General features: G+C 36.0%; 53 protein-coding genes, 26 tRNA genes and 3 rRNA genes (2 of these 82 cut by a window edge). 17 read left to right on the top strand and 65 right to left on the bottom strand.

Annotation, left to right across the window (positions count from 1 at the left end; translation table 11 throughout):
- Positions 1 to 55: the beginning of an IS30 family transposase gene (locus tag ACI6PB_RS09205; RefSeq protein ID WP_059075255.1), read on the bottom strand. The gene continues 980 nt to the left of window position 1, outside the view; only the first 55 of its 1035 coding nucleotides appear in the window; the start codon lies at positions 53 to 55; the stop codon falls past the left edge of the window.
- 194 nt (positions 56 to 249) lie between these two features.
- Here ACI6PB_RS09205 and ACI6PB_RS09210 point away from each other — a divergent pair, with 194 nt between their 5' ends.
- From ACI6PB_RS09210 to ACI6PB_RS09220, 3 genes are all read left to right on the top strand, one after another.
- Positions 250 to 1206, top strand: a complete 957-nt coding sequence (locus tag ACI6PB_RS09210) for a hypothetical protein (protein WP_404327341.1) — start codon at positions 250 to 252, stop codon at positions 1204 to 1206.
- The gene (locus ACI6PB_RS09215) at positions 1136 to 1675 is read left to right on the top strand and encodes an isopeptide-forming domain-containing fimbrial protein (RefSeq protein ID WP_404351058.1); all 540 of its coding nucleotides are present in this window, start codon (positions 1136 to 1138) and stop codon (positions 1673 to 1675) included. Before ACI6PB_RS09210 ends, ACI6PB_RS09215 begins: the two co-directional genes overlap by 71 nt.
- 234 nt (positions 1676 to 1909) lie before the next feature.
- Complete coding sequence (locus ACI6PB_RS09220; protein ID WP_404327343.1) at positions 1910 to 2680, top strand: hypothetical protein; 771 nt, start codon at positions 1910 to 1912, stop codon at positions 2678 to 2680.
- Positions 2681 to 2812: 132 nt separating this feature from the next.
- Here the strand turns inward: ACI6PB_RS09220 and ACI6PB_RS09225 are convergent, their stop codons facing one another.
- Complete coding sequence (locus ACI6PB_RS09225) at positions 2813 to 3451, bottom strand: N-acetyltransferase (RefSeq protein ID WP_025086347.1); 639 nt, start codon at positions 3449 to 3451, stop codon at positions 2813 to 2815.
- Positions 3452 to 3649: 198 nt separating this feature from the next.
- Between ACI6PB_RS09225 and ACI6PB_RS09230 the strand changes: the two genes are divergently transcribed.
- The 3 genes from ACI6PB_RS09230 to ACI6PB_RS09240 all read left to right on the top strand — a co-directional run bounded on the left by ACI6PB_RS09230 (position 3650) and on the right by ACI6PB_RS09240 (position 6297).
- Entirely contained in the window at positions 3650 to 3901 is a 252-nt protein-coding gene (locus ACI6PB_RS09230; RefSeq protein ID WP_002816285.1) for an IS3 family transposase, read from the top strand.
- Between the two features lie 17 nt (positions 3902 to 3918).
- Positions 3919 to 4797: an IS3 family transposase gene (locus ACI6PB_RS09235; protein ID WP_404327966.1), complete on the top strand. Its 879-nt coding sequence runs from the start codon at positions 3919 to 3921 to the stop codon at positions 4795 to 4797.
- Positions 4798 to 5115: 318 nt separating this feature from the next.
- Positions 5116 to 6297 (top strand): MFS transporter, encoded by a 1182-nt coding sequence (locus tag ACI6PB_RS09240; RefSeq protein WP_025086348.1) that lies wholly within the window; start codon positions 5116 to 5118, stop codon positions 6295 to 6297.
- Positions 6298 to 6374: 77 nt separating this feature from the next.
- Here ACI6PB_RS09240 and ACI6PB_RS09245 read toward each other — a convergent pair whose 3' ends face one another.
- The 3 genes from ACI6PB_RS09245 to ACI6PB_RS09255 form a co-directional block, all read right to left on the bottom strand.
- Positions 6375 to 7625 carry an ISL3 family transposase gene (locus ACI6PB_RS09245; protein ID WP_056950777.1) on the bottom strand — a complete coding sequence of 417 codons (1251 nt, stop codon included), beginning with the start codon at positions 7623 to 7625 and terminating at the stop codon, positions 6375 to 6377.
- A 170-nt stretch (positions 7626 to 7795) separates the two neighbouring features.
- A complete protein-coding gene (locus tag ACI6PB_RS09250) occupies positions 7796 to 8005 on the bottom strand; it encodes a DUF3923 family protein (protein ID WP_404327344.1) in 210 nt (69 codons plus the stop codon).
- 2 nt (positions 8006 to 8007) lie between these two features.
- A complete protein-coding gene (locus tag ACI6PB_RS09255; RefSeq protein WP_056955718.1) occupies positions 8008 to 8433 on the bottom strand; it encodes a GNAT family N-acetyltransferase in 426 nt (141 codons plus the stop codon).
- A 144-nt stretch (positions 8434 to 8577) separates the two neighbouring features.
- Between ACI6PB_RS09255 and ACI6PB_RS09260 the strand changes: the two genes are divergently transcribed.
- Entirely contained in the window at positions 8578 to 8898 is a 321-nt protein-coding gene (locus tag ACI6PB_RS09260) for a DMT family transporter (protein WP_404278034.1), read from the top strand.
- Here the strand turns inward: ACI6PB_RS09260 and ACI6PB_RS09265 are convergent.
- Positions 8895 to 9572, bottom strand: a complete 678-nt coding sequence (locus ACI6PB_RS09265) for a YoaK family protein (RefSeq protein ID WP_404327345.1) — start codon at positions 9570 to 9572, stop codon at positions 8895 to 8897. The two genes, ACI6PB_RS09260 and ACI6PB_RS09265, sit on opposite strands and share 4 nt — an antisense overlap.
- Positions 9573 to 9706: 134 nt before the next feature.
- Here ACI6PB_RS09265 and ACI6PB_RS09270 point away from each other — a divergent pair, with 134 nt between their 5' ends.
- The 3 genes from ACI6PB_RS09270 (at position 9707) to ACI6PB_RS09280 (ending at position 11143) form a co-directional block, all read left to right on the top strand.
- Entirely contained in the window at positions 9707 to 9952 is a 246-nt protein-coding gene (locus tag ACI6PB_RS09270) for a hypothetical protein (RefSeq protein WP_025085781.1), read from the top strand.
- A 77-nt stretch (positions 9953 to 10029) separates the two neighbouring features.
- The gene (locus ACI6PB_RS09275; RefSeq protein ID WP_404327346.1) at positions 10030 to 10896 is read left to right on the top strand and encodes a glycerophosphodiester phosphodiesterase; all 867 of its coding nucleotides are present in this window, start codon (positions 10030 to 10032) and stop codon (positions 10894 to 10896) included.
- Between the two features lie 4 nt (positions 10897 to 10900).
- On the top strand, positions 10901 to 11143 hold the full coding sequence (locus tag ACI6PB_RS09280) for a DUF3781 domain-containing protein (RefSeq protein WP_025085782.1): 243 nt from the start codon (positions 10901 to 10903) through the stop codon (positions 11141 to 11143).
- A gap of 35 nt (positions 11144 to 11178) precedes the next feature.
- Here ACI6PB_RS09280 and ACI6PB_RS09285 read toward each other — a convergent pair whose 3' ends face one another.
- The 13 genes from ACI6PB_RS09285 to ACI6PB_RS09345 all read right to left on the bottom strand — a co-directional run bounded on the left by ACI6PB_RS09285 (position 11179) and on the right by ACI6PB_RS09345 (position 25772).
- The gene (locus tag ACI6PB_RS09285) at positions 11179 to 12459 is read right to left on the bottom strand and encodes an MFS transporter (protein ID WP_404327977.1); all 1281 of its coding nucleotides are present in this window, start codon (positions 12457 to 12459) and stop codon (positions 11179 to 11181) included.
- 305 nt (positions 12460 to 12764) lie between these two features.
- A complete protein-coding gene (adhE, locus tag ACI6PB_RS09290; protein WP_404327347.1) occupies positions 12765 to 15383 on the bottom strand; it encodes a bifunctional acetaldehyde-CoA/alcohol dehydrogenase in 2619 nt (872 codons plus the stop codon).
- Between the two features lie 574 nt (positions 15384 to 15957).
- Entirely contained in the window at positions 15958 to 17634 is a 1677-nt protein-coding gene (locus ACI6PB_RS09295; RefSeq protein ID WP_056955715.1) for an oleate hydratase, read from the bottom strand.
- Between the two features lie 167 nt (positions 17635 to 17801).
- Positions 17802 to 18998 (bottom strand): acetate/propionate family kinase, encoded by a 1197-nt coding sequence (locus ACI6PB_RS09300; protein WP_025085784.1) that lies wholly within the window; start codon positions 18996 to 18998, stop codon positions 17802 to 17804.
- Positions 18999 to 19008: 10 nt separating this feature from the next.
- The gene (locus ACI6PB_RS09305; RefSeq protein ID WP_025085785.1) at positions 19009 to 20022 is read right to left on the bottom strand and encodes a class I SAM-dependent methyltransferase; all 1014 of its coding nucleotides are present in this window, start codon (positions 20020 to 20022) and stop codon (positions 19009 to 19011) included.
- A gap of 245 nt (positions 20023 to 20267) precedes the next feature.
- Complete coding sequence (locus ACI6PB_RS09310) at positions 20268 to 20741, bottom strand: ComGF family competence protein (RefSeq protein WP_025085786.1); 474 nt, start codon at positions 20739 to 20741, stop codon at positions 20268 to 20270.
- Positions 20719 to 20997: a hypothetical protein gene (locus tag ACI6PB_RS09315; RefSeq protein WP_404327349.1), complete on the bottom strand. Its 279-nt coding sequence runs from the start codon at positions 20995 to 20997 to the stop codon at positions 20719 to 20721. The genes ACI6PB_RS09310 and ACI6PB_RS09315 overlap by 23 nt, the downstream gene beginning before the upstream one ends.
- Entirely contained in the window at positions 20984 to 21418 is a 435-nt protein-coding gene (locus tag ACI6PB_RS09320) for a type II secretion system protein (protein ID WP_081784538.1), read from the bottom strand. The genes ACI6PB_RS09315 and ACI6PB_RS09320 overlap by 14 nt, the downstream gene beginning before the upstream one ends.
- The gene (gene comGC, locus ACI6PB_RS09325) at positions 21388 to 21717 is read right to left on the bottom strand and encodes a competence type IV pilus major pilin ComGC (protein ID WP_404327350.1); all 330 of its coding nucleotides are present in this window, start codon (positions 21715 to 21717) and stop codon (positions 21388 to 21390) included. Before comGC ends, ACI6PB_RS09320 begins: the two co-directional genes overlap by 31 nt.
- The gene (locus tag ACI6PB_RS09330; RefSeq protein ID WP_404351062.1) at positions 21717 to 22703 is read right to left on the bottom strand and encodes a type II secretion system F family protein; all 987 of its coding nucleotides are present in this window, start codon (positions 22701 to 22703) and stop codon (positions 21717 to 21719) included. The genes comGC and ACI6PB_RS09330 overlap by 1 nt, the downstream gene beginning before the upstream one ends.
- Positions 22696 to 23664, bottom strand: coding sequence for a competence type IV pilus ATPase ComGA (comGA, locus tag ACI6PB_RS09335; RefSeq protein WP_404327352.1), 969 nt, complete (start codon positions 23662 to 23664; stop codon positions 22696 to 22698). Before comGA ends, ACI6PB_RS09330 begins: the two co-directional genes overlap by 8 nt.
- 88 nt (positions 23665 to 23752) lie before the next feature.
- Positions 23753 to 24730, bottom strand: a complete 978-nt coding sequence (locus ACI6PB_RS09340; protein WP_404327353.1) for a Gfo/Idh/MocA family protein — start codon at positions 24728 to 24730, stop codon at positions 23753 to 23755.
- 1 nt (position 24731) lies between these two features.
- On the bottom strand, positions 24732 to 25772 hold the full coding sequence (locus ACI6PB_RS09345) for a Gfo/Idh/MocA family oxidoreductase (protein ID WP_309510767.1): 1041 nt from the start codon (positions 25770 to 25772) through the stop codon (positions 24732 to 24734).
- A 206-nt stretch (positions 25773 to 25978) separates the two neighbouring features.
- Here ACI6PB_RS09345 and ACI6PB_RS09350 point away from each other — a divergent pair, with 206 nt between their 5' ends.
- Positions 25979 to 26830 (top strand): MurR/RpiR family transcriptional regulator, encoded by an 852-nt coding sequence (locus ACI6PB_RS09350; protein ID WP_404327354.1) that lies wholly within the window; start codon positions 25979 to 25981, stop codon positions 26828 to 26830.
- 33 nt (positions 26831 to 26863) lie between these two features.
- On the opposite strand, the gene ACI6PB_RS09355 is transcribed toward ACI6PB_RS09350, so the two are convergent.
- Positions 26864 to 27598, bottom strand: coding sequence for a YebC/PmpR family DNA-binding transcriptional regulator (locus tag ACI6PB_RS09355; RefSeq protein ID WP_025086309.1), 735 nt, complete (start codon positions 27596 to 27598; stop codon positions 26864 to 26866).
- 572 nt (positions 27599 to 28170) lie between these two features.
- Between ACI6PB_RS09355 and ACI6PB_RS09360 the strand changes: the two genes are divergently transcribed.
- Positions 28171 to 29199, top strand: a complete 1029-nt coding sequence (locus tag ACI6PB_RS09360; protein ID WP_041501690.1) for an IS30 family transposase — start codon at positions 28171 to 28173, stop codon at positions 29197 to 29199.
- A 287-nt stretch (positions 29200 to 29486) separates the two neighbouring features.
- Here the strand turns inward: ACI6PB_RS09360 and ACI6PB_RS09365 are convergent, their stop codons facing one another.
- The 8 genes from ACI6PB_RS09365 to murB form a co-directional block, all read right to left on the bottom strand.
- On the bottom strand, positions 29487 to 30005 hold the full coding sequence (locus ACI6PB_RS09365; protein ID WP_404327355.1) for a VanZ family protein: 519 nt from the start codon (positions 30003 to 30005) through the stop codon (positions 29487 to 29489).
- 5 nt (positions 30006 to 30010) lie between these two features.
- A complete protein-coding gene (locus tag ACI6PB_RS09370) occupies positions 30011 to 31606 on the bottom strand; it encodes an APC family permease (RefSeq protein ID WP_025085860.1) in 1596 nt (531 codons plus the stop codon).
- An 81-nt stretch (positions 31607 to 31687) separates the two neighbouring features.
- Complete coding sequence (gene glmS, locus ACI6PB_RS09375; protein WP_404327356.1) at positions 31688 to 33499, bottom strand: glutamine--fructose-6-phosphate transaminase (isomerizing); 1812 nt, start codon at positions 33497 to 33499, stop codon at positions 31688 to 31690.
- A 268-nt stretch (positions 33500 to 33767) separates the two neighbouring features.
- Positions 33768 to 35120: a phosphoglucosamine mutase gene (gene glmM, locus ACI6PB_RS09380; RefSeq protein ID WP_025085861.1), complete on the bottom strand. Its 1353-nt coding sequence runs from the start codon at positions 35118 to 35120 to the stop codon at positions 33768 to 33770.
- A gap of 20 nt (positions 35121 to 35140) precedes the next feature.
- Positions 35141 to 36226: a YbbR-like domain-containing protein gene (locus ACI6PB_RS09385; protein ID WP_025085862.1), complete on the bottom strand. Its 1086-nt coding sequence runs from the start codon at positions 36224 to 36226 to the stop codon at positions 35141 to 35143.
- Positions 36210 to 37067 (bottom strand): diadenylate cyclase CdaA, encoded by an 858-nt coding sequence (gene cdaA / locus ACI6PB_RS09390; RefSeq protein WP_056955969.1) that lies wholly within the window; start codon positions 37065 to 37067, stop codon positions 36210 to 36212. Before cdaA ends, ACI6PB_RS09385 begins: the two co-directional genes overlap by 17 nt.
- Positions 37068 to 37143: 76 nt before the next feature.
- The gene (locus tag ACI6PB_RS09395) at positions 37144 to 39267 is read right to left on the bottom strand and encodes a cation:proton antiporter (RefSeq protein ID WP_404327357.1); all 2124 of its coding nucleotides are present in this window, start codon (positions 39265 to 39267) and stop codon (positions 37144 to 37146) included.
- 20 nt (positions 39268 to 39287) lie between these two features.
- Positions 39288 to 40187 (bottom strand): UDP-N-acetylmuramate dehydrogenase, encoded by a 900-nt coding sequence (murB, locus tag ACI6PB_RS09400; RefSeq protein ID WP_025085864.1) that lies wholly within the window; start codon positions 40185 to 40187, stop codon positions 39288 to 39290.
- A gap of 112 nt (positions 40188 to 40299) precedes the next feature.
- Here murB and ACI6PB_RS09405 point away from each other — a divergent pair, with 112 nt between their 5' ends.
- Positions 40300 to 41052 (top strand): exodeoxyribonuclease III, encoded by a 753-nt coding sequence (locus ACI6PB_RS09405; protein WP_025085865.1) that lies wholly within the window; start codon positions 40300 to 40302, stop codon positions 41050 to 41052.
- Positions 41053 to 41064: 12 nt separating this feature from the next.
- Complete coding sequence (locus ACI6PB_RS09410) at positions 41065 to 41601, top strand: 3'-5' exonuclease (protein ID WP_056955968.1); 537 nt, start codon at positions 41065 to 41067, stop codon at positions 41599 to 41601.
- Here the strand turns inward: ACI6PB_RS09410 and ACI6PB_RS09415 are convergent.
- Genes ACI6PB_RS09415 through ACI6PB_RS09430 form a run of 4 tightly spaced genes read right to left on the bottom strand, consistent with a single transcriptional unit; the run spans position 41598 to position 44199 of the window.
- Positions 41598 to 42062 carry a GNAT family N-acetyltransferase gene (locus ACI6PB_RS09415; protein WP_309510761.1) on the bottom strand — a complete coding sequence of 155 codons (465 nt, stop codon included), beginning with the start codon at positions 42060 to 42062 and terminating at the stop codon, positions 41598 to 41600. The two genes, ACI6PB_RS09410 and ACI6PB_RS09415, sit on opposite strands and share 4 nt — an antisense overlap.
- Positions 42062 to 42520 (bottom strand): tRNA (adenosine(37)-N6)-threonylcarbamoyltransferase complex ATPase subunit type 1 TsaE, encoded by a 459-nt coding sequence (gene tsaE / locus ACI6PB_RS09420; RefSeq protein WP_025086113.1) that lies wholly within the window; start codon positions 42518 to 42520, stop codon positions 42062 to 42064. Before tsaE ends, ACI6PB_RS09415 begins: the two co-directional genes overlap by 1 nt.
- Before the next feature lie 15 nt (positions 42521 to 42535).
- Positions 42536 to 43504, bottom strand: a complete 969-nt coding sequence (pta, locus tag ACI6PB_RS09425; RefSeq protein ID WP_404278063.1) for a phosphate acetyltransferase — start codon at positions 43502 to 43504, stop codon at positions 42536 to 42538.
- 2 nt (positions 43505 to 43506) lie between these two features.
- Positions 43507 to 44199, bottom strand: a complete 693-nt coding sequence (locus ACI6PB_RS09430; RefSeq protein ID WP_025086112.1) for a uracil-DNA glycosylase — start codon at positions 44197 to 44199, stop codon at positions 43507 to 43509.
- A gap of 81 nt (positions 44200 to 44280) precedes the next feature.
- On the opposite strand from ACI6PB_RS09430, the gene ACI6PB_RS09435 reads away from it, so the two are divergent.
- Both ACI6PB_RS09435 and ACI6PB_RS09440 read left to right on the top strand, forming a co-directional pair.
- Positions 44281 to 45162 carry a Cof-type HAD-IIB family hydrolase gene (locus tag ACI6PB_RS09435; protein ID WP_025086111.1) on the top strand — a complete coding sequence of 294 codons (882 nt, stop codon included), beginning with the start codon at positions 44281 to 44283 and terminating at the stop codon, positions 45160 to 45162.
- The gene (locus ACI6PB_RS09440) at positions 45159 to 45710 is read left to right on the top strand and encodes a hypothetical protein (protein WP_234031724.1); all 552 of its coding nucleotides are present in this window, start codon (positions 45159 to 45161) and stop codon (positions 45708 to 45710) included. The genes ACI6PB_RS09435 and ACI6PB_RS09440 overlap by 4 nt, the downstream gene beginning before the upstream one ends.
- Before the next feature lie 205 nt (positions 45711 to 45915).
- Here ACI6PB_RS09440 and ACI6PB_RS09445 read toward each other — a convergent pair whose 3' ends face one another.
- On the bottom strand, positions 45916 to 46482 hold the full coding sequence (locus tag ACI6PB_RS09445; protein WP_309510756.1) for a GNAT family N-acetyltransferase: 567 nt from the start codon (positions 46480 to 46482) through the stop codon (positions 45916 to 45918).
- Between the two features lie 247 nt (positions 46483 to 46729).
- Positions 46730 to 47233 carry a TetR/AcrR family transcriptional regulator gene (locus ACI6PB_RS09450; protein ID WP_025086109.1) on the bottom strand — a complete coding sequence of 168 codons (504 nt, stop codon included), beginning with the start codon at positions 47231 to 47233 and terminating at the stop codon, positions 46730 to 46732.
- Positions 47234 to 47437: 204 nt separating this feature from the next.
- Here ACI6PB_RS09450 and ACI6PB_RS09455 point away from each other — a divergent pair, with 204 nt between their 5' ends.
- Positions 47438 to 47914, top strand: a complete 477-nt coding sequence (locus ACI6PB_RS09455; protein WP_025086108.1) for a hypothetical protein — start codon at positions 47438 to 47440, stop codon at positions 47912 to 47914.
- Here the strand turns inward: ACI6PB_RS09455 and ACI6PB_RS09460 are convergent.
- The 31 genes from ACI6PB_RS09460 to ACI6PB_RS09610 all read right to left on the bottom strand — a co-directional run.
- Positions 47904 to 48782, bottom strand: a complete 879-nt coding sequence (locus ACI6PB_RS09460; RefSeq protein WP_227005347.1) for an RNA polymerase sigma factor RpoD/SigA — start codon at positions 48780 to 48782, stop codon at positions 47904 to 47906. The two genes, ACI6PB_RS09455 and ACI6PB_RS09460, sit on opposite strands and share 11 nt — an antisense overlap.
- Entirely contained in the window at positions 48772 to 50616 is a 1845-nt protein-coding gene (locus ACI6PB_RS09465) for an N-6 DNA methylase (protein WP_404327358.1), read from the bottom strand. Before ACI6PB_RS09465 ends, ACI6PB_RS09460 begins: the two co-directional genes overlap by 11 nt.
- A gap of 223 nt (positions 50617 to 50839) precedes the next feature.
- Positions 50840 to 50923 (bottom strand) — tRNA-Leu (locus ACI6PB_RS09470).
- A gap of 36 nt (positions 50924 to 50959) precedes the next feature.
- Positions 50960 to 51030 (bottom strand) — tRNA-Cys (locus ACI6PB_RS09475).
- Between the two features lie 20 nt (positions 51031 to 51050).
- Positions 51051 to 51122, bottom strand: a tRNA-Gln gene (locus ACI6PB_RS09480).
- Between the two features lie 9 nt (positions 51123 to 51131).
- Positions 51132 to 51204, bottom strand: a tRNA-His gene (locus ACI6PB_RS09485).
- A gap of 19 nt (positions 51205 to 51223) precedes the next feature.
- Positions 51224 to 51294 (bottom strand) — tRNA-Trp (locus tag ACI6PB_RS09490).
- Positions 51295 to 51298: 4 nt separating this feature from the next.
- A tRNA-Tyr gene (locus ACI6PB_RS09495) sits at positions 51299 to 51381 on the bottom strand.
- Positions 51382 to 51385: 4 nt separating this feature from the next.
- Positions 51386 to 51458, bottom strand: a tRNA-Phe gene (locus ACI6PB_RS09500).
- Between the two features lie 6 nt (positions 51459 to 51464).
- Positions 51465 to 51538: transfer RNA gene (locus ACI6PB_RS09505), tRNA-Asp, on the bottom strand.
- Between the two features lie 23 nt (positions 51539 to 51561).
- Positions 51562 to 51635: transfer RNA gene (locus ACI6PB_RS09510), tRNA-Met, on the bottom strand.
- Between the two features lie 32 nt (positions 51636 to 51667).
- Positions 51668 to 51757 (bottom strand) — tRNA-Ser (locus ACI6PB_RS09515).
- Positions 51758 to 51804: 47 nt separating this feature from the next.
- Positions 51805 to 51876 (bottom strand) — tRNA-Glu (locus ACI6PB_RS09520).
- 9 nt (positions 51877 to 51885) lie between these two features.
- Positions 51886 to 51973 (bottom strand) — tRNA-Ser (locus ACI6PB_RS09525).
- Between the two features lie 8 nt (positions 51974 to 51981).
- Positions 51982 to 52056, bottom strand: a tRNA-Ile gene (locus ACI6PB_RS09530).
- 13 nt (positions 52057 to 52069) lie between these two features.
- A tRNA-Gly gene (locus ACI6PB_RS09535) sits at positions 52070 to 52140 on the bottom strand.
- A 45-nt stretch (positions 52141 to 52185) separates the two neighbouring features.
- Positions 52186 to 52259 (bottom strand) — tRNA-Asp (locus ACI6PB_RS09540).
- Between the two features lie 23 nt (positions 52260 to 52282).
- Positions 52283 to 52356 (bottom strand) — tRNA-Met (locus ACI6PB_RS09545).
- 34 nt (positions 52357 to 52390) lie between these two features.
- A tRNA-Ile gene (locus ACI6PB_RS09550) sits at positions 52391 to 52464 on the bottom strand.
- A 7-nt stretch (positions 52465 to 52471) separates the two neighbouring features.
- Positions 52472 to 52545 (bottom strand) — tRNA-Met (locus tag ACI6PB_RS09555).
- Between the two features lie 40 nt (positions 52546 to 52585).
- Positions 52586 to 52659 (bottom strand) — tRNA-Pro (locus ACI6PB_RS09560).
- 11 nt (positions 52660 to 52670) lie between these two features.
- Positions 52671 to 52744: transfer RNA gene (locus tag ACI6PB_RS09565), tRNA-Arg, on the bottom strand.
- A gap of 13 nt (positions 52745 to 52757) precedes the next feature.
- Positions 52758 to 52843 (bottom strand) — tRNA-Leu (locus ACI6PB_RS09570).
- A gap of 14 nt (positions 52844 to 52857) precedes the next feature.
- Positions 52858 to 52929, bottom strand: a tRNA-Gly gene (locus ACI6PB_RS09575).
- A gap of 4 nt (positions 52930 to 52933) precedes the next feature.
- Positions 52934 to 53006 (bottom strand) — tRNA-Thr (locus tag ACI6PB_RS09580).
- 60 nt (positions 53007 to 53066) lie between these two features.
- A tRNA-Leu gene (locus ACI6PB_RS09585) sits at positions 53067 to 53149 on the bottom strand.
- A 23-nt stretch (positions 53150 to 53172) separates the two neighbouring features.
- Positions 53173 to 53245, bottom strand: a tRNA-Lys gene (locus tag ACI6PB_RS09590).
- Between the two features lie 8 nt (positions 53246 to 53253).
- Positions 53254 to 53326 (bottom strand) — tRNA-Val (locus ACI6PB_RS09595).
- Positions 53327 to 53337: 11 nt separating this feature from the next.
- Positions 53338 to 53454: ribosomal RNA gene (gene rrf / locus ACI6PB_RS09600) — 5S ribosomal RNA — on the bottom strand.
- A gap of 84 nt (positions 53455 to 53538) precedes the next feature.
- A 23S ribosomal RNA gene (locus ACI6PB_RS09605) occupies positions 53539 to 56456 on the bottom strand.
- Positions 56457 to 56672: 216 nt separating this feature from the next.
- A 16S ribosomal RNA gene (locus tag ACI6PB_RS09610) occupies positions 56673 to 57671 on the bottom strand (it continues 568 nt past the right edge of the window).
- Together the 16S, 23S and 5S rRNA genes with 26 tRNA genes alongside form the textbook arrangement of a ribosomal RNA operon.

Raw genomic sequence — 57671 nt, forward strand, 5'->3', positions numbered from 1 at the left:
TTTCAGTTAAATGATGTCCTTTAGGACGATTTATGATATTCTGTTCTAGCACCAAGACGAAAAACCTCTTTCATTGTTTGTGTGAGAACTCCAATGATACCTGATTTTTACGTCTTGGTGTTTTTATTTTGTCATTTTTCTAAAGTGGCTAACTTGATTATAAAATTCGCCATTGGAATATTAATTAATTATTTTTAATATAGTATTATAATAGTTGTGAATAATAATATTTGTGGGAGGGAATTATTTATGAGGAAATTCAAATCTATCAGATCTTATCTAATATTTTTTCTTATGGCCATTATTTTTGTTCTATTGATTCCCGTCACAAATGTACATGCAGCTGATCCTGATACTCAAACAAGTTATGATAAAGATATTACCTGGAATTCAAGCACATCTTCTGTAAATTCGTATCAACAATTGGAAATTGCTCCTGGGGTTAGTCTTGGATACGCTTTTGGTTTGACTCAAGATACAAATGGTAAAGTAAAATCTATGTCTGATACTACACTTACCCAACCATCAGAATCTCAATCAACAAATAACATTTACAGATCAAAAATCAATGTCTTTCTTAATGATAATGGAAACTATATTGGTTCAGTTTTCCAAGGTTCTCATACCTCTTCGATATCATCAACTAATACAGATCAAGTCTCATCGACTTCACCGGATTTTTTAATCATACCTCTTAACACTAGTTTTGGACTCAGTGGTGTAACTGCTAATAAGTATGCTCTTCTAGGTAGTAGTTCTATTGGTGTGCCTTCAACTGCATATATGCAGAATAAGAAATTTTACATTGGAAAAGACTCCAATGGGAATACCGCTTACAAAATTGTTGGTGATTTTGTAAGGGGAACCGGAACTGGTAGCAATGCCTTTGACTTAAAAGCAGAAATTGTTCTACGTGCCTCACCAACTAATTCAGCCATCGTTCAAAGAGAATTATTTTTAACTAATAATTCCAGCCGAACACAATCATTTCAAGTTCTATATGGTGAAGATACTAAATTAAGTGATAATGATCGTGTTTTGATAAAGGATTTAGGAGATTCTAATGGTTTATTCATTGAAGATGGTTCCTACAAATTAATGATTACTAATGAAACTCCAGATGGATTCAAATATTATGCTGGACAAGCTTATACTAGTAGCAATATGGATTGGATCAAAGGATTGGATCAAAGGATTCGATTCTAAAACCGGAGCTGGTGCCGAAGCAAAGGGATATAGTTATGGAAATTCAATTACTGGTTCTACAGCGGTTAGTGACTCCAGCTACACTTTAAAATGGGATCCAACAACCCTAGAATCTGGTAAAACAGCACACTTTGGTTCTACAATGGGTGTCACTGCCAGTCCCTATGCTTTGCCGGTTGTAAGTAAAACCTATACGAATGAAACTGACAGCAGTGGTACTAACAATATTGGTGATAAATTAAAATTCTCTTTGAAAGTTCGTAATAATGGATACGGAAGTTCATGGACCTACGAAAAACTAAAGGATACTATACCTGATGGTTTACAAATTGATCCTAACAGTATTGTTCTAACCTATAATAATGGTACTTATACGTCTATTAATGCTAGTGATTACGATGCTTCAACTAAAACGTTAACCATCCCGCCAACATTATCTTTAACTGATGGTCAAGAAGCAACTATTTAATATAATGCTAGTATCACTCGAGATGCTAGCGGTAAAACTCTTACGAATACTGCTTACTTTACTGGACATGATACCAAAACAACAAGTAAAACGTATGATGCTTCAGTAGATATTCCCGTTAAAAAATCTAAATTTGATTTTACATTTAACAAATACGTCAAGAATGTTACTAAAGGTGAAACTAATTTTGCAACAAGCACAAATGCAAACATTGGTGATATTGTCAACTTTTACATGGTTTATAAAGTCTCTGCTGGTAGTGATAATCTATTAGCTGGCACCAAGTTAACTGATGATCTTCCTACCGGACTAGTCTTGGATGGAAAAGTTCATATTAAAGGTCCTAAAGACACTTCACCCTATGAATCTTCTCAAATAAACACTGGTATCAACCAAGTTGAAGCCGGAGAAACTGTTACCCTAGAATTCAATGCGAAAGTAACCTCTGCGGCAGTCGGTCAAGTAACCAACGTTGCTACTGTTTCTGGCGGAGTGAGTTCTTCAAATGAAACGCTTGGTGACATGATTTCAAACGGTGCCTCGGTTAACGTTCAAAAGAGTGATGCTTTTACTGAAGTTCCTAGTTTAATAGATTTTGGAGCTGTAAATGCCTATGGTAAAGAAATGATTATTGACAATGTAGCCACTAAGGGAGGATTAATTGTCACCCATCCTGATAATAATAGTTTCAATGTTTCAGTCTCCTATGATAACGATGACCCTGATACTCAAATGAAAGATTCTAATAACGATACATTACAAGCTGATGATTCAGGTCTACTGTTCATCAGACAAAGAACAAGCAAAGATACCGACTACGGAACTTGGCAACCTATTACTACTAGTGGTGTACCAATCCAGACAAATAACTTTTCAGGAAGCCAAGATTCTTTGAACTTATCTAACTACGTTGGTGTAAATGATTGGCAAATTCACTTGGTACCAGGTACCACAGCTGGCAATTACAAGGGAATATTATCATGGAACTTAATTGAATCGGTTTAAGAAAATCTCAAGATAATTTAAATTTCCTTAAGAAAAACACTACTTATGAAAAAATTTGTTATTCTTATGAAGTAGGAATTAGTTGTTTTTAGTAAAAAAAGGACATTCACAATTGTGAATGTCCTTTTTGCTTTAGATAGCCTTTGATAAGACCCAATCCTTAACATCACCATGACTCAAATTAACTTTCTTAACTGAGCGTACGGCAAAATTATTCTTTTTATAAAATTTAACGTTCTTTTGTGTATTAGTTTCCAAAATAATATTACGGTAACCAATCTTCTTAACATAAGGGCTAATGTGATTATTTAGCATCTTGCTACCAATTCCTTGGCCACGTAAACTTTTATCTACCGCTAAATATTCAACAGCACATTTCTTTTTACCCTTTACTAAATCGAAAAGATCTTCGAATTTAAAGATATCGAATGCATTGAAACCATTGAATCCACTCATAAGAATCTGCGGTATCAACTTCAGACCATCCATTGAGAGATAATCCCAATTGCTTATCTGACGACCCTGATTGAATTCAATTAGAGCAACTGCTCTAGGCTTTCCCTTTCCGTCAGCTCCAACATAAACCAAACCTTTTTTCATGAATACATTAACCTCTAGTGCAAAATATTTACGTAACAGTTTATCAAATTTAGCACTAGATCTGAACTCTTGTTGGAACATGTTCTTAGTTGTGATGTATTCCTTAAATGAATCTACTAGTAAATTTATTATCTGAGGCTTATCACTGTTCAAGCCACTTCGAAAATCCAAAATATGACCTCCTTATTAGTCATACCTAACATATTAATACCATCCATACAAAATGTCCATTTTTTAAACCGTTTTAAATAAATTTATATGCCAAACGTTATTTCTGTTATATAAATTTGGATGTAAGCTGATTCCTGAGACAACTTTTAAGAGAGGGTATAATGAATAAATCGTCTCTCAAAAGGAAGGAATTTTTACATGCCAACTCGTTACGACAAAGAATTCAAACAAAACATCATCAACCTATATAAGCAAGGCGAATCAGCTGCCCAACTGGCCAGAGAATATGGCATTGGCTATTCAACCGTTCATAAGTGGATCCAGGGCCAAGCCAAAACTCAATCCGGTAAATCGCCAGACGAAATTAAAGCGATGGAAAAGCGGCTGGCTTCCCTGTCTGAGGAGAACGAAATCCTAAAAAAAGCCCTGGGCTTCCTTGCGCAGAAGTAACCAATATTTTTGATTACATTCACCAAGAAAGCCATCACCACCAGGTAACTAAGATGTGCCGAATCCTCGGTGTTTCCAGAGCTCAGTATTATCGTTATCGATCCCCAAAGCCTTCAAAACGCCGGGCCGAAGATGCGGACTTAAAACAACGGATTCTGCGGATCTTTGCGGAATTTAAGCAGCGATACGGTGTTATGAAGATCCACCATGAATTGAATCTGGAACTTCAACCACTGCAGCGTCGGTGCAGCCCAAGACGGATTTCCCGGCTCATGAAGGAACTGGATATCCACTCCGTTACCGTCAATAAATGGAAAGCGGCTTCGGCTTCCAAAACCAAGGTTGAACAGCGTCCCAACTTGCTTAAGCAGGATTTCTCGACCACTGGTTTAAATCAAAAATGGACCGCTGATATGACCTATATTCAAACGAAGCGTAATGGCTGGTGTTACTTATCAACCATCATGGATCTGCACTCAAGACGAATTATCGGCTATTCATTCTCAAAAAAGATGGATACTGATTTAGTCTTAAAGACCCTGGAAAGCGCGGTTAAAAATCGAACCATTACTGGGGACCTGATTATCCACACAGACTTAGGATCACAGTACACCAGCGATGATTACAACCAACGGTTAACAGAACTACATATCCGCCACTCTTACAGCCGTAAGGGGTGTCCATACGATAATGCACCAATGGAATCTTTTCATGCTTCCCTCAAAAAGGAATGTGTTTATCCAGTGCCGGTCTTTGAGAATTATGAAACTGCCGCTGCTGTCCTTTTTGAATATGTGCATGCTTTCTACAGTAGGAAGAGAATTCATAGTTCACTGGGCTACCAGACCCCCTTACAAGTTGAAATCGCAACACTTGCGAGCCAAATGGCCGCCTGATTTAATGCTTTCCAGGGTTCAAATAAGTTATTAATCACGATTAATGATTTATTTGAGCTGTGGAAGGTAAACGCGGTTCTGAATGTCTCTTAAAACCTGTCTCAAATATTGACTTCAATCCAATTTAATATAATAGTTAGTTTATAGTATTAGACATTAATATAGAATCATAGTAAGCTATGAAGTAATGTGAGATTTCAAGTTCATATCTAGCCGATATCTAAGTCCTGCTTAGAATATCGGCTTTCTTATCGTCAACTACTGTCAGCAGATGGTAGTTTTTTTGAACTTAAAAATATTTATCATTAGGGGGGAAATATGGGAAAGAACAAAAAATCAATCTATATCCTTGTAGTTAGTAACTTTCTAATCTGTCTAGGAATCGGATTAGTTATTCCAGTTACACCATTTATCAAAAACGAATTCCACTATACAACATCTCAAATGGGGGTTATGACGTCACTTTTTGCTTTTGCTCAATTTGTCGCCTCACCCATTGTCGGTAAGATGTCTGATAAGGTTGGACGTAAACCAGTAATTGTCATTGGTTTGTTCACTTATGCTATTTCAGAATTTATCTTTGCTGTCGCTACTAGCTTGCCTATCTTTAACATTTCTCGTGTTATCGGTGGTTTATCAGCCGCAATGGTTGTACCAACTTCAATGGCCTTAGGCTCCGATTTAACGACATTGAAAGAACGGGCCAAAGTTATTGGATGGCTCTCTGCCGCCTTTAGTGGTGGTTTAATCTTAGGCCCAGGACTTGGTGGTATTTTAGCTGGTATCACTTATAAGACACCATTTTACTTTGCTGGTGCCCTTGGTATCATCAGTGCTATCTTCACTTTATTCCTATTAAAGGAGAACAAAGAGGTCCTCGAAGAAGAAGCCCTGGAAGCCGAGAAAAAAGCTCAAGAACAAGGTTCTATCAAATCAATTCTGACTTTGCCAATGGTAATGCTCTTCGGAATGATCTTAGTTTCATCCTTTGGTTTACAAGGATTCGAAAGTATCTACAGCATCTATGTTAACCAAGTTTTCAATTTCGGCTTGAGTACAATTGCTTTAGTTCTAACTCTAAACGGAATTATTTCTTTAATTTTACAAGTTGCGGCTTTCAACTGGATCATTAACAAAATTGGAGAAATGCGTTTGATCAGTATCGCCTTTTTACTAAGTGCTGTCTGTGTTTTTTGGATTACCCAGGCACATTCACATGTTGAAGTTATTGTAGCGACTCTGATTATCTTTTCATCATTTGATTTACTAAGACCTGCTATTACAACCTTATTGACTAAATCTAGTCGTTCCAATCAAGGACTTATCAATGGTATGAATATGTCACTGACAAGTATCGGAAACGTTATTGGACCTCTGATGTCTGGAGCATTGATGGATTGGAATACTCATTATCCATACTTAGTAGTTACAGTTATTTTGGCCGCATCTTATCTGCTAACCTTTATTGTTAGAAAGCATCCTATCGTACCTGCTGAATAAACAAAATCGGCTCTTTGTCAAATCGTATTGATGAATAGTTTTTGTATAGAAGGCAACCTCATGTAGGTTGTCTTTTTTTATGCGCAAATGAGTCTTATTCTCTTAAGAAAATGGTCAAGATTTCTGAAGCCATAACTGATATGTTTGAGTTTTTTTATCTTTCCAATGGTCCCTTCAAGAGGACCATTGGAGTACGGCATTGTGCAACTATTCTTTACATAATTTAAATTCTTACGTAACGTTGAAATAGATGTATCCATAGCGGTATTATTCTTTTTATATCCATAGATGGTTTCTTTGAGTAATGATATATCGTGTTCATGTATCGCTTTCTGAATACCTTGATAAATATCATAAGTATTTTTAAAAACTGGTAGATTGTCAGTGGCTATATCAATAACGTTTCGCGTTGTAGTATATTCGTTGATTCCAAAAATATATTTTACTTTCTTGTCGTCTACATCTGCCTCAGGCAGATGATAGAGACGCCAATTAGACTTAAGTGCTTTATACAAACGGGAATGTTTATCATTTATTTTTTTAAGACAACTGATTCTAACTTGATCCAATGCCCGGCTACATAGCTGAACTATATGAAATCTATCAACTATTATTTGAGCATTGGGAAAAATTCTATGAATGACCGACTGATAATTAGCATTCAAATCAATAGAGACAGTCTTAACGGCTTGCCGTTCTGACAAGCTATAGTTATTTATAAAGTGTTCAATAACTGTTTTAGAGAGTCGATCATGAATCAGCTCAATTAGATGATGTGTTTGTGCATCAATAGCTATAAAAGTAAATATACCGTTAACTGAACGAAATTCATCAAAACACAGGTTTTTTGGAAGACAATCACATCTATTTGGTAATTTGGTATTGTCATATAAGACTCTGCTTACTGTATTTACTGATACTCCGATGATCTTAGCTATTGATGTTAAAGTAAAGGATTCCTTTGCCATAACGAATATTCTGTTTTGAACTTGTTTAGTCATAGTATGATTTTTGATTAATAAATCACTGTGGGCACCGCAGGTGCCACCACAGTTCTTACAAATATAACGTTGTTTATTGAGCATCAAATGATACTCAATACCGTTAAAACTGGCTAATCTAGCATTAGTTTTTCTTTTTCCATTTTTGACTAATGAATTTAAACCACATTGTGGACATCGATACAGTTTATAAGTTAAATCAGCGTTTACGATCTTTATATGCTTTATAACGCCACGATTTTTAATCGTAGCGTCCTTGACTGAAACATTACTTATATTATTGTCTTTTATATCGAGTGCACATAGTATAGAATTGTCTTGGGACATTATTGTTTTCTCCATGTTTGATTGGGTTTGGTCGCTTAAATCTTAACATGAGAACAGTGATGTTCTTTTTTTATTTTCTAGAGATTAAAAAACTGGTATTGATTATTCATCAATACCAGAAAGTATAGAACCACAAAATCCTGATCAAATTTATTGGTCAGGATTTTTTATTATTTAGATTTTCTTTTAATGAAAAGTAACACTATTAATTGGCATAAACAAATAAAAATAAAGAACCCACCTAAAACAGCTAATGAAACCATTCTAACTGTTGGAGTCTGAATAGTACCAGCTCCGTCAATTCTTCTATTTAAAAGAAAAATTGCACCGACAATAAATAATACTAACCAAGCAATATTGATTCCCCACCAAACTTTCATTTTTATTCCCCTTTCCACGACATCTGATATTCAACCTCATTAGTTGATTTATCAATGTTTTCGTGAATCACTTTAAAATTATTTTGTAGATAAAAATTTTTAGCCTGTATATTTTTATCATAGACATCCAATGACAATTCTGAATATTCCCGCTTTAAATAATCTAATAACTTTCTGCCAACACCGTGATTTTGATATTCTTTTTTCACAAAGATTCCAGCTAAATAGTTCTTCTGTAAACCGGCAAAGCCCATAATTTGTTCATTATCAACAAACACATATATATCTGCTTCTTTAAACTGTTCCTTAACCGAATTCAAATTATTGATCCAATAATTCTTTTTTACAAAAGAATGAGCTTCTAAATTTCCCTGTAACCAAATATCACTAACAACTTCAATTTCTTTCGGTTGCATTCTTCGAATCATGTTTGCCATTTCTCCCCAAATTTGCTATCATTTATAGAAATAATTATACACCGCCGGGTGTCAACTAAAAAAGTACTCTTATAAATTCCATTAGGCCACAGAAGGAATTTGTAGGGGTACTTTATTTTTTTGGAGGAAAATATTATGAATTGGATTTACTTAATTATCGCTGGAATATTTGAAGTTGTTTGGTCAACTACTATGAAATTGAGCCATGGCTTTACAAAAATCAGTTTTACTATTTACACTATTATTGGTTTATTTCTTAGTATGTTCTTTCTCGCTATTGCGGTTAAAAGAATGCCAATGAGCTTAGCTTATCCTATCTGGACTGGGATTGGAGCCGTCGGTTCCGTTATCATTGGTGTTATTCTCTTTGGTGACAAGTTGTCACCATTAACTTGGATCTTTGTAATTCTTCTATTAGTAAGTATCATCGGTATTAAGATTTCTTCTGGTAATTAATCTTTGCCTCTTAAGTAAAGCAGATAAGTATAATAACCACCAACAATCAGTAACAAAATGGGAACCACCCATATTGTTCTTACAAATAACCACTTCTGAAGAAGTGCCGATGTTACAGCTCCAAAAGCAAAACCAAAAACTAATTCGAAATAGATCAATGCCGTAGTTACATCACTTCTATGACCATGATAAAAATATTCAACAAAAGAAATAACAGCTTTCTTTAAATTACCTGTTGAAAAGACATTGTTATAACCCATACCCTCAATCTGACTAAAAGCTACATTTTGCATAGCCATAACAAGAGCCAAAGGTGGGGCAATATAAATATTAGAAACCGTTTTTGGTATGAATCCTACAATTACACAAACTATAAATTCTGCAATAAGACTCGTTAAACGCCAGTAATGACTACGGTTATTTTTATGCTTCATTATCTCAACAACTATAATTCCTAAAACAAAGAACAGCATTGTAAATATCTTGGTCATAATCCCTGGTAAATTTTGACGTGCAATATCTACACTGAGAAAAATGATATTTCCTGTTTGACCTGCGGCTAAAACTCTCCCACGTTGAACATAGGTGTAAGCATCAATAAAACCACCAATGAACGTTAAACCAATAGCTATCTCTCTTAACTGAAATAATTTAAAACTTTGAAATCTTTTCATTTATACCCTTCTTTTTATAACAATCATAATTTTATCAAAAAAACAGATAATTTACTTATTCCCTTTGTCTTAATTTAATGACAGCGCCATCATTATGGTATATGCTTTAATTAATCAAGAGAGGATGCGATATTATGTTGTTACCAAAAGACGTTCAAGAAGAAATCAATCATTATAATGAAGAAAGTTTTCAATTACTTCACGATAATCCTTGGCTGATTCCCGCAATCTTAGGTTGCATGACATTACCCGCAGCTGTATGTATTCATGGATTCTGGAAGAATCAACAATTAAAAAAGCAATTAAAAATCGAACGTGAAAAAACAAGGCAATTGAATCTTCAAAATAAACATAGTCATTTACTTTTACGCCATCTATAGAAGCGTCACCGTTATTTACGGTGGCACTTTTTTGTGTTTCAACTATGATGGAATATATCACCAATAAGGGGAAAATTATGTTAAAAAAGAAATTTATTGCACTATTACTTTTTTTCACAGTCCTATTAGGATTGCCCATTTCATTAACTAATGTGGCTGCAGCAGCCGCGCCAAAAGCTAAAAATCTTACTTCTGTAACTCAAAGTGTTAATCACGCTTCGCCAGAAACACCGATTATTTTTTCACATCGTGGTAGTCCTTATAATAATCCTGATCACTCTTTCAGTGGTTACAATCGTGCTATCAAAGACGGTACTCAGTATATTGAGCAAGACGTTTGGCTCAGTATGGATAATAAATTATACGTCTCTCATGACGATAATTTAAAGAAATCGACTGGTTCAAATGTAACTATTTCTAAGTCAACATCCGCAGAATTAGATAAAGTTAAACTGCGTAATGGTGAAAAACTACATCAATTAAAAGATGTCTTCAACCGCTATGGCAAAAAAGTTCATTATATAATTGAAACTAAAAAGAATGCCGGCGACAATACTGATACTGAGAAGGCTCTTGCCAAAGAAATAAAAAAATACAACATGAAAAATAATTTAATCATGCAAGATGAAAGTATCCCTGGTATTAAGATTTTTCACAAATCTTTGAAAAATGTGCCTATCCTATGGCTACTAGATTCAGTTACCGAACGTCAATACAGCGAGGAAATTGAAAATGCTCCTCGCTATATCAAATTTGTTTCTATTCGTTTGGAACAATGGACACCTAAATTAATCAAATTGGCTCACAAGAATGGTTTTAAAACTAATGGTTGGATCATCAATACCTATAACGATAATTACAATGCTCTCAATACACTTAAATTAGATAGTGTCTTTACCAACAATACTAAAGAGACTGCTCACTTAATAGATAAATGGAAGTAATAATATGCCTAATAAACAAATTTTTTTAGAAAACATTTGTTATACACCTTTAGTTTTTGGACGGTTCAACAAGAAGTTAGGACTGAATTTATCAGAATTAGAAATTAAACAATTGGTTAATCAAATTATTAGCGCTGACAATACCATTTTTCAAAAAGAAGGTAAAAATTATTATCTTCAATATGAGAAGATTGAATTGGTAATTAATTCCTTCAATTACCGATTAATCACCGCTAATAGAATATGACAAAAAAGGTTGAAATCGTTTGATTTCAACCTTTTTTATTTAGCATTTCTAACCATTCTAGGTAAAATAGCAAAAATCACTAATCCAACTAAAAATAACGCACTTAATGAAGCAGCTCCAATAGTTGATTTACCCGTTAATTGCGTGACAATGGCTACGATAAATGGTCCCATAACCGCTGAAAATTTTCCTAAAATATTATAAAAGCCATAGAATTCACTGCCTGATTCTTTGGGAATAATTTTTCCAAAATAAGATCTGCTCAAGGCTTGTAAACCGCCCTGACTAGTACCCACTAAAATAGCCAAAATCCAAAAATCAAAACTGGATTTCAGATTCAAGGCATACAAACAGATTAGAAGATAAACTACGATTCCCAATAAAATGCCTTTTCTAGTTGAAGTTTTATCGGCAAACCAACCAAATAAAATTGAAAATGGTACTGCAATTAATTGAACGACCAACATAACAATCATTAGTTCTGACGTCTTTATACCGATATCCATTCCAATAGCAGTTGCCATCGTAAAAATAGTGTCAACTCCATCTATATAGATGAAGTAAGCTACTAAGAACCACGCTACCTGCTTATATTGTTTAATATGTTTAATTGTTTGAAATACCCTGTTGAAACTTCCTTTTAAGGGTGAAGTCGTTGATTTAACGGAATATTTTTGAGTAACATTTCTTTGCAGTGGTAAATAAAATATCAACCACCAGAGTGCAGCAATTACAAAACTCCAATGAGCAATTCCTGTTCCATCTAATTTTCCAAAACCACTAGTTAATTCCAAAATAAGAAACAAAATAAAGGCAATTACTCCGCCCAAGTAACCATAAGCATAACCATACGTCGATATTTTATTCATTTGCATATCATTTGCCACGTCAGTTAAAAAGCTATCGTAGAAAAGATTACTTACTGAGTAGCCAATCGCTGACAGAACATAAACTAATAGCAATAAACGCCACTGTGAGACAGGAATAAAAACCAATCCTATTGTCATCACTATTCCTAACCAACAAAACATGCTTAACAAGCGTTTTTTAAAGTGAGGATAATCAGCTAATGCACCTAGAAACGGAGCTAATAACGATACTAACAGTGTACTGAAACTATTAGCATATCCCCAGTAAGCTGTAGAACTAGCCGCTGAAACATGATTAGCTGCGGCTATTGACTTAAAATAGACCGGTAAAACGGCCGTTGTAACAATTATTCCATAAGCGGAATTGGCCCAATCATATATGATCCAACTCCATTGTTCCTTATTGATTTTTAAATTGACACTTCTTTTATTTTTTAAAGAAATCATCAATTAACTACCCCCATCCATTGCGTAAGGAAAATAAATTTATTTAACGCGAAGGAATTATAGCATGGAAAATGTTTTTTTCGATACAAGAAAAAACAATCAATCCTAATAACAATTATCTTTCTCAAGGGCTATAATACAGACTTTTGAAATATTTCATTGTAAAAATAATATCGGTTAAAATAAATAAAACCCCATCTTGGGAAAGAAACTAAAAATAATAGCCACAATAACTCGATTTGAGTTATTGTGGCTATTATTTTAATGCTTGAGAGCTAATCGTACTTTACCTTGCTCTCATCTTCTTATTTTTCAATTCCCTTACCGACGTACATGTCTTCAAGGATTTGTTTCAATTCTGAAATTAATGGTTCTTTAGGATTTGTAAATGAGAATTGATCTCCAAATGCTGCTTCTGATAGTGCATCAACATTTTCGTCAAATTCTTTCTTATTAATATAGTTGTCTTTAAGGCTCAGCTTAATACCGAGTCCGTGTGCAAGATCAACAACTTTCTTAACTAAAGCATCTTTCAAAGCTCTGTCATCTTTACCTGTCAAACCAATATATCTAGCAATAGCAGCATAATCTGAATCTGCTCTAAAGCTTTCATATTTAGGCCACATAGTGATCTTTGTAGGTTGTTCGAAATTGTAGTTGATTACTTGTGGCAAGGCAATGATTGAAGCTAAACCATGTCTGATACCATAGGCATTTGTTAGGGCATCTGTGATTGAGTGACCGACACCAGCAAAAGCATTACCAAATGACATACCCGCAAGTGTCGAAGCATTATGCATTTCTTCTTGTGCATCTTTATCACCAGCAGCTGCTTTTTCTAAGTTATCGAAGACTAATTTAATAGCTTGTAATGCATATGGTCTTGTATAATCTGAAGCCATGTTGGCAACATAAGATTCAATAGCATTGTTCAAAACATCCATACCTGATTCAGCGATAATGTCTTTTGGCATTGTTTCAACAAATTGTGAATCAATGATAGCGACATCAGGTGTTAATGCATAATCAGCGATTGGGTACTTTGTTCCGGTTTGTGTGTCAATAATAGAACTAAATGGTGTAACTTCGGCTCCAGTTCCGTATGTTGTTGGAATAGCAACAAATTGTGCTTTTTCAGGCTTAGGGAACTTATAAGCACGCTTTCTAATATCAATAAATCCTTGTTTTGCACCAAAGAGATCAACATCAGGATGTTCGTAGAACAACCACATATCCTTGGCTGTATCCATTGTTGTACCACCACCTAATGCAATAATTGTATCAGGCTTGAATAGATTCATTTGTGTTACACCACGCTTTACAACATCAGTTGTTACAATGTTATCAACGTCGGAGAACATTGAATATTCAACGTGGAATTTACTACGTTTTAATTCATCAGTAATCGTATCAACAAAACCAAGTTGTACCATGACAGGATCACAAACAATAAAGGCTCTCTTCATACCTTCAAGATCTTCCAAGTAACGAACTGAAGTCTTTTCAAAGTAAACTCTTGGTTGTTTAATCCATTGCATATTATTTCTCCGTTTTGCGATTGTCTTAATATTAAGCAAATCAAATGAAGATACATTATGAGAAATAGAATTCTTCCCCCATGAACCAGTACCAAGAGTAAGTGATGGGATCATTTCATTGTAGAGATTACCAATACCACCAATAGCAGCAGGTGTATTTACCAAGACACGACTAGCTTTCATCTTAATACCAAATTCCCTAGCCAAATCTTCATCCATTGTGTGAATACCAACGGTGTGACCTAAACCACCAAAGTGTAGTAACTCATCGGCTTTTTCGAAACCTTCCTTATGTCCCGCAACTTTATAAACTGATAGAACAGGTGAAAGTTTTTCAGCTGAAAGTGGTTCATCTGGACCAACCTTTGAAAGTTCGACACCAAGTACTTTAGTATCAGCAGGAACCTTAATGCCAGCCAATTTAGCAATTTCAATAGCTGATTTACCAGCAATAGGACCTTTAACTCCACCTTCTGGTCTAAACATTGTTTCTGCTAATTTCTTATAATCTGATTTCTTAATGAAATAAATTTTATTCTTTTCGAATAGAGATTTAACTTCGTCATAAATGTCAGCATCAACAATGGCACTATTTTCAGAAGCACAAACCATACCATTATCAAATGTCTTTGATAGAACAATATCATTAACAGCACGTTTGATATTAGCAGTCTTTTCGATGTATGCAGGACCATTACCAGGACCAACACCCAAAGCAGGTTTACCAGTTGAATAAGCAGCCTTAACCATTCCAGGACCACCAGTAGCAAGAACACTGGCAACTCCTTCGTTATTCATTAAATATGATGTTGCCTCAATACTTGGTTTTTCAATCCATTGAATAACACCTTCTGGGGCACCAGCATCGATGGCAGCTTTTAACATAACTTTAGCGGCGGCAACAGAACAATTTTGAGCTTGGGGATGGAAACCAAAGATAATTGGATTACGTGTTTTCATAGCAATCAATGACTTGAACATTGCAGTTGATGTTGGGTTAGTAACAGGTGTAACACCTGCTAAAACACCAAGTGGTTCAGCAACTTTGATCAAACGATGTTCCTTATCATCTTCGATAATGCCAACAGTTTTATCGCGTTTGATTGAGTGCCAAATTTCTTCTGTAGCGTACATATTTTTAATGACTTTATCTTCAACCATTCCACGGCCAGTTTCTTTGTAAGCTAACTTAGCTAATTCAAAACTAGCGTTTAATCCGGCAATAGCCATTTGGTGAACAATGTGGTCAACTTGTTTTTGAGTAAAACCGTCCATAATGTCCAAAGCCTTGTGAGCCTTAGCAACCATAGCATCAATGACGGGTTTTACATCTTCTTTTTCATCTGATTTTGTAGAAACCTTTGTATCTTTGGAACCTTTCAACATCTGATTACCTCCAAGATTTAAAAATCAATATATTTGTTAACTAATTCACGTTTTATCTTATCACTGTACAATCAATGTTCAAGTTATTTCATTTAAAAAGTCCAAGTAAACGTTTTCACATTGATATATCAACACCTAGTGTTCAAATTGCTTACAAAAATTTATTTCACATCTTATTTCAATTGTGAATATTTCTTCACAATCTAATCAAAATGCCTGTTCTAGGTCGCTTTTCAATTCACAAAAAAAGAGCCAAATCAAAATTCAGCTCTTACTTGTGAAATTTTTTTCTTTTTCAATGAGATGTTTTGTCGTTTGATGTTAAATTCTATTTGTTGCGAATATAGATTGATTATAGGCATCAACCTCCCTTTAGATAAGGTTTTCGTTTAGACCGTTCAACTTTTGAATACATTTCGTATTGTAGAGATCTGACCTTTTATATTCCCAATAGTTTTCCTTCTAGTTTTTAAATAACTGTACTTCAAACTTCTAAGGTCAATTTTCTATATCTTTTCTTCTCAAGTATGCTGTACCTTGGTCCTCTCGAAAATAAGCATTCTTGCTCCACTTTTTATCTAAACATGGTCTTAGTTGCACGTGCCATTACTTTTGGATCTTTTTCGTAATGGTGCATTGGTGTCATTTCTGATAATGGAATATTCAATAATGTGTATACTGCACGTTGTGCTGCACGGAATGAATATTGCTCTGTAAAGACCATATCGAATGGTTGTTCACAGAATTGACTGATGAAGGCCAAATTCTTACTGTTCTTTGGAACTACATCTGGACGATCTCCGACGGCTCTTTGATTGAACATTGCACTTGCATATGGTAGATAAACAGGAATTACATTGACAATACTATCCATAATTTCTTGAGTGTGGTTCTTGATATTGTCTTTACTTGGATCTACTTCTGCCAAGTGTCCTAGCAATTCTTCTAGCATTTCCTTACCTGTCATTTCCATTACAGGTTTTTGAACATAGTCACCATTTCTTCTTGGATACATGAAGTAACCCCAGAATGTTGATTCATTTGGCTTTTGTGCCTTGAAGTGTGGTTGATGATGAACAACGATTGACAATAATGGAGTACTGTTAATCCATGTGTTCAAAGCATTTCCTGGTTCTTGTTGTGTAATACGTGAAATTTCATTTACCAAAAAGTGGCTATTTGTTGTAACTGTGAAGCTGACCCACTCACTTTGTGTACGATCTCCAAAGAATTTATCAGGGTTACCTAGTGAATAGAACTTCTCAGAAGCTTTCTTCCAAAGTGCTGCACTAGGTGCATAATCCATATTTTCTTTGAATGGTGTATTAAAGTCACCAAGTGATGAACTATCGGTAATTGATCCATTAGTATCAAAGACTAAATCATTTTCAGCAACATCGATATGTCCTTCTTTATTGTCATTGTCAACTTCTTCATACTTGAGTCCAGTAACAATAATATCATCTTGAAGTGGTGTGTCTTTGAATTCCAGGTCAGTAACTTTACGGTTATTGATAAAGGTTACACCACGATCTTCCAAGTATTTACGCATTGGTAGGATAATACTTTCAAATTGATTATATGGACTTCTTGTTACACCCTCTAGTGTATTGATACGACTAAATTCAAGGATCATACGATTCATGTAACGACGTAACTCAACAGCTGAACTAGCACGTTTGAAAGCAAAGGTTGTTTGCCACATGTACCAGAAGTTTGTTGTAAAGAAGTGAGGACTACTTGCAAACCACTCAGCAATACTGATGTTATTTAATTTTTCTTCATCTTTTTCGGGCATCAACATCAATTTAGATAATAAATAACGATCCTTATTATCAAATTGCATATGTCTGTAATTATCTTTATTAGGTTTTACTCGTGGACCATCACTATCAATTAGACGTCCAACGTCATGTGTTGGATGAGCGTGATCAAAATTCAAAATATCATCTGTAACTGTTTGTCCAGGATGATCCAATGAAGGTACTGAACGCAATACATCCCAAAGGTTTTCAAATGTTTCTTCATTCAACATTCTTCCACCTTTTGCTAGGAATCCTTTGCTATTCGATAAAGCTTGGTTACCATACTCTTTTTCATAGTCCTTAACTGCGGCACCATCGTTTGCACCGTGGTCTTCTAGACCCATCATTGTAATTTGATCGCCATTAAATCCCCCATCACGAATCAAATAAATAGCAGCGGCTAAGTTACCAACACCTGTACCAATCATGTAGGCTTTTCTTGTCATATCATGAACCTCCATTCCAAATTTGCTCTTTTCTATACACCTTTAATATAACAGTAAAAATAAAAAAGTAAAGGCTTACATTGCATTATTGACAACATTTTTAATCTAATTTTTAACACTAAAAAAGGAATCAAAACAACTTAAATTTGTTTTGATTCCTTGATTTTTTAATTACTATATTTTATTAATCTAACTACATCACGTACAATCATCAATTCCTCATCTGTTGGTACAACCAAAACATCTGTGGTTGAATCTTTTGTACTGATGCGACGAATTCCTTTACCGTTTTCATTAGCTTCTTTATCAATTCTTATGCCACGATAATTAAAATGATCTACAATATCTTCACGAATTTCAGCACTACCAGCGCCAACACCAGCAGTAAAGATCAAGACATCAGCTCCACCCAATAAGGCAATATATGAGCCAATATACTTAACAATTCGATTAACAAAAATTTTGATGGCTAAATCAGAACGATGATTCTCATCCTTTGTTGCTAACAAATCACGCATATCTGGTGAAACGCCTGAAAGTCCTAACAAACCAGATTTAGTATTCAAAATCTTTACCATTTCATCGGGATCAGTAATCTTCATCTTTTGCATCAAATAAGCAACTAGTGAAGGATCAACATCCCCAGAGCGTGTACTCATAGTAATACCAGCTAATGGGGTAAATCCCATCGATGTATCAACTGATTTACCATCTTCAATTGCATCAATTGAAGCGCCACTTCCAAGGTGCGCAGAAATAATTTTAAGGTCAGATAATGGTCTTTGCAAATAATCGGCCGCTGCCTGTGATACATAACGATGGCTTGTACCATGAGCACCAAATTTACGAACTCCATATTTTTCATAATACTCATAAGGAATACTATACAAGTAATTGACTGGATCAATTGTTTGATGGAATGAAGTATCAAAAACTGCCACTTGAGGAACATTTGGCAAAATCTTTTCAAATGCTTCAATTCCAGTTGCTTGACCAGGATTGTGCAATGGGGCAAATTCAGAAAGATTTCTGATTTGCTGAACCACACGTGGAGTTACGATGACTGAATCTTTAAAGATACTACCACCAGCAACAACACGGTGACCTACTCCAGTGATCTCATCATAATTCTTGATGATTTTCAATTCAATCAATTTATCAAGCATCTTATTAACAGCTGTCGTGTGATCAGGAATATCACCTAATTCACTGATTTTCTTGCCATTATATTGAACTTCAAAGACTGAATCTGGCAATCCCAAACGATCCACCATTCCCTTGGCGATAACCTTTTCATCAGGTACTGTATATAGTTTCCATTTCAATGTAGAGCTACCAGAATTAACGGCCATGATTTTAGACATTTAATCTCACCTAACCTTTAAAATTTTTTGCCCAGCTTTGCAACTGGTCTTTAAATCCCTCAAACAACTTAGGGTTATTGGTATCTGGTATTGTGCCCATCAAAACATTTTCCACTTGTTTAGCATTGCCGCCATGTTTTTGTAAAACTACGACTGCCTTTTGTGCCTCCTTTGATGCAAATAAGCTTGTTGGCAAATCTAAAACAGCTTGTAGATAAACACTTGAAACCATCCATTCAGATAATTTCTTTGCTTGGTCAGTTTGGAAAATCTGTGAAGGTACAATGAATATACCGATTCCACCGTCATTTAAATTATTCATAGTTTGTTCAATCAACAAATGGTGAGCATAAGAATGTCCCTTGTCTGATTTAGTTTTGAAATTCTTGGCATTGTCATCAATTGGATAATAGCCAACTGGTAAATCAGCCACTGCCAAATCAATATCAGTAATATCCCAATCAGCGACACTATCTTGATGATAAGCATCCAAATTGAGATTCATTACTTCACTAAATGATTTTGTTAAGGAAACTAACGCATCATCATTATCAAGCGCTGCAGCATTGATATTGAATTTGTCAGTCATATTCAATTGTTCAATAACTTCAATCAGCAAGTTACCTGTTCCAACAGTTGGATCGACTATGTTCACGTCTTTCTTACCTTGAACATTTAGTACCTCATAAGCAATTAAGCTAGTTATCAAACCAATTGCATCAGGAGTCATCAATTTATTAACTTCAGCCTTATCATCTTTTTGAGCCTTGATAATTGATACTGTAATCGCTTGCTTTAGTTGCAGTGGAGTTAGATTTAATTTCTTCATCTCCGCATAGATACTCTCTAATTTAGCAACAGTCTCTTTATCGGGAACACCGTTCTCGACATAAACACTGCCATCAGAAATATCTGTCAATGTTTCGGCAAGTGATTCAATGTTGTTAACTCTTAAAGACTCCTTTAATAAAGAATTAGCTTGATTCATCTTATCAAAATATGTTTGCATATCTTTTTCTGACATGGTTAACCTCTTTGCTTAATAATTAAAATTTTAACGTTGAAAACGATTTTATTCAAGGATTCGTCAATTCACAATAGTCTATTTTATTACTTTTATTAATTTTCTTGTTAATTTGTTGCTCATAAATCTCGTCTAAACGCCGGTATCCCGAGATTTGTTCGCCAATCAAATTACTAGTGTATCCTACAATTAAAATTGCGACCGATAATATTAAAAGACTATTCAATAAAACCGTGCCACTTCTTTTATACTTTTTGTTCATCCAACGTTAAGTACATTTCAGATTTTTCACCGGCTTTATTCACTGTTGTTATGATAACTAAATTTGAGATTTTTTCAATCTTAATTTCTTTTTGATTTACTAAAATAGGCTCATGTCCACCACTAACAGCAGTTTTATATCGTAACATTTTATTCCCCTCTTTACCAAAGATATTAAAAACAAAAGCCGGATGCTTGTTATTAAGCCACTCCGGTTTTGTATAGGATATATGATTATCTTTTACTTCGTTTATTTTTAAGGCATGGTCCATTTCACTTTGAATTTTTTCTTGAGTTATATGCCAACGTAACTGATCTTTAAAAGTAGTATGCTGTACCGTCCGCATTATCAATAACGATTGTTGCAAAATTCCTAAGGTCATTAAAGTTATCATTAAAGCCAAAACTGATTCGTACAGAACAAAACCTTTTCTTCTAGCTCTTAACTTGATAGACATGATTATTTACCTTGACTTGATATGTATTTTCAATCTTCTGATAGTAATAAATTCGATTCTTTATCATCACTTTATCGGGCATATGTGAATTTTCTAAATGTAACAATATTATTTTATGTGCGTTGACTCTTTGTTCCCATTGATTGATCAGTTTAAATTGTTCACTAACACAAAGCGACAACATAAAAATGATCATTAAGGAAATCGTTAGAGAAGTTAATGCTTCGACTAAAATAAAACCGCTACGTTTTCTCAATAATTTCACCCCATCCCATTTGAATTCGATATTCATACTTACGATGTGTTAGATTAGATTCAAAAATAATTGTTTTAGGTCCCGATTGTCCAGATCTCCCAATAAAATAATCAATCGGTCCATTAGTGTTTCTTAGAGTTTGAGGTAAAATTTTTTTCTTTAAGACCACTTTTCCACTAATCGCATATCGTCCGAAAATAATATGATTATCACGAATTTTCAAATAAGCTGGTTTTTGATTGAGATATGAATAATTCATCTCATTTTTAAATGAATTCTCAAACCACTCTAAAGATTCCTTCTCTTCAATACGAGCCTGATAATCTTTCAGATTCCACACTGATACAACCAGTAAACTACAGACGATTGCGAGACCAATTACCGTTTCTATTAATGTGAAACCGCGTCTACTAGCGTCCATCCCTCAGCCTGATTGTCTTTCTTCAAAGTTAATTTCAATTTGGTTATTCTTTCAACTTGTTTATCAGTAATATAATTTTTATCCTTTAATTTATCTATACTAACCTCTTCATTAGGGTGATTTTCAGAATACAATTCGGCCTGATTAACTATCGTAGTTTCCAAGGCTTTGTTTGACTTCTCATTGGCATTGTTCCGTTGTGCCGTTAAATTCGGAATCATAATCAAAAGTAATAGTGAGCTTATGAATAGAACGATAACCATTTCAATTAGGGTAAAACCTTTTCTTATTTTCTTCATTATGAGATTCCTTTCATCATTCCATAAATTGGTAACAAAACTATTAAATAAGTTACGACAATTACAACCGCAATAATGGCAAACAAAATTGGTTGCACTAGTCCTAACATTTTTTTGAGATTACGTTGTGTTTCCTCAAATTTCAATTCTGACATCAGCAAAATATCTTGTGCTAATGCCGTTCCACTTTCACCGGCTTGTAAGATAATTCTTAACTGTTTTGGCAATAACGGTTCCCTTTCGACTAAAGTTAATAAACTTTTTCCATTAACTAGATTATTAATGAATTTAGTCGCTAGATGTTCTTGGATCGATCCTTTTTGAAAGCGATTGCTATTTTCACAAATACTTTGTAGATTCATTCCATTAGCCAGTTGCATCCCCAATCCTTGTAAGATCAAAAAATGAAAAAAGGTTTGATAAATTCTTCCTATAAATGGTAATTTCACAAGGAATAAAGCCCGAGCATACTCATCTTTTTTTCTAAGAAAGGCTACCAGAAACAAAATACTTACAATTATTAAAAATAAGATTAGTAAAATTAATCCTAAAAATAAATTTATTGCTTGGCTACCACCTGAGACGGCTAATTGAGGAACAATATAGAGTTTCATTCCCACCAACATTGTTATTAAGAACATCAATATAAAAATCGGATAAGCTAACAATTCTTTAAACTTATTCTTCTGCTTAGATTGACTTTGCAAGAGGATTCCTGTTTGTTCCAAAGCCTGAGCCAACCTTCCATGATTTTGGGCAATGATCAATTGATTGTAAACAACCGTAGGTAAATTAAAATGGATCAATGATTGTGAAATCATTTTTCCCTGTTGCAAATCCTGATAAATTAAGTCAAATACACCTTTCTCATCATCCAATAAACGAAGGCAATTAATTGAATCACTTAGTGAAAAACCATTCTTCAAAAGTTTACTAATTAGAATTAAATATTCAGACTTTTTGGCCGTGGAGAACTTTTTAACCATAAATATATTCCTGATACGTTGTTTCATTGATTCGACCGACTTGATAAGCTTCTTCCAGCATTGATTGCCAATGTTTATCGGCCACTTCATCTTTCAAATATTTTTCAATTTGTGTTGCGTCTAAAGTATCAATAAATAATTCTAAATCATTAAAAGTCGGTACTAAACGTTGATATGAAATAAAGTTAATACCATTTAAGATATCGATCTCATCAATTCCAAATTGTCGCAAACGCTGAAGAATAGAATATTTAGATTTCCCATGAATCGTCGACATAACTGTGTAACCACACAGTGCAGCTTGAACAGCTTGCTGTGCTGTATGGTTATCTCTAATTTCACCAATGATCAACACTTCTGGTCGATGGCGAAGACTGGTTTTTATCAATTCCTCATAGGTCATACCAGCATCATCATTAACTTGTAATTGTAAAAAACTATCTTCAACGATTTCAATCGGATCCTCAATACACATAACCTTCTTATTAATACTCAATTGTCGTCCCAGTGTGTACATCAAAGAAGTTTTGCCTGAACCCATTGGTCCATAAAATAGCATCATTCCTTTTCGCTGAGCAATTGGTAAGATCTTTTGAATTAAGGCCTCGTCTACCACTGAATTAAATTCTTGTGGATAAATTAGCCTCACAACCATTGATTCTCGATTTTGAAAATCTCCTACTGAGGAAATTCTGATAAAGATACGTTTATTTTGATAATTAAAATTAAACGATCCCTTCTGAGAACGACGCCGCTCAGACACATCCAATCCTCCATTAAATTTCAAGAAATTCATAATTGCAAAACTCTCATCATTAGTTAAATCAGCTACCGTGTAATTCTGAAAAGAATTACTTGCTTCAATATGATAAAAGTTATCGTGCGGAAAAAAATAAATATCCGAGATTTTATTAATGCATGCTTCTGTTAATAAATTATTGACCATTGATTCTGCTGTCATCAAATGCCCCCTTTCAGATAAAAATTACGAAGAAAAAAGGCTAAAAAAATATTCCCAGCAATCTTTTTACAATTACTGAGAATATTTTTTAGCCTAATTTGATTCCTGAATCCTTCAGTGCGGCATCGACTACGTTCATAACGATCATACTGTGTTTCATTCTTTCACTAGCAGCATTCATGTCATGCTGTTCAATCATCTGATTGAACGTTTTAAACTCTTCGTACATACGGTGTGGATGAACCTTCTTATCAATCTGTTCAGAATCAGCACCGTTTAATTGTTCACTGTAATCTTTCATTACATTAGTTGGTCCATCAACGACAATCGAACCTTTATTACCTTGAATAGTTGAAGTAACTTGGGCTGAACAATCTTTGGAAGCAATGCATACTACCTTTTTTTCTGGATAATCAAGCACCAAAATACCTGAAGTATCAACTCCTCGCATTACGTTGGCATAATAATGAACTGCTTTAGGAGCGCCCATCAAACCAATTACAAAATGAATATTATAAATATTCAAATCCATTAGAGCACCACCACCCTTTTTAGGGTCAAAAACTGGCAAAATTTTTCCAGCTAAGAAGGCGTCATAACGATGCGAATATTGTGAGTAATTACATTCAATCACCTTTAAGGAACCCAATTCTGGTAATGCCTGCTTCAATGATTGATAGTTAGACAAATACTGATTAGTAATTGCCTCAACCAAGATCAAGTCCTTAGTCTGAGCTAACTTACTTAACTCAACCAATTGAGCTGAATTCAATGTAAATGGCTTTTCACAAATAACATTTTTTCCAGCTTCCAATGCCATTTTAGAAAATTGATAATGTAGAAAATTAGGCAATGCTACGTATACCGTATCAATTTCTGGATCGGCCAAACACTCTTGAGCATCAGTATAAATCTTCTTAATCTGATTATTTTTTTGTAACTCTTCCATAGTTGGTAAATCTCTTGGTGTTCCCATAATCGCAGTTAATTCAACTTCAGGAATATCATGAATCATCGTTAAGAAATCTTTAACAATCATACCTGCTCCAAATATTGCTAATTTCATCCTATTTACCTTCTTTTTTCGTAATTTCATTTATACCGGTTTCAAGCATATGAATTTGATAGATAGTTTCTTCATCTTTAACTGTCTTTGGTTTGCCGTTGATAAGAGCATCATACAGTCCCTGATAAACTCGACTGTAATCACCAATTTCAGAAACAACTTTTTCTTGATGATATTGATTGCTATCATCTAAATAAGTTAAAGTACCGTAATCCTCTGGACGATCAATACCAAAGTCATCGTGATCAGGCATGTAAAAATGCTTCAAATCGATTTCTTGGCGATCCATATCTTGTTTGACGAAGACACCTTTTTTTCCATAAACGGTAAAACTAGGACGTGGTACCAATCTAAAGAAACTTGATTTGACAGAAACCTTCATAATTCCGTAATACATATCAATATCAAAATAATCATTCATTCGATTTTCACCTAATAACTGACGAACATCGTAATGAACCTTATCTGCTTTACCAAAGTACGAAATCACTTGATCCAATGTGTGACAAGCATGACCATATAAGAAACTATGACCAACTGAGAACTGCTTTTCACCTTCTGGAACATAAGGGCGAAAATAGTCATAGGTTGACTCAACTTCCAAGATATCTCCTAGTTTTCCACTTTCAATCACTTTTTTAACAGTTAGAAAATCTGAATCATAACGACGATTTTGATAGCATTGAATCAATAAATGTTTATCGTTCGCCAATTGGAATAATTCTCTAGCCTGAGCCTCTGTTTCCGTAAATGGTTTTTCTACTAACACATTCTTATTATGATTGAGTACTTCTTTTGCTAATTTATAATGTGCTCCAGCTGGAACCGATAAAACTACTAATTGAATTTCTGGATCATTATAAATATCATTTATGTCAGTTGTATATTTGATACCATCAATTTTCTTCCAAACATCGTGACTGATGTGACGGGCGTAAATTGTCTTTACTTTAATTTGATCTTTCAATTTTAGTGAAAATGGTAGATGATAACGATTAGCACTTTTACCATTCCCAATATATGCGATAGTCAATTTTTTCATAATTGATTCCTCCCTTTATCCATAAACATACTTTACAGTCAAAAAACTAAATTGATAACCTTTTGACTTGAAACTGGTCATTATGAACAAAGATAAGTATCAATTACACCAATCTCATAAACATTATGTTCAGTGGATTCGGTATAATCAGATTAAAAGGAGATCTATATATGCTTTTTTAAGATAGAATTACTCACATTAATGATTTGACCGATAATGAACAACGTATCGCTAAATACATCGAAAACAACTTAGATGCCGTTTCAACTATGGCAATTCAAACCTTAGCCTCAAAGACCTATACATCTCATTCGGCTATTGTTCGTTTTGCTAAAAAGTTAGATTACAGTGGCTTTCGGGCTATGCGCCAAGATATCAATAAGGACGTGCAACAAAACATCATTAAATTGAATGATGTTGACGCCAATTTTCCCTTCTCTTCGACTGATTCATCTGTTGATATTGCAAAAAATATTTCTGACTTAACTATCAACGCTGTAAAAAGAACTTTGGCCCAAATAAATGAAAAAGAACTAAACGCGGCTGCAGCCAAAATTATGGATAGCAAGCGCCTAGTTCTCTTTGCAATTGGTGACACACAAATTCGAGCTCGTGGTTTTCAGAGTAAACTTGTTAAGATTAATAAATTTGCCATCATTGCTGAGGAATACAGCGATGAATCATGGACTTCTGTTAATCTGGATGAAAACGACTTAGCTATTTTTCTTTCTTATACAGGTAACAGTGCTAATTATTTAAAATTAATAAAATTTTTAAAGCAACAGAAAGTACCTACACTTTTGGTGACTGGTAATCCTGACAGCAAAATGATTCAATACGCATCTCAAACCATTGCCATTATTCAAAACGAATACGATATTTTCAAAGTCAGCACTTTTGCTTCTCAAATCACTTTTGAATATTTATTGGACACTCTCTTTGCTATCGTTTACTCTCAATCATACAAAAAGAACTTAATTAAATTGCAGAATAACTACAATAAATTAACTTCAAATAACATTCTCGATAGTATTCCCGAAAATAAAAAAAGATCGTAAACATTATGTTTACGGTCTTTTTAGTTAAAGAACTTATTCTTCATCGTCATCTGCAGCAGCAGTATAAACTTCTGAAACATCTTCATCATCTTCAAGTTGATCAATCATATGTTGAAATTGTTCTTTTTTCTCTTCTGGAACAGGTGTAGTGTTTTGAGGAATCATTGTTAATTCTGAATCGGCAAGTTCGTAGCCCTTTTCGATCAAACCATCACGAACGGCTGCAAATTCTTTAGCTTCAGTATAGATTTCATAAGCGTCATCTGATGTTTGTAGATCATCAGCGCCAAGGTCCATGATATCCATCAAAACAGTATCTTCATCTTGGGTATTCTTTGTACGATCCAAAACAATGTAACCTTTACGGTCGAACATGTAAGCAACTGAACCACTTGAGCCCAAGCTTCCTCCGTTACGGGTAAATGCAACACGTACGGCAGAAGCAGTTCTGTTCTTGTTATCTGTTAAAGCTTCTACTAGAACTGCAACTCCACCTGGAGCGTAGCCTTCGTATGTAACTTCATCATAATGTTCATCACTGCCACCTTCAGCCTTGTCTAAGGCACGTTTGATGTTGTCCTTTGGCATATTAGCTGCACGAGCTTTATCTACGATTAAACGAAGGGCAGCATTATCGTTAGGATCGGCACCACCCGATTTAGCTGCCATGAATAACTCACGAGACAGCTTTTGGAAGATTTTACCACGTTTTGCATCTTGGGCACTTTTTCTACCTTGGATGTTATGCCATTTTGAATGTCCTGACATTTCTGTTTCCTTCTTTCATGATTATTGTAAACCGCATATAATTTTATCAAACTAATCGCGGTATTTCAATATCCGTAGGCTAAATAAACTATAAAAGAAGATATTTTCTTTAACTCAATTGAATTTTTTAAAATCTAAATTGATTAAGGTTAGAAACTCTAGTGTAATGCCTAATAGACGGACTTTGCCATCAGTATCATTTTCTGTTTATGAAAAAATTTTCAGATCATTAGTTGAATTTTCGCAAGCGCTTACTAAAGTGTTCTTAAAATTAGGCTATTTGTCACTCTTTAACTTCCGAAGACTTTCTAAAAGTACTTAAAAAAATCATTAATCCGTAAAACAGATTCTTTCTTAAGCTTGGTTAAAGTATGAATGTTATTAAATTTCCAATTCTTACTCCAGACTAAATAATATTTCAATTATTTTTCTTGCGATAAATATGTTTAATAGGCGAATTTTATAATCAAGTTAGCCACTTTCAATAAAAGCTCAAAATAAAAACACCAAGACGAAAAAATCAGGTATCATTGGAGTTCCTACACAAACAATGAAAGAGGTTTTTCGTCTTGATGCAAGAAAATGATACCATAATACGACCTAAGGGACACCATTTAACTGAAATTGAACGTGGTGAAATAGCTTCGCTTCACCTTTTGGGATTCTCAAATCGTAAGATTGCTCACGCCGTTGGCGTTTGCCCTCAAACTATTAATAATGAGATCCGCAGAGGGACCGTAAGACAGGTTAAAAAGGTTAATGGGAAACAATATTTCTCTAATGATTATTACCCTGATACCGCTCAATTACGTTATGACACGCTGCGTAAGCAGTGTCATCGACCTTCTAAGTTTAATCGAGTTAAACAATTCCTAAGCTACTTTGTAGAACAGTTCAAACAGGGGTGGTCTCCAGATATAATCGCAGGTAGATCACGTGTCGATGGGTTATTCTTTAAAGATGAAATGGTATCAACTACCACTCTTTATAAGTACATCGATGAACAACGTTTAGAGATACGTAATATAGACTTAACCGACAAAATGAATAGATCTACCAAGCTACACGTTTCGAAGAAACATAAGCGTCTATTGGGTAGAAGTATCGAGGAACGTCCTGAGAGCGTTGACTTGCGAGAAGATTTTGGTGACTTTGAAATTGATACTATCGTTGGTAAGAGAAATGGTCACGAGAGCGTAGTCTTAACACTTATTGAGCGTAAATCCAGATTCGAGATAATGCGACTTATTGACGGTAGAGATGCCGACTCTGTTGATTACGCTATGGAAGAGATCAAACATAATTACGGTCACATTATCAACTCGATAACCGCAGATAATGGTCCTGAATTTGCTAATCTCGATTCTGTTATGTCTGGAGTTTCAGATGTTTATTTTGCACATCCATATACTTCCTCAGAAAGAGGAACCAATGAAGCACATAATAGAATGATTCGTCGTGACTTGCCCAAAGGGCTGTCACTCGATTCTATTGCTCCAGATTTAGTATCCTCTATTGAATCAAAGCTCAATGATATGCCTAGAAAGTTGTTGAACTACAAAACTCCACGGGAACTATTCACTAGTTTCTGTGGAGTTTAGAAATGCACTTTTCTGGCACTGATATATTTCGTATTTATTTTTTGGACAAGTGGCTAACTTGTTCTTGTAATTTTCGAATATGTTTAATACGTAATTTTGTAAAATAAAAACGACCTCTATGTAAGAGATTCAAGTAAAGGGTATATCTTGAATACTTAATGGAAGCCGTTCTTTTGATTTGAAGTTTTTATATTCAAATACTAAAACACCAGATATTTCAACTATATTAGTTGGTATTTAATTACAACCAAGTTTAAGAAAGAACTTAAAACACAGGTTAATAAGTTTTAATTATTTTTGGATTCATGTTGACGAATTAAGTACAAAACGAGGACTAGTATCAAGATTCCTACTAAAGCGCCTGTACTATCCAAGACAACATCTTCAACCAATGGCGTACGTCCACCAGTTAGCCCCTGATGAAATTCATCGAAAGCTGCTAATCCAGTTGCCGTCATCCAAGGAATAAAAATCATCAAAATGAAATTCTTTTTGAAGTATGTGTACAATGCTAGACATAAGAAAACTCCTAACAACAAGTAAATCCCAAAATGAGCTCCTTTTCGAATGAAGAATTCAACAAACTTAAAATAGCCATCATTCTCAACGGATTGATACTTACCACTGTAGGTAAACCCAATTTTAGATAAAGCACTATAAAATGGTTTACCGGCTAAATATTTTTCTAAAAATGGAACTGATGTCTGTTCTTTATAAGTCATCGAAGAACTATAAAAAAGAATTGCTTCAATAGCAACCACTAGTCCCCAGAACCACTTTTGTTTTGTTTTTAAACTATTATCCATTAACTCTAATCATTATCCAACTTAACAGTCGAATTGATTTCCTTAGCATCATCGAAGTAACCAGAATAATACAATGAATGAGTTGCCCAATAATACATTACAGTTGAGAAAATCAATATAACAACGAAGTCCATTGGATACTTAATCAAATTCATTCCACCAAAATCTGATCCACCAATCCATGAAATAATTGACAAACCAAACAGATGAACTATCAACCAGAGACTGGCGTACAATTTCTGCTTAAATTCTTTAAATCCACGACGATAATCATAAACAAAATAAATTGGTAATCCAACAATAATGATTACGATAACTTCAACCGTGGTTGGGAACATAGCCCAATAAATTGCCAAACTAATTAAATCAAAAACAACTGGAGCTAGAATTTTCATTCCTTTAATTTTTGTTGGTCTTCTCATTTCCGGACCCATTTTACGTAAACTTCCTGCTACTACTGGACCAGATAACAAAGAAATCAACGTCGATGCTGCAACAACACGTGATAATAATGACCAATTTTTAAATAGTAAAATCAAAATAAAACTAACAACAAAATCGACCATTAAAGCTATCCGTGGTGAATTATATTTATTATTCGAATTGCTCAAGAACAAAGGTAAATGCTTATTCTTCGGCATTGAAGACAATGACTTGCTTGCAGATGAGGCAAAAGCTATTCCGCTACCTACCGGTGAAATAAAGGCTGTAAAATAAACTAAAGTTGATAACCAATAGATATTCAATAGGATAGCTAAATCAGCAAATGGTGAATTGAAGTTGATTTTTGACCAACCACCACTGACAACTGATTGTGGCAAAGCTCCAATAAAGACAATCTGTAATGCAATATAGATCAAAGCACTAATCAACAATGATAGGATGATTCCTCGTCTAATATTAACTGACGGTTTCTTTATGTCATTGCTCAAATTAATAACTGTTTGAAAAGCTACATATGAATAAATAATTCCGGCACTACCAATTGCCACAAAAATTGATGAAGTACCATTAGGCATGAATTCACTGAATGAACTCCCCATATTATTGAAATCAAAATGAGCTGTAACCAATACAATCATTGTAATAATCGGTACAACCACTTTTAATACAGAGATAAAATTATTAAATTTAGCCATAATTGTAACTGACCAATAATTAATAATTGTAAAAATAAATAACATGACTGTTGCCATCATAATTCCCTGGAGGCTAAGTTGTCCGCCCTTCATAAATCCGTGCGTCCAATTAGCCCACTCCCATGGCCAAGTACTCATATACTGAACCGAGGCCACAGCTTCAATCGGTAAAATGGCTAATAATGAAATCCAATTAGCCCATGAGAAAATATGTCCTAACAACGAACCATGAGTGTACATCGTAAATCGACTCATAGCTCCCTCTTCCGGAAACATCGTCCCAATTTCGACGTAAACCATTGCAATCATTGCTACTAAAACTGCTCCCACAATCCACGCAATAATCGCTGCTGGACCGGCTATTTGTGCTGCCTGACTAGATCCAAACATCCAACCTGAACCAATAATCGCACTTAGCCCAAACATTACTGTTGAGAACAAATTTAATTTTTTATTCCTCATAAAACCACCAATCTATAATTTTTATAACAAAAAATAGCCTTCATTACGAAGACTATTATATATCCATTATGTAAATTTAGGCTACTCTACTGTTACACTTTTTGCAAGGTTACGAGGTTTATCAACATCATTACCACGTGCCAAACTTGCATAGTAAGCAATCAGTTGGGCTGGTACGATACTGATGATTGGCGAAATCAATTCATCAATTTCAGGAATAATAATTTGATCCCCTGCCTCAGAATATTTTTGACTAGCTATTACCAAAACATGTGCTCCACGAGCCTCAACTTCTTGAATATTACCACGAGTATGGCTAGCTCCAATTCCGTCATTCACGTAAGCAAAGACAGGTGTATCTTTCTCAATCAATGCAATAGTTCCGTGCTTTAATTCTCCAGCCGCAAAACCTTCAGCGTGAATATAAGAAATTTCCTTCAATTTAAGGGCAGCTTCAAGAGATAAGGCGTAATCAACACCTCTACCAATGTAGAAAGCATCAGATTTGTTTATTAAGTAATCGGCCGTTAATTCTTTGATTTTATCTTTTTCATCAACAATAGTTTGAATGCCATTGGCAGCTAATGCTAACTGTTCTTTCAAATTAAATTCTTTAGCAATTTGAAGATCCTTAGCTTCACCTAATGCTTTAGCCAAGACAGCTTCAACCGCAATTTGAGCTGTGTAAGCTTTAGTAGAAGCAACCGCAATTTCTGGCCCAGCCAACAATTCCATTGTATAAGTAGCCTCTCTAGAAAGGGTCGAGTTAGCTACGTTTGTCATTGTTAAACTTGGAAACTTCATCTCATTAACTTTAACTAGTACTTGACGACTATCGGCGGTTTCACCACTTTGTGATAAAAAGATAAAGAATGGTTTCTTAGAAAGTTTTGGCATATGATAGCCAAATTCACTACCCAATTCAACGTCTACTGGTACATCGGCAATCTTTTCAAAAATATTGCGACCAACTAATCCAGCATGATAGCTAGTTCCAGCAGCGACAATATACAAACGATCAGCTTGTTTGATTTCATCCAATAAATCTTGTTCAACATTTAAAGAACCATCATCATTGATATAATTTTTTGAAATCTTTCTCATAACATTTGGTTGTTCATCAATTTCTTTCAACATATAGTGATCATATGTACCCTTAGAAATATCATTTTCATCAATATTTACAGTATAAGGATCTCTTTGAACCTTAGTACCATCGATCTTACTAATTTCAACTGCATCTTTTTTCAAGATAACAACTTCACCATCATGAATTTCAACAAATTTATGAGTTTGATCAAGCATGGCCATGGCATCTGAACAAATAACATTGAAACCATCACCTAATCCAATTAGAAGTGGACTCTTATTTTTAGCAACAAAAATACGATCTGGTTCTTCTTTATCAATCATAGCAAAAGCATATGAACCCTCGATTAAGCTAAGTGCTTTACGAAAGGCTGCTTCACCGTCCATACCTTTTTTAGCAAAATAGTCGATTAATTGTACGGCTACTTCAGTATCTGTTTGACTTTCAAATTTGAAGTCAGATAAATACTCTTTTTTCAATTCAGTGTAGTTAGTAATAACACCATTATGTACTAGATAAAAACGGTTATCTTCTGAGAAATGAGGATGAGCATTTTCAATTGTTGGCTTTCCGTGTGTTGCCCATCTAGTATGTCCGATTCCAGCTAGGCCTTGGACATCACTCGTAACGGCATTCTCTAATTCACTTATTTTACCAACCTCTTTAACTAAGAAGTCTTTACCTGCTTGATTATTAACGTAAATACCAGCTGAATCATAGCCACGATATTCAAGTTTTTCCAATCCATTTAATAAAATATCAGTTGTATTATTATTTCCAATTACTCCGACAATTCCACACATAATAATTATAGCCTTTCTAAATTGGTATAGTTTAATTTATTATAAATGGTATAGGTCATTTAAAATGTGCCTATCACCTTGCGACAATGACTAGAATACTAATCTATTGTCATTATGTCAAGAAAACTTTAATATTTATTATAAATGGTATAGGTGGTATGTACCGATTATAGATATTGGTATATATTATATAGACCAATAAAAAAAGAGAAATCAAGGGTTAATTCCCTCAACTTCTCTTTTTTAAAATTTCTTTATCTGTATTATATTAGCTTAATTCATTTTTGACAACTTCAACGATTTGGTCACAGTATTCGTTGACCTTTTCTTCAGTTGAAGCTTCACACATAACACGAAGCAAAGCTTGTGTACCACTAGGACGAACTAATACACGACCGTCTCCATCCATCTCATCTTCAACTGTTTTAATAACGTCAAGAATTGCTTGATGCTTGTCCCATGAATTCTTGTCAGCTACAGGAACATTAACAAGCTTTTGTGGATAAACTTTTACAGGGGCAGCTAATTCAGCTAAGCTCTTACCAGTTTCCTTCATAACATGAAGTAGATGTGTACCTGTAAGCATACCATCACCAGTATTCATATATTCATACAAAACAACATGTCCTGATTGTTCACCACCAATGTTGTAATTGTTCTCACGAATCTCTTCAACAACGTGACGATCACCAACAGCCGTTTGTACAGAATGCATTCCATTTGCTTCAATAGCCTTGTACAAACCAATATTACTCATAACAGTAGTTACAATTGTATCTTTCTTTAAACGTCCACCATCATGCAAATATTTACCAAGAATGAACATAATTTTATCACCATCAACAATATTACCATCAGCATCGACAGCAATACAACGATCTCCGTCACCATCAAAAGCTAATCCGGCTACAGCATCTGATTCTTTAACACGTTGAGCCAATTGTTCTGGATGAGTTGAACCAACATTCTTGTTGATATTGATTCCATCTGGATGTGAAGCCATGATATCAAAGTCTACATTTAAATCAGCAAAAAGTGTACTTGCTAAACGACTTGTTGAACCATTAGCAGTATCAAGTACAATCTTCATGCCACTAAGATCATCAGAAAGAGTTTGTTTCAAGAATTGTAGATACTTTTGAGCACCTTCTGGATAATCAGAAACACTACCTAAGCCTTCAGCAGAAGGTCTTGGTAAAGTGTCTTCTTTAGCGTCTAATAGTTCTTCAATCTCCTCTTCAACATCATCTGGCAACTTGTAACCATCTGACCCAAAGAATTTAATACCATTATCTTCAGCAGGATTATGTGAAGCTGAAATCATAATACCGGCATCAGCTGAAACGGCACGAACAAGATATGCAACAGCAGGTGTTGTAATGACATCCAAATTTAAAACTTCAATACCAACTGAAAGCAAGCCTGAAATTAGACTAGTTTGTAGCATTTGACCAGAAATACGTGTATCTCTAGCAACCAAAACACGTGGATGTGCGTTTTCGTTATCTGAATGTTGTGTTAAAACATAACCACCACATCTACCTAATTTAAAAGCTAATTCAGGACTTAGCTCCTTATTCGCAATACCTCTTACTCCGTCTGTTCCAAAATATTTTGTCATGAAAAATTTACCCCCAGCGTTTATTCGCTATCATTATTGTCATTTGTTGAATTAGTGCTTGATGAACTTGTGTCGCTACTAGTATTACTCTTGGAATCCGAACTAGTTGATGTAGTAGTATTTCCTGTCGTACTAGACAACGCACTAGAACTGGCACGATTAATCGTCACACTAATAGTAGTTGGATCAGTAAAAGTGACTTTATCACCTAAAACATCACTTAAATTGATTGTCTTCTTTGTGCTACTACTATTTACGTCTGAAACATCAACCGGTACATCGATTGAGTCATCAATGGCGCTGATTTGATCTTTGGTACCGAAAACTCTAATATTTTTAACATCAGATTCAAACGTATAACTCGTATCCGATGAACTTCCTTTTTGCTTCAAATTAACACTTACTTGCTTACTTTGAATCGAAATAGGAATTTTCACATGAATTGTTTGTGGATCTAATGTAACATTTACTGTTTTACCATTTTTATCGAGAGCTTGCACTAAAACTTCTTGATCAAATGTAGATTTTATTCCCTTAGGCAAATTGGGTTTAACAACTACCTTATCGATTTTAGCAATTTCAGAAGCTGCACCTGTTACAGTAACAGTATCTGGAGACTCTTCGATTGTTCCCGTCTCATAACCACTTGCTAACGAATCCTTATTGTAATCAACATCCACCGCAAATCTCTTTGTTACACGTTTTTGAATATTAACCGTGACATACTTAGGCTTAATACTGTATGTCAATTCACTATTTAACCCAGTCTCTTTAATTTGAACTCGATGTTGGCCAATGGAAAGGTCTCTTAAATTCAAATACAAATTAAAGTTCTGTGTATTTTTTGTTGCTGTGACTAGTGCTGCTGGACCTTCAATCGTCATTTTAACTTTTTCAGGATATCCAGTTATGTAATACTTGTCAACATCTGCCTGTAACTGCAATGGCACAGTAATTGTAGCCTTCTTGGTTACCGTAGATGTACTTGATTGATTAGAATCTCTTGTCGAACCCACACCGGGTGTACTTACGAAGAAAAATAACCATAAGGCACAACAGAGAGATATAAATGCATAAAAATAATTACTGTTAATTATCTTTTTCATCTTGTCTCTCCTTCTTCTTTCGACTTAATTTCAAAAATCCTAAAATAGAATGAGTTCCATTTTCATTAGGATCTTTCAATTGAGCTTGGAGATACTTTAGATAATCATCCCGAGACAAGTCAAGCATCATATGACCATTTCGAGTAATCATCACGCCACCAGTTTCTTCAGAGACAACAATTGTTATCGCATCAGTTACTTCACTGATACCGACAGCCGCACGGTGTCTTGTTCCTAATTCTTTAGGAATAGTATTACTCTCTGACAGAGGTAAATAGGCAGCAGCTACAGAAATCCGATTATTTCGTACAATAACTGCCCCATCATGCAGTGGCGTATTCGGAATGAAAATATTGATCAACAACGCTCCAGTAACTTCAGCATCCAAATCAATTCCGGTCTCAACGTACTCTTCCAAGCCAGTGTTCATTTCCAAAGTAATCAACGCACCAATACGACGTTTACTCATGTACTGAATGGCCTGATCAAGACTCTCAATCAAGTGGTTCTTTGTCTTACCTTCTTCATTACTAGTCGAACTAAAGAATGGCAATCGACCTAAATGTTCCAAGCCACGACGAATTTCAGGCTGAAAGATTATCACAATAACAATAATCCCCCAGTTGATCAGCTGATCCATCAAATAAGAAACAGTATGTAGGTTTAAAGCCCAACTAATGAGCTTAATACCAAAAATAATTATTATTCCCTTTAATAACTGAACAGCTTTGGTGCCTCGTAACATCGACAGAACTTTATACAAAAAATACCAGACTACCAAGATATCAACCAAGTTAGCCAAATTCTGCCATGTAAAAATATTGCTTGGTATAAAATTCATTTTTATAGCTCCTTAGTAGTTCGAACTAATTATAACAAACAATAAAAATTATAAAAGTTCACCATATTTTATGTTTTTAATCTACACCAATACTAATAACTTCTTCACTATAATTAATATTCTTGCGCAATTCATTAGCCGTAGTTTTACTGATTTTTCCCTGTTCCAACATATCTTGTACAAAGGCTCGACGATAACTCAAAGCCTTTATTTCAAGATTCATACGCTCACTATTAAACTGAGGTGAACGTCCACGATACTTCCCTTGTAATAATTCCAGGCGATCTTCGTAATGACGTTGGAAAATATAGATCAAATCATCATCAATATCATCTGAGTCTGACTGATTCAATTCCTGTAATTTCTTTAATGCATTCTTAGCACCAGCAATGGAAATTTTAATCGAATCTTGATTAATCTGCTGAATATCATCCGAATTTACAGAACGATAAATCAAATGCTTAATCTGCAAATAAGTTCTACGGAAGTAATTATAGAAAAATTCAACCGTCTGGTTAGAACGACGATGAACAATTTCCTTCTTATAACGAGCAATCTTCTTTATTGCTAAATCATACGATTCATCAGATATCTCGTGATTATCATATAATTCATCAATTGCTTCTAATTCACAGTTAAAAGAGATATCCCATAATTCAGCATCTTTTTTACCACGAACTCGATGTTTACTGATTTGACTCGTTTTAACCTGATTGCGCGATTGAATACCTAGATTACGCACATCGTATAAATATTCAGCAATAACAGATGAATAAACTGCCGTATCACCATCATCCATTTCTGAACGTAATTTTTTGACCGTCTTTTCTAAAATGACACGGTTAGCCTCAAATTCTGTCAATTCTATCGGTGTTTCATCACTATCTTCATCACTTTCATCATCCTCATTTTCTGAGGTAAGTGTGCTACCACGATAAGCAACTGGCGCACTATTTTTAGTCAAAATAGGAATCAGCAATGTGGCCCCCAACAAACTGAAAATAATAACGGCACTAGCGATAAATAGTAGAAGTGTTCTAGATGGAAAAGCAGCTCCACCCTTGATTGTCATTGGAATTGACAACGCACCAACCATTGTAACGGCACCACGAACACCAGAAATACCTGACATCAAACAGTCGTCAAATCTGGTTTTTGACCATAAAACTATCTTGCCATCCCCATTATTGGAAAATGTCGAATAGATATAACTCCAAAGGAACCGAATGACAACTAACATTATCCAAATTATAAAGGCTAGCAATGTAGCCCCAAAAGTGTTGATATTATCGTTATGAACTAACTCCTCCATTGCAAAGGGAATTTCGATTCCCAAAAGGACGAAGACAATACCATTAAGCACATAAACAACTAAATCCCAGGTTCGGGAAGTAACCAATCTAATTTCGGGAGTAAAGTTACTAATATTTCTACCAGAAGAAATATTCAAAATACCCGCTATAACGACTGATACAACACCTGAAACATCAAAAACATCTTCGGCCACATAGTAAATAATAAATGGAATGATAATCTGAATAATCGCATGCAAAATAGAATCATCAACACCTTGATTAATCAGATATAATCTTATTCCATTGAAAATCCAAATCATTACAGCACCAACCAAAGCACCGATAATTGATATATGAAAAAAATCCATTGTTGCACTTTTTAGTGAAAAGACTCCTGTCACTGTTGCAGCGACTCCGTATTTAAAACAAATCAAGCCAGATGCATCATTAATCAGACTTTCTCCGTTGATCAAATGCATCAATTTGTCCGGAATATGAGCCTTTTTAGCAATGGATTCAACCGCAATCGGATCAGTTGGTGACAAAACTGCTACTAATGTAAATGCCGTTGCCCAAGGCAATTGAGGAATGAGCCATTTTACAAACACTCCTCCAATAACCGTAGACAAAATAACTAAGATAATCGCATTTCCTAAAATAGGACCCTTTAATTTCCAGAGCTCTCTTTTGGGAAAATTATTTCCATCATTAAATAGAATTGGTGCAATAAACGCCAGTAAGAACCATTCAGTATCAACATAAATCTTCACATGCATAAATAGAGCCGCCAAGATACCTGCCGCAATTTGTAACAAACTGGGTGGAATCGATACAAAATAGTGACTTACAATATTGGCAATAATTAATAAAGAGAGAATCAAAATAATTGATTCAATTATTTCCACAGACAACACCTACCATTTTTTTATTTTTCGTCTTCACCAATAATTCTAACTTCAGTATGAAGTTCGACATCAAACTTTTCTTTTACAGTCTTTTGAATCAGATGAATCAAATTCATATAATCAGTTGCTGTGGCATGTTTAATGTTTACAATAAAGCCAGCATGTTTCATAGAAACTTGGGCTCCGCCAACAATCTTACCTTGTAAGCCAGCCTTGATAATCAAGGGACCTGTGAAATGACCCTTTGGACGTTTGAAGACACTTCCACAAGAAGGATATTCAAGAGGTTGTTTTGATCTTCTTAATTCGTTCAAACGATCCATTTCTTCCTGAATAACTTCCTTTTTACCGCGTTTCAATGCAAAAGTTGCACTAATTACAATTCCACCATTGTCCTGAACTATACTGTGGCGATATGAGAAGTCCATTTGTTCATGATTAATAGTTGTGATATGACCATCAGGTAATAACACTTCAGCAGATTCAAAGACATCTTTGATCTCACCACCATAGGCACCGGCGTTCATAAAGACTGCTCCGCCGACACTACCTGGAATACCAGCAGCAAATTCAATGCCAGTTAAACCAGCCTTTTGTGCAGCTATCGTTGTATTAATAATCGTTGCACCAGCTTCGGCAGTAACTTTAGTATCAGATACTGTGATTTTATGAAAATTAGGTAAAATAATTACAATTCCTCTAATTCCACCATCTTTTATGATCAAATTGCTGGCATTACCGATAATGGTAATATGCACATCATTGACCCTAGCAGTATCGACAATTTTCACTAATTCATCACGAGTTTTAGGAAATGCCAAAACATCAGCATTTCCTCCCGTTTTAGTGAACGTATACTTACTGAGTGGTTCATTTATTTTAAATTCAATATTAGGTAATTCATCAACTGGAAAATTCAATATTCATCATCCTTCATATTGCATAGACTTACATATAATTTTATCACATACTCAGATACATAACGAACTAACAAACATTACAATAATGCTATAATTGTGCCGAGGTGATTTTATGAAACTTATATCTTGGAATGTAAACGGTTTACGTGCTGTAGTCAAAAAAGACTTTGTTAAAACTTTCGAAGAATTAGATGCCGATATCTTCAGCATCCAAGAAACTAAATTACAAGAAGGTCAAATTGATCTCGATCTATCCGGATACCACCAGTACTTTTTCTATGCTAAAAGAAAGGGGTATTCTGGCACCGCCGTTTTCACCAAGGAAGAGCCTTTGAACGTTCATCAAGGTTTAGGAATTGATGAGTTTGACGATGAAGGTCGAACTTTAACTCTAGAGTTTAAAGATTTTTACCTAATCAATAGTTACACCCCTAATTCTCAACAAAAGCTCAAACGTCTGGATTACCGTATGCGTTATGACGATGCTTTAAGAGAATATATGCAAAAGTTATCAGTTGATAAACCAGTTATTCTATGCGGTGACCTCAATGTTGCCCATGAAGAAATTGATATTAAGAACGACAAAACCAATCATAAAAATCCCGGTTTCTCTGACGAAGAAAGAGCCAAATTTACAGAATTATTAAATAGTGGCTTCATTGATACTTTCAGAACTTTACATCCCGATGACGTTAAGTATTCATGGTGGAGTTATCGTTTCAATGCTCGTAAAAATAATGCCGGTTGGAGAATTGATTACTTTGTCCTATCTGATAATGGTAAAAAAATGTTAAAGGCCGCCGACATTCACACTGATATTTATGGTTCAGATCACTGCCCTATTGAATTAGACTTAGATATATAAGGAGTTTAACTTATGAATTTTGTTTCTATGGATTTTGAGACTGCCAATGGAAGCCGCGATAGCGCTTGTTCTTTAGCTTTGGTACTTGTCCGTAACGATCAAATTGTTGATAATTTTTATACACTAATAAATCCTCAACAATATTTCAGTCCTCGTAATATTCAAATACATCACATTAGACCCGAAGACGTTCAAGATGCTCCTACTTTCGATCAAGTTTGGACACATATTCAACCTTTATTTGATAGTAGCCATTTGGTTGCCGCCCATAACGCTAGTTTTGATAATAGTGTTTTAAAGAAAACTTTAGTCAATTATGGAATTGTAGTACCCAAGTATTTAACGATTGATACTTTACGCACCAGTCGTAAATTTTTCCCAGATTTTCCTAATCACAAGCTGAATACCGTTTCCGAACGTTTGAATATTGATTTGCGTAACCATCATAACGCTCTAGCCGATAGTGTGGCTTGTGCCGAAATCCTTGTTAAAACTGAACAGCAATTTGGAACTGAACAAATAAAAAAGATGGTCAAGCTCACTAGCTAAACCATCTTCGACATAATTAATGTCTTATCTTTTGTTAACTCTGTTGCAAATCCATATTTTTGATAAATATGGATGGCGACAGGGTTATTTTTATATACTTCTAAAAAGATTTTCTTTAGTGGTGATGATTTAACCCAATCAAGAATATCCTCAATTAAGTAAGAGCCAATACCATTATTCCAAAAATCTTTATCGACCACAATTCCTAATTCTGCTTGTTCATCATCTTTAGCTTCAATTCGACAATAGCCAATGATATCTTCATCAAAAATAGCTACCATCAACTCATCAACTTTAGATTGATAAATAGCATCCAAAGATTCCCTCTCATTATCAACAGTTAAATCTTTTAAATCTTCAAATATGATAAAGTCCGACTGTTGACTAACCTTCTTTAAAAATTTTATTAACTTAGAGGCATCGTTAGGAATACTCTCCCGTAAAGTTAGTTCTTCACTCATTAAAGGTCTCCAAACTTACGATCAGCGTATTTTTCGCCATGCAATTTAAAAACAATTTGACGATCAGTATCCGATAAACGGGCAATATTAATCGAAATATGTTCTGTCGGAATTTCATCTTTAATAAATTGAGGCCACTCGACTATAGTAATTCCATTACCATTGAAGTACTCATCAAATCCCAAATCTTCATCAGGACTACTCTCTAAACGATACGCATCCATATGATAAAGTGGTATTCTTCCGTCTTGATATTCACGTATTAAAGTAAAAGTAGGACTCTTAACGTTCCTTTTTATTCCTAAGCCACGTGCTAATCCACGCGTCAAAGTGGTTTTACCGACACCCAAATCACCATTTAGAACAATCACATCCCCTGCTTTTAACAATTCGGATATCTTTGCTCCCAATGCTTCGGTCTCTTCATATGAATGGGTTGTTAGTTGATATTCAAGCATAATTTCTCCTAAATTTTATAATGCTAAGGCAGCCGTCAAAATAGCAGACTTGTAAACATCCTCTTCATTACAACCACGTGATAAGTCAGAAATTGGCTTAGCAAGTCCTTGCAAGACAGGCCCAATAGCTTCAAAGCCACCTAATCTTTGGGCAATCTTATAACCGATATTACCTGATTGTAGATCTGGAAAGACGAAGACATTAGCATGACCAGCAACTTGTGAACCAGGAGCCTTTTGGGCACCAACACTTGGTACAAATGCAGCATCAAATTGTAATTCACCATCAAGAGCCAAATCAGGTGCTAACTTATGAGCAATTTCAGCAGCTTCAGCTACTTTAGTTACATCATCACTTTTGGCACTACCTTTAGTTGAAAAACTAAGCATAGCAACTTTAGGGTCAATGTCAAAGAGTTTAGCACTCTTAGCAGTTTGAACAGCAATTTCAGCCAATTCTTGAGCATTAGGATCAATATTAATTGCACAGTCAGCAAACATGTAACGTTCGTCGCCCTTTTGCATGATAAATGAACCACTAATTCTTGAATTACCAGGAGCTGTTTTGACAATTTGAAGGGCTGGACGAACAGTATCACCAGTTGAGTGAATTGCCCCAGAAACCATACCATCAGCTTTGTCAGTATAAACTAACATTGTTCCAAAATAATTATTATCTAAAAGCATAGTTTCAGCTTGTTCTTTAGTATTCTTACCCTTACGACGTTCAACAAATTTATCAACCAAAGTATCAAAATCAGCATATTTCTTAGGATCAATAATTTCAATTCCAGAGATATCAAATGATTTTTCATTAGCAACTTGTTGAATCTTATCTTGTTCACCAATTAAGATGGGTTTTAAAATATTTTCTTTAAAAAGTCGAGTTGCGGCGCCTAGAATTCTAGGTTCTTCACCTTCTGGGAAAACAATTGTTAAATTCTTTCCATCAATTTTACTTTTAAGGCTTTCAAATAAATCCATTATTATTCCTCCGTCTCATCGGCATTCTCAGGTAATTGCCAATTTATTTCCTCTTCATTATAGTTTAAAAGTGCAGCATTTGCTTTAGAAAATGGTTTTGAACCAAAAAAGCCATATCTAGCAGCAAATGGACTAGGATGTGGAGAAGAGATGATCGTATTCTTTGATTGATCAATCAAAGGAATTTTACTTTTAGCAGCATTTCCCCAAAGAATGAAAACCACTTTTCCACGTTCAGATAGTGCATGAATTGCGTAATCAGTTAATTGCTCCCAGCCTTTTCCCTTGTGTGAGAATGCTTGTCCACGTCTAACAGTCAAAACTGAGTTCAAAAGCAATACACCTTGTTGAGCCCAGGCTTTAAGATAGCCATGTTCAACCGGCGTACAGCCTAAATCATCCTGTAATTCTTTATAGATATTTCTTAGTGAGGGCGGTATTCTTACACCCGGAGCCACTGCAAAACTACAACCAATAGCTTGATTAGGTTCATGATAAGGATCTTGTCCCAAAATCACGACTTTAGTGTCAGCAAATGAGGTCCACTGAAAAGCCTGATAAATATGGTGCATTTCCGGATAAATTGTTTGAGTATTATATTCATTAACAAGAAATTCACGCAATTGTTCATAATACGGTTTGTCAAATTCACCCTGAAGAACACCTTGCCAATCATTTTTTATTAGCGTTTTCAAATTTACACCTACCTGTTTGATATTAATTCCATAAAATATGGTAACATTCACATATAGCATAACGCACTCGGAGGGAACTTTATGATTAAATTAATTGCATCCGATATGGATGGTACATTATTGAACGATAAAATGGCTGTTTCAGATCGTAACATACAAGCCATTAAAGATGCCCAAAAGAATGGCATTGAATTTATAATAGCAACTGGTCGAAGTCTTGATGAGGCTAAGCCCTTTTTGAAAAATCGAGTTCATCCCGGATATATTACTTTAAACGGCGCTGAAGTATATGATGAGAATGAAAAACTTATTTCAAGTAATCCTATTTCTGAAAAATCCAAAACGGAGGTTATTAATTACTTAAAGGAACACAAAATTTACTTCGAAGTAGTTACTAACAAGGGAATTTTCTCAGATAATAAAGACCTGCGTGTTTCTAGTTTAGCGGAATTATTGGTCAAATTAAATCCTAGTACAACTTATGAACAGGCACTTCAAGATACTTTGTCCCGTATCAAGTTAACACCGATGAACTTTGTCGACAGCTACGATAAAATTCTCAGTGATCCTTCCTACAAAGTTATGAAATTACTAGCCTTTAGTGGCAAAGAAACAGAAGTTCTAAACCCCTTAAGAAAAGATATTGAAAAAAATATTGATGACGTCGTTGTGACATCATCTTCACCAAACAACGTGGAAATCAACAGTATTGACGCTCAAAAAGGTATCGCTCTTTTACAATTTGCTAAGGATAAAAATATCTCTCAAGAAGAAACAATGGCCATCGGTGACAATCTCAATGATGAATCAATGATTCGAGATGCAGGTGTTGGTGTTGCCATGAAGAATGCTATCCCCGCTATTGCCAAATTGGCACAGATCCAAACAGACAATAACGTTAATGACGGTGTTGCTCAAATTGTCGAAAAAGTTATTGCAAAGGCAAAGAATCAGAATAAATGATGAATCTTTATATTCGAAAAGCGGACTTAGCGGTTGGTAACATCTTAGTGGTGATCAATCAAAATAAAGAAACTATTTTTATTGCATCACGTGATAAAAAAAATCCTTTCTTGATTAAATTGTATAATCGTTTGAATACGTTGATCGGTGAAATAAAATTAAAAAACAACTTTTTAAAAATTTACTCAATTGAAATTAATGGGGAAGAAAAAGCAACGATCAATGCCATCCCCATGTTAGATCTGAAATACGTCCATCTTAGTAAAATCAATTGGAATGTTACAGGAAATCTAGTTATGTCCGATTATCACGTTACTAAAGAAGGTAAAGAAATTCTTTGCGTACAACCAACCATCTTGGCACAAGGCCATCCTGGATTGGAATTAGATTTTGCTAACATGGACGATGGTCCTGTTGGTACTCTTTTGACTATCTTTTTAAATAAGTACATTAAACTACCAACCCTTACTCCTAATGCGGATCTGGATAATAGTTTACTGAAAAATAAAATTCCTTACTTAAATAATTTCAAGAGTAAGTGTAATTAGAAAATAGTAGTTTGATTAGGGAAACAATTATGGTATATAATCTTTCCAAACAAAAAGCGTTCGTATCAACCGTATTTATAATAAGGTTGATACGAACGCTCTTTTTATTATTAATATATTGCTGAACGGAAGACAGCAGAATTATTGTTACTCTGTTAATATACATTCTAACCAAACTTCAATAAGAAATATTCTTCCTTCAGAACTATTTTGCTAAATCATATTGCATATGATCATATAAGTGACTACCGATATACAATTGACCAACTTTCTTGAAACCTGTCTTTGTATATACATGTTTGGCAGGCTCATTGTTTACATCAACATTTAAACTAAGGATTTTTTCACCACGGTCACGCATAACTTCAATAAAATGTTCCATCGTTTTTGTTCCAATACCTTTGTTTTGATAAGCCGGAGCTACTGCAAATGAATCTAAGTACCATTCACCAGGCCAAGCTTCCTTATCGCCAAACAAGTTCTTTTCTTTAATACCATACTTGTGCATAATCTTGATCAAAGGTTCATCAATGCCGTCCTCTAAACTTTCAGGATAGCCGACCATAATTGCTACTACTTCACCATCAATTTCGTTAACGAGAATGTTATCTAATCCATAACGATAGCCTGGTTGAAAGAATCCCTCTTTGATAACCTGAGCCATCTTTTCATCGCCAACTTCTTTAAATACATCGAGTTCCATCTCATCAAAGATTTGGAAAAGGATTGGCAATATCTGATCCGCATCCTCTGCTTTTGCATTTCTAAACATTTTTCCACCTCAAGTATATATAATACATGAAATTCGAATAATCTCAAATTAGGTGTTAAACGCAAAAAAGCAATGATTCTTATCATTACTTTTTTCGCAAAATTATTACTCGTAGCCCCTTTTCTTAAATTTAATCAAATCAGTGATCAAATAACTCATTGACTTGATTACATTTATTATCATAACCAACTTCTTTTCAGCTTTATATATGCAGTTTTCTGAAAGTGTTCAAAAATTGAACACTTTTTCAAATCTGTTTAAAAGTAATTTGAAAAAATTCCAAATAATGGTTAACTTCCTGAATAATAAATTCAGTCTTCATTTCCAAACCATTATCCAACCAATTAATTATAATAAAACACAAACCACTAACTAGGTAAATATTGTCTGGATTAATCTTAAAGTTATATTTTAAAAGTTGACTGTTAAAAATATTGATCAAAAATTTCCTTCTAATGTTCAATTCAGCCAATCGATAAAAGTTCAGACTAAAAGTTTTATTTTCACTAATATATAGAACAAATTTACCGATAAATTTGTTAAAATCATCACTCTCTTTAATTGCTACGTTTAGGATTTTTTTCTCAAAGGTAGCCATATAAATATCTTCAATACTATCGAAATAATAGTAGATTGTACCTCTAGTAACATTAGATGCTTTAGTCAAGTCAGTTACAGTAAATCTTCTCACTCGATTGACTGATAGCTCCTCAAACATTGTATGGATTAGATGATCAACAGTTCTATTCACAGCATTACCTCTCCTCAATTTTACTTGTATCCTAACAAAAAAGTGACTTTTTTAATATACTTTTTAGTCGATTTTGTGAAGAAAATAATAATAAATAAAATGCTATATTTTATCAAAAATTATATAATCAATTTTCTATTTTTGATGATATTTAAGAATTATAATGATTTTGAAATCGAATTTTTATGAGGGGAAAATGCTGATATGAACAGAAAGAAAATTGCCTTACTAACAAGTTTAACTATTTTTAGTGGTACCAATATTCCATTTAATAATTTAATCAATAACCACTCCAATAATGTAATTAAGGCTGCACAAAGAAAGAAAGTATCAAAAACTGAATCGAAATATCCCGATATTATGAAAAAATTAGATATAACTTCTATGCAACAATACGACAGCAATATTCTCTTTATGAGTATTGCTCTGAAAAATTTTTACGTTAAAGCTTTTCATACCGATGATTCTGGTAAAACTAACATATTATTGGCACCTCTAATCACCAGCAATCAATATTTTGTTACATCCGTTAACCTTGACCACAAAATAAAAAAGAATCAAAGGATAACAATCCAAGGATTCTTAAACGGGAAAACTAAAATTAGTAAGAAACAGAATTTTGACGATAAATATATTAACAAGAGTGCTGTTTCTGTCTTAGTAGATCAAATTAGTTATTGAGAAAATAATCTCTCAAGCCATCTATATCACGTAATTTATCGATTGCATGTTTTTCAATTTGACGAATACGTTCTTTAGTAACTCCTAACTCCTGTCCAATCTCTGATAAAGTTTGCTGACCATGATTATCAAAATCATAACGTTCAATTATAACTTTGGCCTCCCTCTGAGTTAACCGTTGATGCAATTGTTTGTAAAGATCTTCACGCAGAAAATCATTCTCAACAATGGTTTGAATACTTTGTTTCGTATCTGGCAAAGTATCAGCCAACTGACCATTTTCATTATCGGATACAGAATGATCCAAACTCATAGGCTTCGATTTCTCACGGTCAACTTGCGATAAATACCGATATTGTTTTTCATCTACATTGGCTTTTTGACATATCCAAGATATATTTACTCTGCCATATAATTCCATGCTCTGATTCTCAAGTAACTTAATTAACTTGATTGTTGCAGCTTTATGACTTGGTATACGAATAGTCAAATTAATACTATCTTTCTCATCTAAAATTTCTTTTCTAATCCACCAATATGCATAGGTCGAAAACTTATTATCTTTTTTACTATCGTAGCGTTTCACAGCTTTTATCAGGCCAATGTACCCTGCTTGAACCAAATCCTCCTTACTCAATCCAGACCCTAAATAAGAAGAATAACGATTGGCAAAACTATGGACCAAACCACTATTAGTTTCAATTAATTTAGATAATGCATGAGCATCACCATTATTGTATTCTAGAACATACTTTTCATTATGTCTAAAATTGATTTCATCTGGACGTACAACATTTTCATATCGGTAAATCACTTTATTATCAGAACGCTTTAAAATGATTTTAAATCCATAAAAATTATAAATCATTATCTGTTTCTCCATCCGCTTGGTATAACCCTTCCAAGCCCATTTTTTTATATAATTCTTGATTATTTTTTTTCTTTAAATTTTGTAATTTATTCATTTCTGACTGAATTTCATTTATTTCTTGTAAATAATTATGAACAACTTTCTCTTGTTCCTCTAGACTTAGTTGTGGTAATTGATATTCACTTAATGTTTTTATCGGAATTTGTCTAACTGTTGTACCCACTGTAATACTATCTAATTGAGCCCGACCGATAGGACTATCCAAAAACAATTTTAAAAAATCTGGATTATATAATTTGGGATTAACTCTCAATCTGACTAAGTTGCTGTTAATCAAGGTCTTATCTTTAACATTCTTAGCCATCAATAACTTAAATATGCCTCGAACAGTCATTACAATATCTCCATCTTGCAACTCGTAATTATCAACCTTGGTTCTTCCCTCTACATCTCCTCGTGACATCTTGTCATAGTTAATACTTTTAGAATCTATGTCAGAAATTTTCATAATCCAGTACTTACCTTCTGGATTTTCATTCTTAGAAACCATATTATATCCACGATCTATTTTTGAAACATTTTTAAGCGCTATAGTATTACCATTATAAAAATCTATTAAATTAATATAATATTTTTGATTATCAAAATTATAAACCGTCTTTTTTATATATCTTTCAACCATCATATTTTTAGTTGAAACTTGATTATTAGGTAAAATCATTGAATAATTCTTAATTTCTTTAAAACTTTGAATCGTTGTTACGATTTTTTCGATAGATTCATCAGTTAACTTAGTTCCCTTTCCCTCTTGGACTAAGGATTCTTTTGGAACCTTTACAAATAATATTTTATTTTTCTGATCAGGCGATTTATCATGATTAAATATTAAAACACTAGTTGGAACAGCAGTACCTGCTAACAATCCTCCAGGTAAAGAGATAATAGCTTCAAATAAGTCATTTTTTAGAATATTTTGACGAATTTCATTCTCAGATCCACCTCTGAATAAAGTACCCGTGGGAAGTAGTACTATTGCCCGACCAGACAATTCTTTAGATGAATTTATGGCATTCATAATGAATCCCCAATCAGCCTTTTTTAAAGGAACCGTGCCAAAGGAGTATCTGTTATACTTATCATTTTTGTTCAAATCTTTATCAAATTGGGAAACAAATGGTGGTTCTGTAATTACTACATCAAATTTTTTCAAATTCTCATCTTGAATATAATAAGGATTTGATAAAGTGTCACCAATAAAAAGATGATAATCAGTTGAACCATTTATTTCTAATATCATTTCTGTAATAGCGATACACACCGAATTAATATCTTGACCATATATGCGTTGATGAGGATTGTTTTTTACAACGGCCAACAAAGTTCCCCCAATTCCACAAGTAGGGTCCAGAATCTCATCGTTTGCCTTTATATTAGCCAATTTAACTAATAAGTCATTTATATTCCCTGATGACGTCATACCACTGTACATTCGTTTAAACGTCGTATCAAGGTATTGTTGGATAAACATCGCTACACTGGAACCGTCCAGTTCATTAACCAAATCAACTACTTCCTGATATACTTTTGTAGGCAAATCTTTTATTATTTTCGCGACTATCGGAAGAACTATTTTAAGAATTTCATTCTTTGTTTCTAATATTCTAAACATAGTCCTGCCAAAATTATCCTTCGGCTGATTTTCTATTCCTTTTGCATTTAAATAAGCCACTGAAACAATCAACACACACTTCTCTAAGCCAGATATACTAGAATCTATCTGTGCAGTAGCTCTAACTAATTCGCGATATATCTTTTCCCTTTTTGTCTTCATTGTCCTTAATTTATCCATTCTATAAAAAGAGTATTTTTAATACTCTTTTATTTTGTTTAAAGTAATAAGCAAAAACACTGCTTTCATATATTCATTAAAACATCTTATTTAGCTATTTGCAATGCTTTTACTTAGTATTGTTAATACTTATTTTTCTATTATACAAAAAAACTCTAATCATCTTTAATTCGATGATTAGAGTTAACTGATATTAATCGCTTAATACCGGTGATCGGGGTCGAACCGATACTCCCTACTGGGAACAGGATTTTGAATCCTGCGCGTCTGCCAATTCCGCCACACCGGCATGTTATAACATGCCTGATTATTTAAGCATAACCAAAGGCGGTAACCGGATTTGAACCGGTGATGAAGGTTTTGCAGACCTCTGCCTTACCACTTGGCTATACCGCCATATTCAATTTCCAAAGCAATTGGGTTAGCTGGATTCGAACCAGCGCATGATGGAGTCAAAGTCCATTGCCTTACCGCTTGGCTATAACCCAATAAAAATAGGCGGTATGTGAGAATCGAACTCACGTGTGTCGGTACCACAAACCGATGTGTTAACCACTTCACCAATACCGCCATGATCAAAAGGTAGAAACAGGGATAGTAGGAATTGAACCCACACCGACGGTTTTGGAGACCGTAGTTCTACCTTTAAACTATATCCCTAATATGGAGGGGAGTGGATTCGAACCACCGAACCCGAAGGAGCGGATTTACAGTCCGCCGCGTTTAGCCAGACTTCGCTACCCCTCCAAAATGGCGCGGGACGGAATCGAACCGCCGACACATGCAGCTTCAATGCATTGCTCTACCAACTGAGCTACCGAGCCATTAAACGGTCCGTGCGAGAATCGAACTCGCGATCTCCTGCGTGACAGGCAGGCGTCCTAACCAACTAGACCAACGAACCAAGAATTAATTATTTGGAGCAAATTGCGGGAGCAGGATTTGAACCTACGACCTTCGGGTTATGAGCCCGACGAGCTACCAGACTGCTCCATCCCGCGATAATAAAAAATGAATCATATGCTACCCACTAAGGAGGATGTGGGATTCGAACCCACGCGCCGCTTTCGCGACCTGACGGTTTTCAAGACCGTTCCCTTAAGCCGGACTTGGGTAATCCTCCATTGCTTAAAACATAAAACTATTAAACTAATGATGCTTACGCATCAATGACCCGTACGAGATTTGAACTCATGTTACCGCCGTGAAAGGGCGGTGTCTTAACCACTTGACCAACGGGTCATATAAAAACGGAGAAGGAGGGATTTGAACCCTCGCGCCGCGTTAGCGACCTACACCCTTAGCAGGGGCGCCTCTTCAGCCACTTGAGTACTTCTCCAGATATAGTGGGCCTAAATGGACTTGAACCATCGACCTCACGCTTATCAGGCGTGCGCTCTAAACCAGCTGAGCTATAGGCCCAAAACAGTGGCAAAGCGGGTGACGAGAATCGAACTCGCGACAACAGCTTGGAAGGCTGTGGTTTTACCACTAAACTACACCCGCATATTACCTACGACACTTTAACTATTAATAGATTATATCTATTAACGGTCCGTGCGAGAATCGAACTCGCGATCTCCTGCGTGACAGGCAGGCGTCCTAACCAACTAGACCAACGAACCAAGAATTAATTATTTGAAACAAATTGCGGGAGCAGGATTTGAACCTACGACCTTCGGGTTATGAGCCCGACGAGCTACCAGACTGCTCCATCCCGCGATAACAATAACAGCATTAAAGGGGTCCTTAAAGATGGACCCTGTAGGACTCGAACCTACGACCGAGCGGTTATGAGCCGCCTGCTCTAACCAACTGAGCTAAAGGTCCGGAAAAATAGCGGCGAAGGGGATCGAACCCCCGACCTCCCGGGTATGAACCGGACGCTCTAGCCAGCTGAGCTACACCGCCATAAAACTTAATGCCGTACAGAAAACAACTTTCGTTGTAATCGGGAAGACAGGATTCGAACCTGCGACCCCCTGGTCCCAAACCAGGTGCTCTACCAAGCTGAGCCACTTCCCGAGAAAAACAAATGCACCTAGTAGGAGTCGAACCTACAACCTTCTGATTCGTAGTCAGACACTCTATCCAATTGCGCTATAGGTGCATATTCATTATAGTGCCGAGGACCGGAATCGAACCGGTACGGTAATCACTTACCGCAGGATTTTAAGTCCTGTGCGTCTGCCAGTTCCGCCACCCCGGCGTTACTATAATGAAAGCGGAAGACGGGATTCGAACCCGCGACCCCCACCATGGCAAGGTGATGTTCTACCACTGAACTACTTCCGCATTATGCCGACTAGAGGATTCGAACCTCCGACCCCCTGTTTACAAGACAGATGCTCTGCCAGCTGAGCTAAGTCGGCATAAAACGTTACTTTCATATAATACTAAATGTTTCCCAATATTGCAACAACAATATTGAATACGGGTGAAAGGACTTGAACCTTCATGTCCACTGGACACTAGAACCTAAATCTAGCGCGTCTGCCAATTCCGCCACACCCGCATGGTGTGTATATATGTTGCAAATGAGCCGTGACAGGTTCGAACTGTCGACCCTCTGATTAAAAGTCAGATGCTCTACCAACTGAGCTAACGGCTCATGATGAATGGAGGATACAGGGATCGAACCTGTGACCTCCTGCTTGTAAGGCAGATGCTCTCCCAGCTGAGCTAATCCTCCATCATGAAACAGCGTAGCAACTATCTATCCTCGCGGGTAGTTTCCCACCAACTACTTTCGACGTGGAGAAGCTTAACTTCTGTGTTCGGCATGGGAACAGGTGTATCCTTCTCGCTATCGTCACTACACTATTTGGTAACTCGTACCTTCAAAACTAGATATTAAGATTATGAATTAAAATTGAAACACTTCAAACTGCTGTAAACTCTTACTCGGTTAAGTCCTCGATCTATTAGTACTGCTCAGCTCCATGTATCGCTACACTTCCACCCGCAGCCTATCTACGTCATATTCTCTAACGGATCTTACTTCCATAAAGGAATGGGAAATCTCATCTCGAGGGGGGCTTCACACTTAGATGCTTTCAGCGTTTATCCCGTCCATACGTAGCTACCCAGCGATGCGCCTGGCGGCACAACTGGTACACCAGAGGTATGTCCATCCCGGTCCTCTCGTACTAAGGACAGCTCCTCTCAAATTTCCTACGCCCGCGACGGATAGGGACCGAACTGTCTCACGACGTTCTGAACCCAGCTCGCGTACCGCTTTAATGGGCGAACAGCCCAACCCTTGGGACCGACTACAGCCCCAGGATGCGATGAGCCGACATCGAGGTGCCAAACCTCCCCGTCGATGTGAACTCTTGGGGGAGATAAGCCTGTTATCCCCAGGGTAGCTTTTATCCGTTGAGCGATGGCCCTTCCATATGGTACCACCGGATCACTAAGTCCGACTTTCGTCCCTGCTCGACTTGTCAGTCTCGCAGTCAAGCTCGCTTATGCCTTTACATTCTACGAATGATTTCCAACCATTCTGAGCGAACCTTTGAGCGCCTCCGTTACATTTTAGGAGGCGACCGCCCCAGTCAAACTGCCCACCAGACACTGTCCCTCACCACGCTAAGTGATGTAGGTTAGAGTTTTCATATAACAAGGGTAGTATCCCACCAATGCCTCCCTCGAAACTAGCGTTCCGAGATCAACGGCTCCTACCTATCCTGTACATGTCACACAAAAACTCAATATCAAGCTACAGTAAAGCTCCATGGGGTCTTTCCGTCCTGTCGCGGGTAACCCGCATCTTCACGGGTATTATAATTTCACCGAGTCTCTCGTTGAGACAGTGCCCAAATCATTACGCCTTTCGTGCGGGTCGGAACTTACCCGACAAGGAATTTCGCTACCTTAGGACCGTTATAGTTACGGCCGCCGTTTACTGGGGCTTCAATTCTCAGCTTCGCAAAAGCTAACTGATCCTCTTAACCTTCCAGCACCGGGCAGGCGTCAGCCCATATACGTCATCTTACGATTTAGCATAGACCTGTGTTTTTGATAAACAGTTGTTTGGGCCTATTCACTGCGGCTGGCTGTTACACCAGCACCCCTTCTCCCGAAGTTACGGGGTCATTTTGCCGAGTTCCTTAACGAGAGTTCACTCGCTGACCTTAGGATACTCTCCTCGACTACCTGTGTCGGTTTGCGGTACGGGTAGTTTATTTCTAACTAGGAACTTTTCTTGGCAGTGTGAGTTATTGTGCTTCGTTACTAAAATTTCACTCCCCATCACAGCTTGTCCTTAGAGATATAAGCATTTGACTCATATCAAGACTTACTGCTTGGACACGCATATCCATCAGCGTGCACACATCATCCTCCTGCGTCCTTCCATCGTTCAAACAAAATAAACTAGTACAGGAATATCAACCTGTTATCCATCGATTACGCCTTTCGGCCTCATCTTAGGCCCCGACTAACCCTGGGAGGACGAGCCTTCCCCAGGAAACCTTAGTCTTACGGCCGACCAGATTCTCACTGGTCTTTCGTTACTCATACCGGCATTCTCACTTCTAATCACTCCACCACTCCTCACGGTATGGCTTCAATGCAATTACAACGCTCTCCTACCACGTGTCTTACGACACATCCACAGTTTCGGTATCATGCTTAGCCCCGGTACATTTTCGGCGCAGAATCACTCGACTAGTGAGCTATTACGCACTCTTTGAATGAATGGCTGCTTCTAAGCCAACATCCTAGTTGTCTATGCGTTTCCACATCCTTTTCCACTTAGCATGAATTTTGGGACCTTAACTGGTGATCTGGGCTGTTTCCCTTTCGACGGTGGATCTTATCACTCATCGTCTGACTCCCGAGTAAAGATCAATGGTATTCGGAGTTTATCTGAATTCAGTAACCCAAGACGGGCCCCTAGTCCAAACAGTGCTCTACCTCCACGATCCTAAACCTCGAGGCTAACCCTAAAGCTATTTCGGAGAGAACCAGCTATCTCCAAGTTCGTTTGGAATTTCACCGCTATCCACATCTCATCTCAGCATTTTTCAACATACACGAGTTCGGTCCTCCAATGCGTTTTACCGCATCTTCAACCTGGACATGGATAGGTCACTTGGTTTCGGGTCTACATCAACATACTTAGTCGCCCTATTCAGACTCGCTTTCGCTACGGCTCCGACTTTTCATCTTAACCTTGCATGTTAACGTAACTCGCCGGTTCATTCTACAAAAGGCACGCCATCATCCATAAACGGACTCTGACTACTTGTAGGCACACGGTTTCAGGATCTATTTCACTCCCCTTCCGGGGTACTTTTCACCTTTCCCTCACGGTACTGGTTCACTATCGGTCACTAGGGAGTATTTAGCCTTGGGAGATGGTCCTCCCGGATTCCGACGGAGTTTCTCGTGTTCCGCCGTACTCAGGATACTGAATGGAGTGGATCAGATTTCGTTTACGAGGCTTTCACTCTCTTTGGCCAAGTTTTCCAACTTGTTCGACTATCATAACCTTTTGTTCTCACAACATCAGTCCTACAACCCTAAAGAGCAAGCTCTTTAGTTTGGGCTATTCCCGTTTCGCTCGCCGCTACTCAGGGAATCGAATTTTCTTTCTCTTCCTGCAACTACTTAGATGTTTCAGTTCATTGCGTGTTCCTCTTGACTGCTATGTATTCACAGGCAAGTAAATATCCATTACGATATTTGGGTTCCCCCATTCGGAAATCCCCGGATCAAAGCTTACTTACAGCTCCCCGAGGCGTATCGTCGTTAGTTACGTCCTTCATCGGCTCCTAGTGCCTAGGCATCCACCGTGCGCCCTTTATAACTTAACCTAAATTAAATTACAAAAAGTAATTTAAAACAATTTGCCATGACTTTCGTCACAGCTGGCAATCAAAAAGATTGCCGCGCAGTTTTCGGTGTTTCTTTAATTCATTAATTCTTAATATCCAGTTTTCAAGGTACGAGTTTGAGGGTAGACCCCTCAAAACTAAACAAAGTTTTAACAATTGTGTATTTCCGTTGGTACCAAAGTACCATATCCTTAGAAAGGAGGTGATCCAGCCGCAGGTTCTCCTACGGCTACCTTGTTACGACTTCACCCTAATCATTTGTCCCACCTTAGGCGGCTAGTTCCCCGAAGGGTTACCCCACCGACTTTGGGTGTTACAAACTCTCATGGTGTGACGGGCGGTGTGTACAAGGCCCGGGAACGTATTCACCGCGGCATGCTGATCCGCGATTACTAGCGATTCCAGCTTCATGTAGGCGAGTTGCAGCCTACAATCCGAACTGAGATCGGTTTTAAGTGATTTGCTTGCCCTCGCGAGTTCGCAGCACGTTGTACCGACCATTGTAGCACGTGTGTAGCCCAGGTCATAAGGGGCATGATGATTTGACGTCGTCCCCACCTTCCTCCGGTTTATCACCGGCAGTCTCACCAGAGTGCCCAACTGAATGCTGGCAACTGATAATAAGGGTTGCGCTCGTTGCGGGACTTAACCCAACATCTCACGACACGAGCTGACGACAACCATGCACCACCTGTATCCATGTCCCCGAAGGGAAAGACTTATCTCTAAGCTTTTCATGGTATGTCAAGACCTGGTAAGGTTCTTCGCGTTGCTTCGAATTAAACCACATGCTCCACCGCTTGTGCGGGCCCCCGTCAATTCCTTTGAGTTTCAATCTTGCGATCGTACTCCCCAGGCGGAGTGCTTAATGCGTTAGCTGCAGCACTGAAGGGCGGAAACCCTCCAACACTTAGCACTCATCGTTTACGGCATGGACTACCAGGGTATCTAATCCTGTTTGCTACCCATGCTTTCGAATCTCAGCGTCAGTTACAGACCAGAAAGCCGCCTTCGCCACTGGTGTTCTTCCATATATCTACGCATTCCACCGCTACACATGGAGTTCCACTTTCCTCTTCTGCACTCAAGTTTACCAGTTTTCGAAGCACTTCCTCGGTTGAGCCGAGGGCTTTCACTTCAAACTTAATAAACCGCCTACATTCTCTTTACGCCCAATAAATCCGGACAACGCTT

It is taken from the genome of Companilactobacillus paralimentarius, from assembly GCF_963227125.1.
Classification (GTDB): Bacteria; Bacillota; Bacilli; order Lactobacillales; family Lactobacillaceae; genus Companilactobacillus; species Companilactobacillus paralimentarius.

Excerpts from the sequence above, each read along its gene's own strand:
- ACI6PB_RS09210 (WP_404327341.1), top strand. The coding sequence starts at position 250 with ATGAGGAAATTCAAATCTATCAGATCTTATCTAATATTTTTTCTTATG.
- ACI6PB_RS09215 (WP_404351058.1), top strand. The coding sequence starts at position 1,136 with ATGCTGGACAAGCTTATACTAGTAGCAATATGGATTGGATCAAAGGAT.
- ACI6PB_RS09220 (WP_404327343.1), top strand. The coding sequence starts at position 1,910 with ATGGTTTATAAAGTCTCTGCTGGTAGTGATAATCTATTAGCTGGCACC.
- ACI6PB_RS09230 (WP_002816285.1), top strand. The coding sequence starts at position 3,650 with ATGCCAACTCGTTACGACAAAGAATTCAAACAAAACATCATCAACCTA.
- ACI6PB_RS09240 (WP_025086348.1), top strand. The coding sequence starts at position 5,116 with ATGGGAAAGAACAAAAAATCAATCTATATCCTTGTAGTTAGTAACTTT.
- ACI6PB_RS09245 (WP_056950777.1), bottom strand. The coding sequence starts at position 7,625 with ATGTCCCAAGACAATTCTATACTATGTGCACTCGATATAAAAGACAAT.
- ACI6PB_RS09250 (WP_404327344.1), bottom strand. The coding sequence starts at position 8,005 with ATGAAAGTTTGGTGGGGAATCAATATTGCTTGGTTAGTATTATTTATT.
- ACI6PB_RS09255 (WP_056955718.1), bottom strand. The coding sequence starts at position 8,433 with ATGATTCGAAGAATGCAACCGAAAGAAATTGAAGTTGTTAGTGATATT.
- ACI6PB_RS09260 (WP_404278034.1), top strand. The coding sequence starts at position 8,578 with ATGAATTGGATTTACTTAATTATCGCTGGAATATTTGAAGTTGTTTGG.
- ACI6PB_RS09265 (WP_404327345.1), bottom strand. The coding sequence starts at position 9,572 with ATGAAAAGATTTCAAAGTTTTAAATTATTTCAGTTAAGAGAGATAGCT.
- ACI6PB_RS09270 (WP_025085781.1), top strand. The coding sequence starts at position 9,707 with ATGTTGTTACCAAAAGACGTTCAAGAAGAAATCAATCATTATAATGAA.
- ACI6PB_RS09275 (WP_404327346.1), top strand. The coding sequence starts at position 10,030 with ATGTTAAAAAAGAAATTTATTGCACTATTACTTTTTTTCACAGTCCTA.
- ACI6PB_RS09280 (WP_025085782.1), top strand. The coding sequence starts at position 10,901 with ATGCCTAATAAACAAATTTTTTTAGAAAACATTTGTTATACACCTTTA.
- ACI6PB_RS09285 (WP_404327977.1), bottom strand. The coding sequence starts at position 12,459 with ATGATTTCTTTAAAAAATAAAAGAAGTGTCAATTTAAAAATCAATAAG.
- adhE (WP_404327347.1), bottom strand. The coding sequence starts at position 15,383 with ATGTTGAAAGGTTCCAAAGATACAAAGGTTTCTACAAAATCAGATGAA.
- ACI6PB_RS09295 (WP_056955715.1), bottom strand. The coding sequence starts at position 17,634 with ATGACAAGAAAAGCCTACATGATTGGTACAGGTGTTGGTAACTTAGCC.
- ACI6PB_RS09300 (WP_025085784.1), bottom strand. The coding sequence starts at position 18,998 with ATGTCTAAAATCATGGCCGTTAATTCTGGTAGCTCTACATTGAAATGG.
- ACI6PB_RS09305 (WP_025085785.1), bottom strand. The coding sequence starts at position 20,022 with ATGTCAGAAAAAGATATGCAAACATATTTTGATAAGATGAATCAAGCT.
- ACI6PB_RS09310 (WP_025085786.1), bottom strand. The coding sequence starts at position 20,741 with ATGTCTATCAAGTTAAGAGCTAGAAGAAAAGGTTTTGTTCTGTACGAA.
- ACI6PB_RS09320 (WP_081784538.1), bottom strand. The coding sequence starts at position 21,418 with ATGGACGCTAGTAGACGCGGTTTCACATTAATAGAAACGGTAATTGGT.
- comGC (WP_404327350.1), bottom strand. The coding sequence starts at position 21,717 with ATGAAGAAAATAAGAAAAGGTTTTACCCTAATTGAAATGGTTATCGTT.
- ACI6PB_RS09330 (WP_404351062.1), bottom strand. The coding sequence starts at position 22,703 with ATGGTTAAAAAGTTCTCCACGGCCAAAAAGTCTGAATATTTAATTCTA.
- comGA (WP_404327352.1), bottom strand. The coding sequence starts at position 23,664 with ATGACAGCAGAATCAATGGTCAATAATTTATTAACAGAAGCATGCATT.
- ACI6PB_RS09340 (WP_404327353.1), bottom strand. The coding sequence starts at position 24,730 with ATGAAATTAGCAATATTTGGAGCAGGTATGATTGTTAAAGATTTCTTA.
- ACI6PB_RS09345 (WP_309510767.1), bottom strand. The coding sequence starts at position 25,772 with ATGAAAAAATTGACTATCGCATATATTGGGAATGGTAAAAGTGCTAAT.
- ACI6PB_RS09355 (WP_025086309.1), bottom strand. The coding sequence starts at position 27,598 with ATGTCAGGACATTCAAAATGGCATAACATCCAAGGTAGAAAAAGTGCC.
- ACI6PB_RS09360 (WP_041501690.1), top strand. The coding sequence starts at position 28,171 with ATGCAAGAAAATGATACCATAATACGACCTAAGGGACACCATTTAACT.
- ACI6PB_RS09365 (WP_404327355.1), bottom strand. The coding sequence starts at position 30,005 with ATGGATAATAGTTTAAAAACAAAACAAAAGTGGTTCTGGGGACTAGTG.
- ACI6PB_RS09370 (WP_025085860.1), bottom strand. The coding sequence starts at position 31,606 with ATGAGGAATAAAAAATTAAATTTGTTCTCAACAGTAATGTTTGGGCTA.
- glmS (WP_404327356.1), bottom strand. The coding sequence starts at position 33,499 with ATGTGTGGAATTGTCGGAGTAATTGGAAATAATAATACAACTGATATT.
- glmM (WP_025085861.1), bottom strand. The coding sequence starts at position 35,120 with ATGACAAAATATTTTGGAACAGACGGAGTAAGAGGTATTGCGAATAAG.
- ACI6PB_RS09385 (WP_025085862.1), bottom strand. The coding sequence starts at position 36,226 with ATGAAAAAGATAATTAACAGTAATTATTTTTATGCATTTATATCTCTC.
- cdaA (WP_056955969.1), bottom strand. The coding sequence starts at position 37,067 with ATGAATTTTATACCAAGCAATATTTTTACATGGCAGAATTTGGCTAAC.
- ACI6PB_RS09405 (WP_025085865.1), top strand. The coding sequence starts at position 40,300 with ATGAAACTTATATCTTGGAATGTAAACGGTTTACGTGCTGTAGTCAAA.
- ACI6PB_RS09410 (WP_056955968.1), top strand. The coding sequence starts at position 41,065 with ATGAATTTTGTTTCTATGGATTTTGAGACTGCCAATGGAAGCCGCGAT.
- ACI6PB_RS09415 (WP_309510761.1), bottom strand. The coding sequence starts at position 42,062 with ATGAGTGAAGAACTAACTTTACGGGAGAGTATTCCTAACGATGCCTCT.
- tsaE (WP_025086113.1), bottom strand. The coding sequence starts at position 42,520 with ATGCTTGAATATCAACTAACAACCCATTCATATGAAGAGACCGAAGCA.
- pta (WP_404278063.1), bottom strand. The coding sequence starts at position 43,504 with ATGGATTTATTTGAAAGCCTTAAAAGTAAAATTGATGGAAAGAATTTA.
- ACI6PB_RS09435 (WP_025086111.1), top strand. The coding sequence starts at position 44,281 with ATGATTAAATTAATTGCATCCGATATGGATGGTACATTATTGAACGAT.
- ACI6PB_RS09440 (WP_234031724.1), top strand. The coding sequence starts at position 45,159 with ATGATGAATCTTTATATTCGAAAAGCGGACTTAGCGGTTGGTAACATC.
- ACI6PB_RS09445 (WP_309510756.1), bottom strand. The coding sequence starts at position 46,482 with ATGTTTAGAAATGCAAAAGCAGAGGATGCGGATCAGATATTGCCAATC.
- ACI6PB_RS09455 (WP_025086108.1), top strand. The coding sequence starts at position 47,438 with ATGAACAGAAAGAAAATTGCCTTACTAACAAGTTTAACTATTTTTAGT.
- ACI6PB_RS09460 (WP_227005347.1), bottom strand. The coding sequence starts at position 48,782 with ATGATTTATAATTTTTATGGATTTAAAATCATTTTAAAGCGTTCTGAT.
- ACI6PB_RS09465 (WP_404327358.1), bottom strand. The coding sequence starts at position 50,616 with ATGAAGACAAAAAGGGAAAAGATATATCGCGAATTAGTTAGAGCTACT.